This window comes from Pseudomonas sp. FW305-20, assembly GCF_058788075.1.
Window position 1 is genome coordinate 114583 of record NZ_JBYTAJ010000005.1, and the last position, 55998, is coordinate 170580.

The 55998-nt window shown below is 60.4% G+C and carries 55 protein-coding genes and 1 pseudogene (2 of these 56 cut by a window edge); 29 read left to right on the plus strand and 27 right to left on the minus strand.

Features of this window, described 5'->3' with window-relative positions; translation table 11 throughout:
- A protein-coding gene (locus AC3WP4_RS06360) for a hypothetical protein (protein ID WP_146011622.1) crosses the window boundary here: on the plus strand, window positions 1-61 show its 3' portion. 2318 nt of this gene lie to the left of the window's left edge; the window shows 61 of its 2379 coding nt (coding positions 2319-2379); its start codon lies off the left edge, out of view; its stop codon occupies window positions 59-61.
- Window positions 62-533: 472 nt separating this feature from the next.
- Window positions 534-2570 carry a hypothetical protein gene (locus AC3WP4_RS06365; RefSeq protein WP_146011623.1) on the plus strand — a complete coding sequence of 679 codons (2037 nt, stop codon included), beginning with the start codon at window positions 534-536 and terminating at the stop codon, window positions 2568-2570.
- A 15-nt stretch (window positions 2571-2585) separates the two neighbouring features.
- Here the strand turns inward: AC3WP4_RS06365 and AC3WP4_RS06370 are convergent, their stop codons facing one another.
- From AC3WP4_RS06370 to AC3WP4_RS06380, 3 genes are read right to left on the minus strand one after another with little or no spacing between them, the layout of a single operon-like run.
- Complete coding sequence (locus tag AC3WP4_RS06370; protein WP_076029619.1) at window positions 2586-3176, minus strand: LON peptidase substrate-binding domain-containing protein; 591 nt, start codon at window positions 3174-3176, stop codon at window positions 2586-2588.
- Window positions 3177-3186: 10 nt separating this feature from the next.
- The gene (locus tag AC3WP4_RS06375) at window positions 3187-3903 is read right to left on the minus strand and encodes an LrgB family protein (RefSeq protein WP_074871207.1); all 717 of its coding nucleotides are present in this window, start codon (window positions 3901-3903) and stop codon (window positions 3187-3189) included.
- Entirely contained in the window at window positions 3900-4262 is a 363-nt protein-coding gene (locus tag AC3WP4_RS06380) for a CidA/LrgA family protein (RefSeq protein ID WP_076029618.1), read from the minus strand. The genes AC3WP4_RS06375 and AC3WP4_RS06380 overlap by 4 nt, the downstream gene beginning before the upstream one ends.
- A 196-nt stretch (window positions 4263-4458) precedes the next feature.
- Between AC3WP4_RS06380 and AC3WP4_RS06385 the strand changes: the two genes are divergently transcribed.
- From AC3WP4_RS06385 to AC3WP4_RS06395, 3 genes are all read left to right on the plus strand, one after another.
- The gene (locus tag AC3WP4_RS06385; RefSeq protein ID WP_074871210.1) at window positions 4459-4914 is read left to right on the plus strand and encodes a MaoC family dehydratase; all 456 of its coding nucleotides are present in this window, start codon (window positions 4459-4461) and stop codon (window positions 4912-4914) included.
- Window positions 4915-5026: 112 nt separating this feature from the next.
- Window positions 5027-6745, plus strand: a complete 1719-nt coding sequence (locus AC3WP4_RS06390) for a C13 family peptidase (RefSeq protein WP_074871212.1) — start codon at window positions 5027-5029, stop codon at window positions 6743-6745.
- A gap of 27 nt (window positions 6746-6772) precedes the next feature.
- The gene (locus tag AC3WP4_RS06395) at window positions 6773-7414 is read left to right on the plus strand and encodes an oxidoreductase (RefSeq protein ID WP_074871213.1); all 642 of its coding nucleotides are present in this window, start codon (window positions 6773-6775) and stop codon (window positions 7412-7414) included.
- A gap of 141 nt (window positions 7415-7555) precedes the next feature.
- Here AC3WP4_RS06395 and AC3WP4_RS06400 read toward each other — a convergent pair whose 3' ends face one another.
- From AC3WP4_RS06400 to AC3WP4_RS06415, 4 genes are all read right to left on the minus strand, one after another.
- Window positions 7556-7840, minus strand: coding sequence for a YceK/YidQ family lipoprotein (locus AC3WP4_RS06400; RefSeq protein WP_074871215.1), 285 nt, complete (start codon window positions 7838-7840; stop codon window positions 7556-7558).
- Window positions 7833-8465, minus strand: a complete 633-nt coding sequence (gene ubiX / locus AC3WP4_RS06405; RefSeq protein WP_074871217.1) for a flavin prenyltransferase UbiX — start codon at window positions 8463-8465, stop codon at window positions 7833-7835. The genes AC3WP4_RS06400 and ubiX overlap by 8 nt, the downstream gene beginning before the upstream one ends.
- Window positions 8462-9811 carry a UDP-N-acetylmuramate:L-alanyl-gamma-D-glutamyl-meso-diaminopimelate ligase gene (gene mpl / locus AC3WP4_RS06410; RefSeq protein ID WP_074871220.1) on the minus strand — a complete coding sequence of 450 codons (1350 nt, stop codon included), beginning with the start codon at window positions 9809-9811 and terminating at the stop codon, window positions 8462-8464. The genes ubiX and mpl overlap by 4 nt, the downstream gene beginning before the upstream one ends.
- A 195-nt stretch (window positions 9812-10006) precedes the next feature.
- On the minus strand, window positions 10007-11920 hold the full coding sequence (locus AC3WP4_RS06415; protein WP_074871225.1) for a sigma-54-dependent Fis family transcriptional regulator: 1914 nt from the start codon (window positions 11918-11920) through the stop codon (window positions 10007-10009).
- Window positions 11921-12351: 431 nt separating this feature from the next.
- Here AC3WP4_RS06415 and exaC point away from each other — a divergent pair, with 431 nt between their 5' ends.
- From exaC to AC3WP4_RS06475, 12 genes and pseudogenes are all read left to right on the plus strand, one after another.
- On the plus strand, window positions 12352-13872 hold the full coding sequence (gene exaC, locus AC3WP4_RS06420; RefSeq protein ID WP_207250578.1) for an acetaldehyde dehydrogenase ExaC: 1521 nt from the start codon (window positions 12352-12354) through the stop codon (window positions 13870-13872).
- A 116-nt stretch (window positions 13873-13988) separates the two neighbouring features.
- A complete protein-coding gene (eat, locus tag AC3WP4_RS06425; protein WP_074871226.1) occupies window positions 13989-15437 on the plus strand; it encodes an ethanolamine permease in 1449 nt (482 codons plus the stop codon).
- A 51-nt stretch (window positions 15438-15488) separates the two neighbouring features.
- Window positions 15489-16883, plus strand: coding sequence for an ethanolamine ammonia-lyase subunit EutB (locus AC3WP4_RS06430; RefSeq protein ID WP_102616765.1), 1395 nt, complete (start codon window positions 15489-15491; stop codon window positions 16881-16883).
- Window positions 16884-16891: 8 nt separating this feature from the next.
- Complete coding sequence (eutC, locus tag AC3WP4_RS06435; protein ID WP_173860470.1) at window positions 16892-17716, plus strand: ethanolamine ammonia-lyase subunit EutC; 825 nt, start codon at window positions 16892-16894, stop codon at window positions 17714-17716.
- A 112-nt stretch (window positions 17717-17828) separates the two neighbouring features.
- A complete protein-coding gene (locus AC3WP4_RS06440) occupies window positions 17829-18290 on the plus strand; it encodes a GNAT family N-acetyltransferase (protein WP_074871233.1) in 462 nt (153 codons plus the stop codon).
- Between the two features lie 240 nt (window positions 18291-18530).
- Window positions 18531-19187: a DedA family protein gene (locus AC3WP4_RS06445; protein ID WP_102616763.1), complete on the plus strand. Its 657-nt coding sequence runs from the start codon at window positions 18531-18533 to the stop codon at window positions 19185-19187.
- 6 nt (window positions 19188-19193) lie between these two features.
- Window positions 19194-20006, plus strand: coding sequence for a M90 family metallopeptidase (locus tag AC3WP4_RS06450; RefSeq protein ID WP_102616762.1), 813 nt, complete (start codon window positions 19194-19196; stop codon window positions 20004-20006).
- 113 nt (window positions 20007-20119) lie between these two features.
- Entirely contained in the window at window positions 20120-20647 is a 528-nt protein-coding gene (gene ppa, locus AC3WP4_RS06455; RefSeq protein ID WP_028620880.1) for an inorganic diphosphatase, read from the plus strand.
- Window positions 20648-20870: 223 nt separating this feature from the next.
- Complete coding sequence (locus AC3WP4_RS06460) at window positions 20871-21623, plus strand: S24 family peptidase (protein ID WP_074871240.1); 753 nt, start codon at window positions 20871-20873, stop codon at window positions 21621-21623.
- A 174-nt stretch (window positions 21624-21797) separates the two neighbouring features.
- A complete protein-coding gene (locus AC3WP4_RS06465; protein WP_074871242.1) occupies window positions 21798-22013 on the plus strand; it encodes a hypothetical protein in 216 nt (71 codons plus the stop codon).
- A gap of 105 nt (window positions 22014-22118) precedes the next feature.
- Entirely contained in the window at window positions 22119-22358 is a 240-nt protein-coding gene (locus AC3WP4_RS06470; RefSeq protein ID WP_102616761.1) for a type II toxin-antitoxin system RelB/DinJ family antitoxin, read from the plus strand.
- A gap of 288 nt (window positions 22359-22646) precedes the next feature.
- Window positions 22647-23141 (plus strand): annotated as a pseudogene (locus AC3WP4_RS06475) (DUF1016 N-terminal domain-containing protein); the annotation flags it as partial.
- Between the two features lie 175 nt (window positions 23142-23316).
- Here the strand turns inward: AC3WP4_RS06475 and AC3WP4_RS06480 are convergent.
- From AC3WP4_RS06480 to AC3WP4_RS06505, 6 genes are read right to left on the minus strand one after another with little or no spacing between them, the layout of a single operon-like run.
- Window positions 23317-24120 (minus strand): YfaP family protein, encoded by an 804-nt coding sequence (locus tag AC3WP4_RS06480; RefSeq protein WP_102616760.1) that lies wholly within the window; start codon window positions 24118-24120, stop codon window positions 23317-23319.
- A 3-nt stretch (window positions 24121-24123) separates the two neighbouring features.
- On the minus strand, window positions 24124-25743 hold the full coding sequence (locus tag AC3WP4_RS06485; RefSeq protein ID WP_102650638.1) for a DUF2300 domain-containing protein: 1620 nt from the start codon (window positions 25741-25743) through the stop codon (window positions 24124-24126).
- Between the two features lies 1 nt (window position 25744).
- Window positions 25745-30310: an alpha-2-macroglobulin family protein gene (locus tag AC3WP4_RS06490; RefSeq protein ID WP_102615749.1), complete on the minus strand. Its 4566-nt coding sequence runs from the start codon at window positions 30308-30310 to the stop codon at window positions 25745-25747.
- Complete coding sequence (locus AC3WP4_RS06495) at window positions 30307-30957, minus strand: DUF1175 domain-containing protein (RefSeq protein WP_074871252.1); 651 nt, start codon at window positions 30955-30957, stop codon at window positions 30307-30309. Before AC3WP4_RS06495 ends, AC3WP4_RS06490 begins: the two co-directional genes overlap by 4 nt.
- Complete coding sequence (locus AC3WP4_RS06500; RefSeq protein WP_102615748.1) at window positions 30942-32654, minus strand: DUF2138 domain-containing protein; 1713 nt, start codon at window positions 32652-32654, stop codon at window positions 30942-30944. The genes AC3WP4_RS06495 and AC3WP4_RS06500 overlap by 16 nt, the downstream gene beginning before the upstream one ends.
- A gap of 37 nt (window positions 32655-32691) precedes the next feature.
- Window positions 32692-33483: a YfaP family protein gene (locus AC3WP4_RS06505; protein WP_074871255.1), complete on the minus strand. Its 792-nt coding sequence runs from the start codon at window positions 33481-33483 to the stop codon at window positions 32692-32694.
- Between the two features lie 511 nt (window positions 33484-33994).
- Between AC3WP4_RS06505 and AC3WP4_RS06510 the strand changes: the two genes are divergently transcribed.
- The 4 genes from AC3WP4_RS06510 (at window position 33995) to AC3WP4_RS06525 (ending at window position 39163) form a co-directional block, all read left to right on the plus strand.
- A complete protein-coding gene (locus tag AC3WP4_RS06510; protein ID WP_074871257.1) occupies window positions 33995-34237 on the plus strand; it encodes an exodeoxyribonuclease VII small subunit in 243 nt (80 codons plus the stop codon).
- The gene (ispA, locus tag AC3WP4_RS06515; RefSeq protein WP_074871259.1) at window positions 34234-35121 is read left to right on the plus strand and encodes a (2E,6E)-farnesyl diphosphate synthase; all 888 of its coding nucleotides are present in this window, start codon (window positions 34234-34236) and stop codon (window positions 35119-35121) included. Before AC3WP4_RS06510 ends, ispA begins: the two co-directional genes overlap by 4 nt.
- Before the next feature lie 92 nt (window positions 35122-35213).
- The gene (gene dxs, locus AC3WP4_RS06520; protein ID WP_102615746.1) at window positions 35214-37112 is read left to right on the plus strand and encodes a 1-deoxy-D-xylulose-5-phosphate synthase; all 1899 of its coding nucleotides are present in this window, start codon (window positions 35214-35216) and stop codon (window positions 37110-37112) included.
- A gap of 167 nt (window positions 37113-37279) precedes the next feature.
- Complete coding sequence (locus AC3WP4_RS06525) at window positions 37280-39163, plus strand: TonB-dependent receptor domain-containing protein (RefSeq protein ID WP_102615745.1); 1884 nt, start codon at window positions 37280-37282, stop codon at window positions 39161-39163.
- 113 nt (window positions 39164-39276) lie between these two features.
- Here AC3WP4_RS06525 and AC3WP4_RS06530 read toward each other — a convergent pair whose 3' ends face one another.
- The 11 genes from AC3WP4_RS06530 to nrdR form a co-directional block, all read right to left on the minus strand.
- Window positions 39277-40077: a cobalamin-binding protein gene (locus tag AC3WP4_RS06530; protein WP_074871265.1), complete on the minus strand. Its 801-nt coding sequence runs from the start codon at window positions 40075-40077 to the stop codon at window positions 39277-39279.
- On the minus strand, window positions 40077-40496 hold the full coding sequence (locus AC3WP4_RS06535; RefSeq protein WP_074871267.1) for an MFS transporter: 420 nt from the start codon (window positions 40494-40496) through the stop codon (window positions 40077-40079). Before AC3WP4_RS06535 ends, AC3WP4_RS06530 begins: the two co-directional genes overlap by 1 nt.
- Complete coding sequence (ribA, locus tag AC3WP4_RS06540; protein ID WP_074871269.1) at window positions 40493-41110, minus strand: GTP cyclohydrolase II; 618 nt, start codon at window positions 41108-41110, stop codon at window positions 40493-40495. Before ribA ends, AC3WP4_RS06535 begins: the two co-directional genes overlap by 4 nt.
- 285 nt (window positions 41111-41395) lie before the next feature.
- Window positions 41396-41899, minus strand: coding sequence for a phosphatidylglycerophosphatase A family protein (locus AC3WP4_RS06545; RefSeq protein ID WP_008033735.1), 504 nt, complete (start codon window positions 41897-41899; stop codon window positions 41396-41398).
- Window positions 41896-42861 carry a thiamine-phosphate kinase gene (gene thiL / locus AC3WP4_RS06550; protein WP_102615744.1) on the minus strand — a complete coding sequence of 322 codons (966 nt, stop codon included), beginning with the start codon at window positions 42859-42861 and terminating at the stop codon, window positions 41896-41898. Before thiL ends, AC3WP4_RS06545 begins: the two co-directional genes overlap by 4 nt.
- 18 nt (window positions 42862-42879) lie before the next feature.
- Complete coding sequence (nusB, locus tag AC3WP4_RS06555) at window positions 42880-43380, minus strand: transcription antitermination factor NusB (RefSeq protein ID WP_008153530.1); 501 nt, start codon at window positions 43378-43380, stop codon at window positions 42880-42882.
- Window positions 43377-43853, minus strand: a complete 477-nt coding sequence (ribH, locus tag AC3WP4_RS06560) for a 6,7-dimethyl-8-ribityllumazine synthase (protein WP_074871273.1) — start codon at window positions 43851-43853, stop codon at window positions 43377-43379. Before ribH ends, nusB begins: the two co-directional genes overlap by 4 nt.
- A gap of 91 nt (window positions 43854-43944) precedes the next feature.
- Window positions 43945-45036 carry a bifunctional 3,4-dihydroxy-2-butanone-4-phosphate synthase/GTP cyclohydrolase II gene (gene ribBA, locus AC3WP4_RS06565; protein WP_033059428.1) on the minus strand — a complete coding sequence of 364 codons (1092 nt, stop codon included), beginning with the start codon at window positions 45034-45036 and terminating at the stop codon, window positions 43945-43947.
- Window positions 45037-45067: 31 nt separating this feature from the next.
- Window positions 45068-45733 carry a riboflavin synthase gene (locus AC3WP4_RS06570; protein ID WP_074871276.1) on the minus strand — a complete coding sequence of 222 codons (666 nt, stop codon included), beginning with the start codon at window positions 45731-45733 and terminating at the stop codon, window positions 45068-45070.
- Between the two features lie 46 nt (window positions 45734-45779).
- A complete protein-coding gene (gene ribD / locus AC3WP4_RS06575) occupies window positions 45780-46913 on the minus strand; it encodes a bifunctional diaminohydroxyphosphoribosylaminopyrimidine deaminase/5-amino-6-(5-phosphoribosylamino)uracil reductase RibD (protein WP_076029592.1) in 1134 nt (377 codons plus the stop codon).
- On the minus strand, window positions 46910-47374 hold the full coding sequence (nrdR, locus tag AC3WP4_RS06580; protein ID WP_003228656.1) for a transcriptional regulator NrdR: 465 nt from the start codon (window positions 47372-47374) through the stop codon (window positions 46910-46912). Before nrdR ends, ribD begins: the two co-directional genes overlap by 4 nt.
- A gap of 128 nt (window positions 47375-47502) precedes the next feature.
- Here nrdR and AC3WP4_RS06585 point away from each other — a divergent pair, with 128 nt between their 5' ends.
- The 3 genes from AC3WP4_RS06585 (at window position 47503) to trxA (ending at window position 49592) form a co-directional block, all read left to right on the plus strand.
- Entirely contained in the window at window positions 47503-47967 is a 465-nt protein-coding gene (locus AC3WP4_RS06585; RefSeq protein WP_076031533.1) for a YbaY family lipoprotein, read from the plus strand.
- Window positions 47964-48620, plus strand: coding sequence for a class I SAM-dependent methyltransferase (locus tag AC3WP4_RS06590; RefSeq protein ID WP_102615743.1), 657 nt, complete (start codon window positions 47964-47966; stop codon window positions 48618-48620). The genes AC3WP4_RS06585 and AC3WP4_RS06590 overlap by 4 nt, the downstream gene beginning before the upstream one ends.
- A gap of 99 nt (window positions 48621-48719) precedes the next feature.
- Window positions 48720-49592, plus strand: coding sequence for a thioredoxin (trxA, locus tag AC3WP4_RS06595; protein WP_076029590.1), 873 nt, complete (start codon window positions 48720-48722; stop codon window positions 49590-49592).
- Here the strand turns inward: trxA and AC3WP4_RS06600 are convergent.
- A complete protein-coding gene (locus tag AC3WP4_RS06600) occupies window positions 49589-49939 on the minus strand; it encodes a hypothetical protein (RefSeq protein WP_076029589.1) in 351 nt (116 codons plus the stop codon). The two genes, trxA and AC3WP4_RS06600, sit on opposite strands and share 4 nt — an antisense overlap.
- Before the next feature lie 136 nt (window positions 49940-50075).
- On the opposite strand from AC3WP4_RS06600, the gene AC3WP4_RS06605 reads away from it, so the two are divergent.
- The 5 genes from AC3WP4_RS06605 (at window position 50076) to AC3WP4_RS06625 (ending at window position 54216) form a co-directional block, all read left to right on the plus strand.
- A complete protein-coding gene (locus tag AC3WP4_RS06605) occupies window positions 50076-50642 on the plus strand; it encodes a DUF2796 domain-containing protein (RefSeq protein ID WP_076029588.1) in 567 nt (188 codons plus the stop codon).
- 136 nt (window positions 50643-50778) lie between these two features.
- A complete protein-coding gene (locus tag AC3WP4_RS06610; protein ID WP_074871287.1) occupies window positions 50779-51489 on the plus strand; it encodes an ABC transporter ATP-binding protein in 711 nt (236 codons plus the stop codon).
- Between the two features lies 1 nt (window position 51490).
- The gene (locus AC3WP4_RS06615) at window positions 51491-52756 is read left to right on the plus strand and encodes an ABC transporter permease (RefSeq protein ID WP_102615742.1); all 1266 of its coding nucleotides are present in this window, start codon (window positions 51491-51493) and stop codon (window positions 52754-52756) included.
- Window positions 52757-52767: 11 nt separating this feature from the next.
- A complete protein-coding gene (locus AC3WP4_RS06620; protein WP_076029586.1) occupies window positions 52768-53286 on the plus strand; it encodes a DUF3299 domain-containing protein in 519 nt (172 codons plus the stop codon).
- 231 nt (window positions 53287-53517) lie between these two features.
- Window positions 53518-54216: an OmpW/AlkL family protein gene (locus AC3WP4_RS06625; RefSeq protein WP_074871293.1), complete on the plus strand. Its 699-nt coding sequence runs from the start codon at window positions 53518-53520 to the stop codon at window positions 54214-54216.
- Between the two features lie 150 nt (window positions 54217-54366).
- Here AC3WP4_RS06625 and AC3WP4_RS06630 read toward each other — a convergent pair whose 3' ends face one another.
- Window positions 54367-55296 (minus strand): NAD-dependent epimerase/dehydratase family protein, encoded by a 930-nt coding sequence (locus AC3WP4_RS06630; RefSeq protein ID WP_102615741.1) that lies wholly within the window; start codon window positions 55294-55296, stop codon window positions 54367-54369.
- Window positions 55289-55998, minus strand: partial view of a sugar nucleotide-binding protein gene (locus AC3WP4_RS06635; protein WP_046047341.1) — the 3' portion only. 175 nt of this gene lie beyond the right edge of the window; the window shows 710 of its 885 coding nt (coding positions 176-885); its start codon lies beyond the right edge, outside the window; it ends in the stop codon at window positions 55289-55291. Before AC3WP4_RS06635 ends, AC3WP4_RS06630 begins: the two co-directional genes overlap by 8 nt.

A 55998-nucleotide genomic window follows, 5' to 3' on the forward strand; every position in this document is an offset into this window, starting at 1 on the left:
CAAACCTGTCATCAAACTGCCTGACGGAGAAATATACTCAAACGACATTGTGTTTCCATAAGGCCAGCTCTGCTCATCGTTGAATAATACCGGCCCTGGACTTCCGGGAGCCGGTCATCTTTCAGGCCACTATTGGAAAGGATTCCAACATGCCAAAACCACCAGTATCTTCAATACCGAAAATAAACATACCTGAACCACCCGCATTGAATCTGCCGCCGCTGCATGGGCCAGGACACTCTGCAATCGGTCACCCAAATCTGCAGGCAGGCATGTCATCGGACACTACGCCGCCAGCCCCCTTGTTACCCATCACGGGCCCCTCCCTGACTCAACCTTCCCTGCTGCCATTGCCCGCCTTGAATGTCCAGGACACTGCCACTGCCGGAGCACCAACCGCCGCTTCCGGCTCCTACCCACTGCATCGGTTCCGTCTGCCCGCATCGTCCTCAAACCTCTTGCCCGCACCCGGCGCTGACGGGTTTAGAGTCCAGGCGCAACGCCGGTACGTCGACATTCAGTCCGGTGGAACGGTGCTTGTCGAGTTCGACTCCGCTGTCGGAATGTATCGGGCAAAACGGCGTAACGAACTGACGGCCTCTGGACCGGCGTTGCGGCTCAACCCAGACAGCAGGACCTGGCGCCTGGCTGCCGAGTCGCTGCCCGGCGAGTCCTCAATAAAACCAACGCATGTGCCACAACCGGCGCCTGCACAACAACTACCCGCACAAAGCTACGTCGACATTGCCCACTACACCTGGGAGCCACAGGCAACCAATCTTCATGGGTATGTGGTGATGCATAGAAAACAGGACGCGGACCCGCTCGTCGGTCCGGCGACCCAATATGCTTTTGTCGATATGAACGGACACTTTGTCAGAGTCGATCCGCCAGACACCCCGATCAATCAGCCTGCGCAGCAAATTCCCGCCTGGACGGACTACGACATCTGGGACTTTTACGGATTGCAGGGAGCACAGATCAGCCGATTTCGCGCCGAGGTCGCCAGTACCGGCAACAAGCCGCAATGGGCGCAACCGCGTACAAACCGACGCCGCAAACCCCATCTGATCAACGAATTGCGACGCTGGATGGCACCTGACAAGCAGCAAGACGAATTTGCCGAGTTAATGGAGCCACACTCGTACGGGCAATTGAAGGCGATGTTCGACAATGTGCAGCTCAACCAGCGCCATCCTCAACCAACTCCCCAAAAGCGGCCCCTGATCGACGAGCAACCAGGGCCTTCTAAAAAACGCCCCTTGATCGAGGATCTATCGGGGCCCGGTTTGCCGGCGACACCACCGCGCCTGCCGGATACGCAGCCGACCACAGAGACGGGAAACACCCCTGATTACGTCGAGATGGCGCGTGTAACCGCAGAAGAAAGAGGCAAGCTTCTTGAACAGCTTCAAGTCCGGATGAACTTGCGAGGCCCGCACAAAACCCTGGATGAGGTGGCGGCGACGATGAAGCCTTACAACCTGTCGAACCGGCAACTCACACAGATGCTCGCCGAGATACAGGCCAACGGCACCGCCCCGCAGTGGGCCGAGAACCATAAACAAACGTCCATCGACGAGACAAACATCAACCGGTTCAACGACGCCTACGAGGAGTTGCTGCCTGAAATCTTCAGCCTGCGAAACCGCGGGCGGGGCTTTACGGATTTCAATGCCAATTACACCCGCACCTATCTCGATGGCTTACTGGCGTACGCCGGGTACAAGCGCAATAAATACAACTGTTTGTACCGTACCGATATACCCGCGATGTTCAGGGGCGATGACCGCACGCCTTTCGAATTTTCCCGGGACGGCCATATGCTCCCGCGCCAGGATCTCGGTGAAGGTTCAACGACACAAAAGGCTGTCAGCGCGACCTTCAGTCTGAACAACGCGAAACAGTACATCCGCCAATTCGGCAAGCAATCCGGGATAAAAGAACTTCTGTACGACACTCAGTACCACAAGTACCCCGGCGACTTGAGCCGAACCGAGTCGAGCGATACAGAATCCGTTGACAGTGCGGCAGACTCCGATACCGACAGCGGCTCGGACAGCGAACCGGGACGGATCACGGAGAAGGACTATTACCCGAAAAGACTCAACCAGAACATTGCCTTTTGTTACCTGCTCGACACCCGCAACATCGAGATCGTCCCGGCCCGTGAAAACTATCATTTCAACAGGGATGCGCTCGACGAATCGAAAAGAACCGGCGGTAAAACCTGGTTTCCCGATGATGATCTGGAAGGGCATATTTCAATATCCAGCCGTGGCTTCAGCGCAGACCGGATCTGGCTGGTCAACTCGACCTTTACCCGCGCAGCACGGGTCAGTGACATCTACTTGCAATCCTATGTTCACGCCGACCACTCAACCAGAGGCGAGGCTGACAGTATCGAAGAGCGGACATGGGCCGGCGCAAACAACCTGAGTGACTACGACATGTTGATCGATCAGGTGGCGGCGGCCAACAAACCGGTGCTTAACTTTCCCGCCGGTAAAGAAGTGTTCTCCAACGACATGGTCTTTACGCCTGACTTGATAACGCCGACAACCGCCTGATCCGGTCGGCAAGCTCTAGGCAAACAATTCACCTTGCAACTCATCCAGCAGCGCCTGAATCGCATCCAGTCGCTGCTGCGGATCATCGAGTTGCAGCAGGTCGATCTTGTCCACTTCGGCAAATGGCAACAGGTACGCCAACTGATTGGCCAGCGACTGCTGCCCGGTTGCTTCGGTGCCCATGTTCAACGCTTCGACCATCGGGTGTTCGGCCAAGGCTTTGAGCAGCGCAACCAGGTCGGCGTCCTCGTCTTGCAGCGGTTGTTCAGGTTCGTCCTCCAGCCACTCGACCTCGGCGACGGTCAGCTGATCGCGCTGAATTTCGGTACTCAACACGTGGAAGCGCCGTCCGCCCTGCACCCGAATGCCCAGCAAGCCATTGTCCTGCTGTTTGAAATCAGTGATCAGCGCCTCGCACCCGACCAGCGCGTAGCCCGCCGGCGCGATGCCGACCTCTTCGCCGTCGAGGATGCACACCACGCCAAAGCCGCCGCCCTGCTTCATGCAGCGACTGATCATGTCCAGGTAGCGCGCCTCGAAGATTTGCAAATCGAGGATGCAACCTGGGAACAACACTGTATTCAGCGGAAAAAGCGGCAAGCTCATAGACATTTCCTTACACCACCATCGACACCGCCAACGGCAGCAAAACTGCCGTGGCCACGCCCATCAGACTCATCGCCAGCGCCGCAAAGGCGCCGCATTCTTCATTTTCCTGCATCGCCACCGCCGTGCCGACCGCGTGGGCGGTCATGCCCAGCGCCATGCCGCGTGCCTCGGGGCTGTGCACGCCCAGCCGGGTCAAAAGACTCGGCCCGAAGATCGCCCCGATCACCCCGGTAATCAACACGAACACCGCCGCCAGCGCCGCAACGCCACCGATCTGCTCTGCCACCAGCATGGCAATCGGCGAAGTCACCGACTTCGGCGCCATGGTCATCAGGATCATGTGTTCGGCACCAAACGACCAGCCCAGCAATACGCCCATGCCGGTGGCGACAACACCACCTATCACCAGCGTAGTAAATATCGGCCAGAACAACTGCCGAATGCGTCGCAGATTGAGGTACAGCGGGACCGCCAGCGCCACGGTCGCCGGCCCGAGCAGGATGCTGAGGATTTCGGTGCTCTTGCGGTACTCGGCATAGCTCAGGCCGCAACCCACCACTACGCCGATCACCAGCAGCATCGAGACCAGCACCGGTTGCAGAAAGATCCAGCGGGTTTTCTCGTACGCCGCAAGCACAAGCTGATAAGCGCCCAGCGTAATGCCGATGCCGAACAACGGATGATGAATCACCGACGCCCAGGCGCCGTGCCAGTCGAAGATCATTGGCTGTCCTCACGATGAGCGTGACGCTTGACCATGCGTTGCATCAGCACGCCAGCGAAAGCCATGGACAACAACAGAGACAACACCAGCGCACCGACGATGGCCCAGAAATCTGCGGCAATGTCCTTGGCGTAAACCATCACACCCACGGCCGGTGGCACCAACAACAACGGCAGGTAACGCAGCAGACTGCTGGCTGCGAGGTTCAGCGGCTCGCCGACCTGGCCACGGCTGATCAGGAACACCAACAGCAACAGCAGGCCGACAATCGGCCCCGGCAGTATGGGTAGAAACAAGTGGTTGATGGCTGTGCCCAGCAATTGGAACAGCACCAGCCAGGTCAGGCCACGTAACAACATCCGTCATCTCCCGCCAATCTCATCCCGCACGAACGCGCCGAGCATTATAAGCACGTCAACGCTATAGACCGGCATTCGCCAAAATCATGGTCAGTTGACCGGAGCCATTTGCCATGTTGATCTAAAGTGGTAACTCGGGAGGTCAAATCCCCCCACCTCAAAAACTATAAAACCGATGAACCCAAGGAGAGTCTCAATGCCCTATGTTCCAGTTGCAGAGCTCAAAGATTATGTCGGCAAGGAACTTGGACGTTCCGAATGGCTCACCATCGATCAGGAGCGCATCAACCTGTTCGCCGAAGCCACAGGGGACTTTCAGTTCATCCACGTCGACCCGGTCAAAGCCGCGCAAACGCCATTTGGCAGCACCATTGCCCACGGTTTCCTGTCGCTGTCGCTGATCCCCAAACTGATGGAAGACATCCTGATACTGCCTGAAGGGGCGAAGATGGTAGTCAACTACGGTCTCGATACCGTGCGTTTCATTCAGCCAGTGAAGGTCAATTCCAGGGTACGACTCAAGGTCGACATGAACGAAGTCATCGAGAAAAAACCCGGCCAATGGCTGCTCAAGGCCACCGCCACGCTTGAGATCGAAGGCTCGGACAAACCGGCCTACATCGCCGAGCCACTGTCCCTCTGTTTCGTGTAAACCATCCCGGATGCGAAGCAGCTCAGGCTGTTTCGCGCCCTCTTCTGTTTCCTGGCTATATAAGGTCAAACAGCTGCGGCATACTCGGTCGCCTAATTGCCCGGATCCCGCTATGCGCCCACTTGCACTCCTCGCCCTGACCTTATTGCTCACCGCTTGCGGCGACGGCGAATCGCTGTTGCCCCCCGACGCCCGGTTGCCGGACGGCGGACGCTATCGCGGTGAACTGGTCAACGGATTGCTGCAAGGCCAGGGCCGTATCGATTACCCGAACGGCAGCTGGTACGCCGGCGATTTCGACAAAGGCCTTTGGCATGGCCAGGGCGAATGGCACGGCAGTAACGGCGAAGTCTATCGCGGTGGATTCAATCTGGGGCTGTTCGACGGCAAGGGCACACTGACCACCAGCGGCAGCAGCTTCACCGGCAGTTTCAAAGCCGGTCGACGGGACGGCGAAGGCACCCTCAAAGAAAACGGCATGACCTACCGCGGCGAATTCAAGGCCGATCAATATTCAGGGCTCGGTCGTCTCGAACTCGAAGACGGCAGCTCGTACCAGGGCCAGTTCGCCCACGGCAAACCCAACGGCGAAGGCCAACGGGGCGACGCCAGCGGCAATCAGTTCACCGGGCATTTCGTCGACGGTCAGCTCGAAGGCAACGGGACGTTCAACAGCGCCGATGGCGATATATATGTCGGTGGCTTCAAGAACAATCAACTGCACGGCAAGGGTCGCTACGAGAACGCCGACGGTGATGTCTGGCTCGGTCAATTCAAGGAAGGATCGCTAAACGGCAAGGGCGAGTTGATCGGCGCCGACGGCAGCCATTACATCGGCCAGTTCGTTGACTGGCGCTTCTCCGGCCAAGGTCGATTGAACCTGTCCGACGGCAGCTTCTACATCGGTCAATTCGACAATGACAGTTACTCGGGGCGCGGCACCCTGGTGCTGACTGACGGCACAGTGCAAAACGGTACGTGGGTCAACGGCCAGCGGGTTCGCGATGCCGATGGCAAGCTGCTGCCGGACAGCCTGGAACTCGGGTTGCTGGCTCAGGGCCGCTTGCTCGACGATGCACTGTCCAGCGTGCCGGCTTCGACGCCGACAGTCGAGTTGTACACCCTGACACTCGGCGGTGACGGCAAGCAAAGCGTGTTCCTGCGCGAATCCGATTACGTCAGCAACATGCTCAAAAGTCGCTTTAGTGCCTTTGGCCAGATCCGCCTGGTGAACCATCGCGACCACCTCGTCGACCGGCCGATGGCCACGCGTGAAAACCTGCGTCGCGCTGCCGCCGCCCTGGCCGAACGTAGCGGCCCGGAAGACCTGATCTTCATCTACCTGACCAGCCACGGCACCAGCGAACACGAATTTGTGCTCGACCAGCCGCGCATGGAACTGTCCGATCTGCCGGCCGACGAACTCGCCGCAGTTCTCTCGCCGCTGAAAAACCGCGACAAGATCATCGTGATTTCGTCCTGCTACTCGGGCGGCTTCATTCCGGCGCTCAAGGATGAACGCACCCTGATCATGACCGCCTCGCGCGCTGACCGCGTGTCCTTCGGCTGCTCGGAAGAAGCCAACTTCACCTACTTCGGCGACGCGCTGTTCGCCAAGGCACTGAACCAGACCGACGACCTGGAGCACGCCTTCAAACTGGCCAGGGCCACCATCGCAGAGCGCGAACTGGCGGACAGCTTCGAAGCCTCTGAACCGCAGATCTGGGCGCCGAAAACCGTTCTTTCCCACTGGCAGCTGTTGCGCAAGCAACAGGCACGAAAAGCGCTTCAAAGTGTCTCCATCAGCAGCAAGGATGCAAAGAGCAACTAAGCTGAAATGTATCAAGGGGGAAACACTATGTACTTGACGCCTCAGCACGTATTGCTTGCCGGAGCTACCGGGTTGACCGGTGAGCATTTACTTGATCGCCTGCTCAACGAGCCCACGATCACACGCGTATTGGCGCCCTCACGCCGGCCATTGGCCGAGCATCCCCACCTGGAAAACCCGGTTGGCGACCCGGCGGAGTTTCTGCCGCAATTGAGTGGTCGCGTCGACATCGCCTACTGCTGCCTGGGCACCACCCTCAAGAAGGCCGGCTCGGAAGAAGCGTTTCGCGCAGTGGACCTGGACATGGTGGTGGCATTCGCCAAACGTGCACGGGAGATGGGCGCACGGCACCTGATCGTGGTCAGTGCCCTGGGCGCCGATCGCAGGTCCCCGATTTTCTACAACAAGGTCAAAGGCGAGATGGAATATGCATTGCGCGCACAGGACTGGCCGCAACTGACCATTTGCCGACCTTCGCTGCTGCTGGGCGAGCGTATGGAACCGCGCATGGCAGAGCAATTCGTCGGGCCTTTGTCGCGCTTGATCCCTGGCAAATACCGCGGCATCGAAGCCTGCCAACTGGCCCGCGCCATGTGGCGACTGGCGCTGGAAGAGCAGGAAGGGGTGCGGATTGTCGAGTCGGATGAGTTGCGCAAACTCGGCAAGTAAAGCCCTACTAAGATCGTTCCCACGCTCTGCGTGGGAATGCCTCAATGGACGCTCTGCGTCCGCTTTGGGACGCAGAGCGTCCCGGGCTGCATTCCCACGCAGAGCGTGGGAACGATCAGTCAGCGATCAGTCAGCGATCAGTCAGAGACCACCCGTAGCCTGAAAACTTACGCCAATCACCGTGAGCACCGACAGCGGCAACAGCAGCGTGTCGAGCAACGCACTGGCCGGCAGGTCAATGCCGGGGTAGCTCGGGGCTTCGGCGCCGAAGCGGTCCATGGCACAGCAACCGCCATTCAAGGCATACAAATCCAGACGCGTCCCCGAATACACCACGGGCGCCCCTGGCTTGGCGGCATCGAGCGTTCGCGCCGTGGCGCAGCCAGCCAATTGCAGCGCCAGCACAATCGCCAGCAGCTTATTCATCGCTGGTCAGATGGTGTTCGCCCCAACGCGGCAGCATGTCCTGGGGAATGTTCAACAGATTGAGAATTCGCGCCACGACAAAATCGATCAAATCGTCGATGGTCTGCGGCTGATGATAAAAACCGGGCGACGCCGGCAAAATCGTCACGCCCATGTTCGACAACTTGAGCATGTTCTCCAGATGAATGCTCGAATACGGCGCCTCACGCGGCACCAGAATCAGCTGGCGACGTTCCTTCAAGGTGACGTCGGCGGCACGCTCGATCAGGTTGTTGCAGGCTCCCGTCGCGATGGCCGACAAGGTGCCGGTGGAACACGGCACCACCACCATCGCTGCCGGCGCGCCGGAGCCCGAGGCCACGGGCGACATCCAGTCTTCCTTGCCATACACCCGAATCTGCCCGGCGGCAGCGCCGGTGTATTCGGTAAGGAAGGCCTGCATCATCTGGGTTTTCGGCGGCAAACTCACGTCAGTCTCGGTGGCCATCACCAGTTGCGCCGCCCTGGAGATCATGAAGTGCACTTCGCGGTCTTCACGAATCAGGCAGTCCAGCAGGCGCAAGCCATATTGGGCGCCGGAAGCCCCAGTCATCGCCAGCGTGATGCGTTCCGGGCCGTTGTTCATTGCAGCGCCTCGGCCAGTTTGCCGTGCAGGCCGCCGAAGCCGCCGTTGCTCATGATCACCACGTGAGTGCCGGGCTGGGCCTGGCTCTTCACGCGCTCGATGATGCCTTCCAGCGAATCGCTGACGATCGACGGCACCGTGCACAACGCCGCAGTAGCCCCCAGATCCCAACCGAGGTTGGCCGGCGCATACCAGATCACTTGATCGGCATCGACCACGCTTTCCGGCAAGCCGTCGCGGTGAGCGCCGAGCTTCATGGAGTTGGAGCGCGGCTCGATGATCGCGATCAGCGGTGCATCGCCGATGCGCTTGCGCAGCCCGTCGAGGGTCGTCGCAATCGCCGTCGGATGGTGGGCGAAGTCGTCGTAGATGGTGATGCCGCGAACCTCCGCGACTTTCTCCATCCGGCGCTTGACGCTTTTGAATGCGCTCAGCGCAGCGATGCCCATGGATGGCACAACACCGACGTGGCGCGCCGCAGCCAACGTGGCCAGGGCGTTGGCGACGTTGTGCTGGCCAGTCATGTCCCACTCGACCACACCTTGGGCAACACCTTCGAACATCACTTCAAACTTCGAACCGTCTTCGCTGAGCAGTTTGACCTGCCACTGACCACCGGCGCCGGTGGTTTGCACCGGGGTCCAGCAGCCCATTTCGATAACGCGCAGCAATGCCGGCTCGGTGGTCGGATGAATCACCAGGCCTTCGCTCGGGATGGTTCGCACCAAATGATGGAATTGCCGCTCGATAGCCGGCAGATCGGGGAAGATGTCGGCATGATCGTATTCAAGATTGTTCAGGATCGCCGTGCGCGGGCGGTAGTGAACGAACTTGGAACGCTTGTCGAAGAACGCGCTGTCGTACTCATCGGCTTCGATCACGAAGAATGGCGTATCACCCAGACGAGCGGACACCGAGAAGTTTTGCGGCACACCGCCGATCAGGAAACCCGGGCTCATGCCCGCATGTTCCAATACCCAGGCGAGCATGCTGCTGGTGGTGGTTTTGCCGTGGGTACCGGCGACGGCCAGCACCCAGCGACCTTGCAGTACGTGATCCGCCAGCCATTGCGGGCCGGAGACGTACGGCAGGCCTTTGTTCAGCACGTATTCGACAGCCGGGTTGCCGCGGGACATGGCATTGCCGATCACCACCAGATCCGGCGCCGGATCGAGCTGCGCCGGGTCGTAGCCTTGGGTCAACTCAATACCCTGAGCTTCAAGCTGAGTGCTCATCGGCGGGTAGACGTTGGCATCGGAGCCCGTCACGTGATGGCCCAGCTCTTTGGCCAGAACCGCCATCGAACCCATGAAAGTGCCGCAGATACCAAGAATGTGAATGTGCATTAGTCGACCTCGCAAAACATGGCCGCAGGTTAGCGTAGGGTGGGAAAATTCGCACTCTGTCTTTAATGATCGTCCCCACGCTGATCGTTCCCACGCTCTGCGTGGGAATGCAGCAAGGGATGCTCTGCGTCCCAAAAGCGGACGCGGAACGTCCGGGGAGGCATTCCCACGCGGAGCGTGGGAACGATCAACGGCCTAGCGGGCTATCCCGTGTTTACGCAGTTTTCTATAAAGGGTGTTACGACTGACACCCAACTGTTCCGCTGTGTGAGTCATATGCCAACGCGTCTGTTCCAGCACATTCAGCAAGGCCAACCGCTCGGCATCATCCAGCGGATGGTCCGACGACTCTTCAACCGCAACAACCGGCACCGGTCGGGCCTGACGGATCATCGCCGGCAAATCCTCCAGCCCGATCCGCCCGCCATCACACAACGCCGCCAAGGTCCGCAGCACATTGCGCAACTGCCGCACATTCCCCGGCCACGCGAAGGCCAGCAAAGCCTGGCGCGCCGGACCGTCGATCAAGACGGTTTCCCCGCCCGCTTCTTCGGCCAGCAAAAAGTCGAGCAACTGAGATTTATCACTGCGATCACGCAACGCCGGCAGTGCAACTTCCAGCCCGTTGAGCCGGTAATACAAATCCTCGCGAAAGCTGCCGTCCTGCACCCGCTCCAGCAGATTGCGGTGAGTGGCGCTGATGATCCGTACGTTGACCGACTCCGGCTCACCACCGATCGGCACCACCTGACGATCCTCCAGCACCCTTAATAGCCGGGTCTGCAAAGCCAGGGGCATGTCGCCGATTTCATCGAGAAACAGAGTCCCGCCATCAGCCTGCTGCAACTTGCCGCGCATGCCTTCCTTGCGCGCACCGGTAAAACTGCCGCCGCGATAACCAAACAGTTCGCTCTCGATCAGGCTTTCAGGGATGGCGGCGCAGTTGAGGGCGACGAAGGCTTTTTCTGCTCGCTGGCTGGCCTGATGGACGGCTTTGGCAAAAGCTTCTTTGCCGGACCCGGTTTCGCCGTTGATCAGTAGCGGTACGTCCCGCTCGAACACACGCAAGGATTTGCGGAAATCTTCCTGCAAGCCCGTGTCACCCAGACAAATGCCCGACAAGCGCGAAGGTTCGGCGATCACCGCACGTTGCACCACCGGCACCGGAATGCTGCGTGGCTGCCCGCGCAACACCGCAAACAAGCACCGCCCGTCGCGGGTGCGCAACGGCCAACTGGCGCTGGCATTGACGCTGGCGCGGCCGAGCAATTCATCCAGCGAGCAATCGAAAAACGCCTCCACCGGTTTGCCCAGCAACCCACCGCGAATATGCCCCAGCAGGTTCAACGCACTCTGGTTGACCGCACTGATCCGCCCTTCCCCGTCAAACGCCAGCAACCCTTCGCTGAACAGCCCGACAGATTCGGCCTGAAGATGAAAACGCAGCAGCCACTGATTGTCGAAGTAGCGCAGGAAATAGCAGCTCTCGATCATCTTCGCCGAAAGATTGACCAGGGCCATGGTGTGGAATTGGCTCTGACGCGAGACCTCGTGCCGCGCCGAGGACACGTCGAGCACTGCCAGCAGTTCGCCATGCGGGTCGAACACCGGGCTCGCCGAGCAGGTCAGGCCGGTGTGACGGCCGCGAAAGTGCTCGTCCTGGTGGATGGTCAGGGACTGACGCTCCACCAGACAGGTGCCAATGCCGTTGGTGCCTTCGCAGGCTTCGCTCCAGTCGGCACCGAGCCAGAGGCCGGCGCGCTCGAAAATCTTCCGCTCGGCAGGCGCGGTGACGCAATTGAGGATCACGCCACGGGCGTCGGTCAGCAGAACGGCGTGGCCAGCGCCGGAGAGCTGCTGATGAAGGCTGGTCATTTCACTGCCGGCGATGTGCAGTACTTGTTGCAAGCGCTCGCGGCTTTCGAGTACGCGGCCATGTTCCAGCACCGTCGGCGCCATGGTCAGGGCCGGGTCGAGGTGGTAGTCCTCAAGACAGCGCAGCCAGGAGCGGGCAATCGACGGGTCGCTGCCGGGACCGTGCAGGTGGGTTTTGCCCTGAGTGACGGTCAAGACCTGCTGGGCATGGCGACTCAAATGGTTGTCGTGCATTTCTTATTGTTCTCCCCGCTGAGTCTGCTCCGCATCCGTGTAGCAGCTGCCGAAGGCTGCGTCCGGCTGCGAAGCAGTCGTAAACCGGTGTCCCGTATGCATCGCCAAAAATGAGGCGAGTGCTTCGCACTCGGACGCAGCCTTCGGCAGCTGCTACACGAAGCAAAATGGCGTGAGGCCGAGCATCCTCCAGCCTAGCGCGCATTGCAATGCTGGCGAGACCGCCCCGTCACACCTTGCGCCAGAAGCGGTACAAAGTGTCACAGGGACCGTACCGAAACCGTCACAGACGCCGTCCGCCGGTCCGACAAAAACCGCGCAAGGCCTTGATTTACCTGACCTGCAACGCAGTGGCCCGACCTTTGCTCTACGCTTATAGCAGGCGCACATGCGCTCTCCCTTATAAGCACAAAAGCCAAGGAGAAATCACCATGCGTTACGCTCACCCCGGTACTGAAGGCGCTATCGTTTCGTTCAAGAGCAAATACGGTAACTACATCGGCGGCGAGTTCGTCGCGCCTGTCAAAGGTCAGTACTTCACCAATACCTCGCCAGTAAATGGCCAACCGATTGCCGAATTCCCGCGCTCCACGGCCGAAGACATCGAAAAGGCCCTGGACGCTGCCCACGCAGCCGCCGATACCTGGGGCGCCACGTCCGCCCAGGCGCGCTCGCTGGTGCTGCTGAAAATCGCCGACCGCATCGAACAGAACCTGGAAGTCCTGGCAATCACCGAATCCTGGGACAACGGCAAAGCCGTGCGTGAAACCCTCAACGCCGACATCCCGCTGGCGGCGGACCATTTCCGCTACTTCGCCGGTTGCATCCGCGCCCAGGAAGGCAGCGCCGCCGAAATCGACGGCAACACCGTGGCCTATCACATCCATGAACCGCTGGGCGTGGTCGGGCAGATCATCCCGTGGAACTTCCCGATCCTGATGGCCGCCTGGAAACTCGCCCCGGCCCTGGCCGCCGGCAACTGCGTGGTGCTCAAGCCTGCCGAGCAAACGCCACTGGGCATTACCGTGCTGATGGAGCTGATCGGCGACCTGCTGCCACCGGGCGTGTTGAACGTGGTGCAAGGCTTCGGCAAAGAAGCCGGCGAAGCGCTCGCCACCAGCAAACGCATCGCCAAGATCGCCTTCACCGGCTCGACCCCGGTCGGCTCGCACATCATGAAATGCGCCGCCGAAAACATCATTCCGTCCACCGTGGAGCTGGGTGGCAAGTCGCCGAACATCTTCTTCGCCGACATCATGCAAGCCGAAGAAACCTTCATCGAAAAAGCCGCCGAAGGCCTGGTGCTGGCGTTCTTCAACCAGGGCGAAGTCTGCACCTGCCCTTCCCGCGCCTTGGTGCAAGAGTCGATCTATGACGACTTCATGAAAGTCGTGATGAAGAAAGTCCTGTCGATCAAACGTGGCGACCCGCTGGACACCGACACCATGGTCGGCGCCCAGGCGTCCGAGCAGCAATTCGACAAAATCCTGTCGTACCTGGAAATCGCCAAGGGCGAAGGCGCCGAGCTGCTGACCGGCGGCAAGGTGGAAAAACTCGAGGGCAACCTGGCGACCGGGTATTACATCCAGCCGACCCTGCTCAAGGGCACCAACAAAATGCGCGTGTTCCAGGAAGAAATCTTTGGCCCGGTGGTGAGCATCACCACCTTCAAGGACGAAGCCGAAGCCCTGGCCATCGCCAACGACACCGAGTTCGGCCTCGGCGCCGGTCTCTGGACCCGCGACATCAACCGCGCCTACCGCATGGGCCGCGCCATCAAGGCCGGTCGTGTGTGGACCAATTGCTATCACCTGTACCCGGCACACGCCGCGTTCGGCGGATACAAGAAATCCGGCGTCGGTCGTGAAACCCACAAGATGATGCTCGACCACTATCAGCAGACCAAAAACCTGCTGGTGAGCTACGACATCAATCCGTTGGGCTTCTTCTAAAGCGTCTGTCGCAGGCAAGCCACTCTCCTTGCGGGAGTGAGCTTGCTTGCACCTTAGACCTTCGCGCCCACCCGGCAACCATGCCGGTCAAAAACAATAAGAACAGGTGAACCCCTATGCCTAGCGATCAAGCCAGCGTGCAGCCGGCTACCTCCTCGGTCGACTTTGAAAAAGTCGGCTCCGACTATTTCCAGCAACGGGAACTGAAAAAAGGTGCAGCAGGCTGGGTCCTGCTGGTGGGTCTGGGGGTGGCCTACGTCATCTCCGGCGATTATGCGGGTTGGAACTTCGGACTCGCCCAAGGTGGCTGGGGCGGTATGTTTCTCGCCACGTTGCTGATGGCAACCATGTACCTGTGCATGTGTTTCTCCCTGGCGGAACTGTCTTCCATGATTCCTACCGCGGGTGGCGGCTACGGTTTTGCCCGTAGCGCATTCGGGCCGTGGGGCGGGTTTCTGACGGGGACTGCGATCCTGATCGAATACGCAATCGCCCCGGCGGCGATCGCGGTGTTTATCGGCGCCTATTGCGAATCACTGTTCGGCATCGGCGGCTGGATGATTTACCTGGCGTTCTACATCATCTTTATCGCCATTCACATTTTCGGGGTCGGCGAAGCCCTGAAACTGATGTTCGGTATCACCGCCGTCGCCGCGCTGGCACTGGGCGTGTTCCTGGTGTCGATGGTGCCGCACTTCAATGTCGCCAATCTGCTCGACATCCCGGTGACTGACGCCAAGGGCGCCAGCAGCTTCCTGCCCTTCGGCTACGTCGGCGTGTGGGCGGCAATTCCTTACGCGATCTGGTTCTTTCTCGCTGTCGAAGGCGTGCCGTTGGCAGCAGAAGAGACCAAAAACCCGAAACGCGACCTGCCTCGCGGATTGATCGGCGCCATGCTGGTGCTGGTGAGCTTTGCCCTGCTGATTCTGGTAATCGGACCAGGCGGTGCTGGCGCCAACGCGCTGCTGACCTCCGGTAATCCGTTGGTCGAAGCATTGAGCAAGGCCTATGGCGGCTCGACCTGGATGGGCCATTTCGTCAATCTGGTGGGCCTGGCGGGTCTGATCGCCAGTTTCTTCTCGATCATCTATGCCTATTCGCGGCAGATCTTTGCCCTGTCCCGCGCCGGCTACTTGCCACGCAAACTGTCCGAGACCAACAAAAGCAAGGCCCCGGTACTGGCGCTGATTATTCCTGGCATCATCGGTTTCGGGTTGTCGCTGACCGGACAGGGCGACCTGCTGATTCTGGTGGCGGTGTTCGGTGCGACCATTTCCTACGTCCTGATGATGGCGGCGCATATCACGCTGCGCATTCGGCGCCCCAAAATGGATCGCCCATACCGCACGCCCGGCGGTATCTTCACCTCGGGTGTAGCGTTGGTGCTGGCTTGCATCGCCGTGGTGGCGGGTTTTCTGGTAGACCCACGCGTGGTGATTGGCGCGGCGATCATCTATGGAGTGTTAATTGCTTACTTTGCTTTCTACAGTCGGCATCACTTGGTAGCAGGTACGCCCGAAGAAGAATTCGCGGCCATTCAGAACGCTGAAAAAGCCCTGCACTAACGGCCAGAAATCACGGCGCAGGCCCTGCCTGCGCCGTCACGGAGAATCTGTATGGCAAGTTTTGCTCACTCGGTCGGCGCCCAGACCTATCGCTTCGAGAGTCTCAAGGACGTCATGGCCAAGGCCAGTCCGGCGCGTTCCGGGGACTTTCTGGCCGGCGTTGCCGCCCTCAATGACGGCGAACGGGTAGCCGCGCAGATGGCCCTCGCCAATATCCCCCTCAGCCACTTCCTGCAAGAAGTACTCATTCCGTACGAGGCCGATGAAGTCACCCGTCTGATCATCGACACCCACGACAAACAAGCCTTCGCCGCCGTCAACCACCTCACCGTCGGCGGCTTTCGCGACTGGCTGCTCAGCGATGCCGCGGACGAACAGAGCCTGCGCGCCCTCGCGCCCGGCCTGACCCCGGAAATGGCCGCCGCCGTGTCGAAGATCATGCGCGTGCAGGATCTGGTGCTGGTCGCGCAGAAAATTCGAGTTGTTACAAAATTCCGCGGCACGATGGGCCTGCGCGGTCGGCTATCCACCCGCCTGCAACCCAACCACCCCACCGATGAACCCGCCGGTATCGCCGCGAGCATTCTCGACGGTCTGCTGTACGGAAACGGCGACGCGATGATCGGCATCAACCCGGCCACCGACAGCATCGCCTCGATCTGCGCCATGCTGGAAATGCTCGACGCGATCATCCAGCGCTACGAAATTCCTACACAAGCCTGCGTGCTGACCCACGTCACCACGTCCATTGAAGCGATCAATCGCGGCGTGCCGCTGGACCTGGTGTTCCAGTCGATCGCCGGCACCGAAGCGGCGAACGCCAGTTTTGGTATCAACCTGAACGTGCTGCAGGAAGGCTACGACGCCGGTTTGAGCCTGAATCGCGGGACGCTGGGGCAGAACCTGATGTATTTCGAAACCGGTCAAGGCAGCGCCTTGTCAGCCAACGCCCACCACGGCATCGATCAACAGACCTGCGAAACCCGCGCCTACGCCGTGGCGCGACATTTCAAACCGTTCCTGGTGAACACCGTTGTAGGATTCATCGGCCCGGAATACCTCTACAACGGTAAACAGATCATCCGCGCCGGCCTTGAAGACCACTTCTGCGGCAAGCTCCTGGGCGTGCCCATGGGTTGCGACATCTGTTATACCAACCACGCCGAAGCCGACCAGGACGACATGGACACCCTGCTGACCCTGCTGGGCGTGGCCGGGATCAACTTCATCATGGGCATCCCCGGTTCCGACGACATCATGCTCAACTACCAGACCACGTCGTTCCACGACGCGCTTTACGCCCGCCAGACGCTGGGCCTGAAACCTGCGCCGGAATTCGAACAATGGCTGGCGAGAATGGGCATTTTCACCCAGGCAGACGGCAAGATTCACTTCGGCGACAGCCTGCCGCCGGCTTTCCGCCAAGCGATGGCACAACTGGGATGAGTGTTGAAATGGACAAACCACCTGCTGACCCACAGAACCCGTTGCTGGAACTGCGTCGCCTGACGCCGGCACGGATCGCTTTGGGTAGAACCGGCACCAGCATGCCGACCAGCGCGCAGCTGGATTTCCAGTACGCCCACGCGCAGGCACGGGACGCGGTGCACTTGCCGTTCGACTCTGCCGGGCTCAGCGCACAACTGGCTGAACGCGGGCGAGCCAGTTTGCAGCTTCACAGCGCCGCTACGGACCGGAACAGTTATTTGCAACGCCCCGATCTAGGGCGAAAGCTGAGTGATGAGTCGGCTCAGGCGCTGCGCGATTACGCATTGAGCCATCCCGACGGTGTCGATCTGGCCATAGTCGTTGCCGATGGATTATCGGCACTGGCCGTTCATCGCCATACCCTGCCGTTTCTGGCGCGAATGGAAGATCAGATTGTGAATGACGGCTGGTCCGTCTCACCGGTCATTCTGGTGGAACAGGGCCGTGTCGCGGTAGCCGATGAGATCGGCGAACTGCTGGGGGCGAAAATGGTGGTGATCCTGATCGGCGAACGCCCTGGCCTCAGTTCCCCGGACAGCCTGGGACTGTATTTCACCTACAATCCAAAGGTCGGGCTGACGGATGCCTATCGCAATTGCATCTCCAACGTTCGACTCGAAGGCCTGAGTTACGGCATGGCAGCGCACCGCTTGCTGTACTTGATGCGCGAGGCCTGTCGGCGGCAGTTGTCAGGAGTCAATCTCAAGGACGAAGCCCAGGTTCTGACACTGGAGTCGGAAGAGGGGGCGGACGTGAAAGGTAATTTCCTACTGAGCCCGTCGGATACCTGAACCGTTTCCGCATTGCGTTTCTATCCATGTTTCAGGCAGGATCGATGCACGGCCGCCAGGGTTTCCCGTCGCCGTCCCCATGTAAGACAGCCACTTGAAGACGAGACCTACCATGCGGATTATTCAAGCGACCCTCGAACACCTGGACCTGTTGACGCCGTTATTCGTTAAATATCGCGAGTTTTATGGCTCCCTGGCTTACCCCGACTCGTCCCGGGCATTCCTTGAAAAACGCCTGCGTCGCAAGGAGTCGGTGATCTACCTGGCCCTGGCCGATGACGACAGCAACAAACTGATGGGTTTCTGTCAGCTGTATCCGAGCTTTTCGTCCCTTTCGCTGAAGCGCGTGTGGATCCTCAACGACATCTACGTTGCCGAAGAGGCCCGCCGCCAGTTGGTGGCCGACAACCTCATCCGCACCGCGAAAAAAATGGCCAAGGAAACCAACGCTGTACGCATGCGCGTTTCCACCAGCAGCAATAACGAAGTCGCGCAGAAAACCTACGAATCCATCGGGTTCAAGGAAGACACCGAGTTCAAGAACTACGTGTTGCCGATCAGCGAGGAGCTCTGATCCGCCTCAATACCTGTGGGAGCGGCGGTGCGACGATTCGACTTGCTCGCTCCCACAGTGGTCCATACCAACCGTTGATCCTGTCGACATTCCCCGCTACAAACTCAACGCGCTTTTCACCTGTCAGACCGTATAATGCCGACCTTTCCGGCTTGTAAGAAAAACTACACCCGTCTGTAGCCTTTCGCGAAGTCATCCGCACAGGCCTGCCGAGTCGGGCCGTCACCTCAGGTGCTCTCCATGGATTTCAACCCGCTCGACCTTATCCTGCATCTCGATGTTTACCTCGATTTGCTGGTAACCAACTACGGGCCATGGATTTACGCCATTCTGTTTCTGGTGATCTTCTGCGAAACCGGTCTGGTGGTGATGCCGTTCCTGCCGGGCGATTCCCTGCTGTTTATCGCGGGTGCCGTTGCGGCCGGTGGCGGCATGGACCCGGTGCTGCTGGGCGGCCTGCTGATGCTGGCGGCGATCCTTGGCGACAGCACCAACTATGTGATCGGACGAACGGCGGGTGAGCGTTTGTTCAGCAACCCGAACTCGAAAATCTTCCGCCGCGACTACCTGCAGCAAACCCACGACTTCTACGACAAACACGGCGGCAAAACCGTGACCCTGGCGCGTTTCCTGCCGATCATCCGCACCTTTGCACCGTTCGTCGCCGGCGTGGCGAAAATGCCGTATCCGCGGTTCTTTGCCTTCAGCGTTCTCGGCACCATCCTGTGGGTCGGTGGCCTGGTGACCCTCGGTTACTTCTTCGGCAACGTACCGTTCATCAAACAAAACCTGTCGCTGCTGGTCGTGGGCATCATCCTGCTGTCGCTGGTACCGATGATCATCGGCATCATCCGCAGCCGCTTCGGCAACGCCGCGTCCAAAGCACAATCGCGCTGATTCACCATGTGGTCCCTGAGCGCCTGGCGTCGTCGGCGCACCTTGGCCAAACACCCGATTGCCGACGACATGTGGCAGCGGGTGCGTCATCACTTGAGTTTTCTCGATGGCCTCAGCGCCGCTGAAGACCGGTGGCTGCGTGAAGCCAGCGTGCTGTTCCTCCAGGACAAACACCTGACCGCCCTGCCCGGCGTCGAACTCCATCAGGAGCAGCGCCTGCTGCTTGCCGCCCAGGCGCAACTGCCGCTGCTGCACCTGGGCGATCTGAACTGGTATCAGGGTTTCCACGAAATCGTCCTCTATCCCGACGACTTTCTCAGCCCCCAGCGCCATCGCGACGCCAGCGGTGTCGAGCACGAATGGGACGGCGAACACAGCGGCGAAGCCTGGCAGCAAGGCCCGATCATCCTCGCCTGGCCCGGCGTGATGGCCAGTGGTGGCTGGGAAGGCTACAACCTGGTGATCCACGAACTCGCGCATAAACTCGACATGCTCAACGGCGACGCCAACGGCCTGCCGCCACTGCACGCCGACATGCGGGTCAGCGATTGGGCCAAAGTCATGCAAGAGGCCTACGACGACCTTGATCGGCAACTGGACCACAATCCCGACGCTGACACCGCCATCGACCCGTACGCGGCGGAAAACCCCGCCGAGTTTTTCGCAGTCACCAGCGAATACTTCTTCAGCGCCCCGGATTTGCTGCACGAGGCGTATCCTCAGGTCTATGAGCAGCTGAAGCTGTTTTATCGCCAGGACCCGCTACCCCGGCTGCGGCAACTTCTGGCCGAGAACCCGGTCTATCAGGCACGCGACTAAGGTCTCTACGACCTCTGGTACATAGCATCGGCGGCGGAATATGCCTATAATCGCCGCCACTTTTTGGTCAATCCGGCCAAGTGATTTTGGTCAACTAACGGGGGCAACGCCCAATGAGCTACAGCAAGATTCCGGCTGGCAAAGACCTGCCGAACGACATCTACGTCGCGATCGAGATTCCGGCCAACCACGCGCCGATCAAATACGAAATCGACAAAGACAGCGATTGCCTGTTCGTTGACCGTTTCATGGCCACCCCGATGTTCTACCCGGCCAACTACGGTTTCATCCCGAACACCCTGGCTGACGACGGTGACCCCCTCGACGTGCTGGTCGTGACCCCTTACCCGGTAGCGCCAGGTTCGGTCATCCGCGCCCGTCCGGTCGGCATCCTGCACATGACCGACGACGGCGGCGGCGATGCCAAAGTCATCGCAGTCCCACACGACAAGCTGTCCCAGCTGTACGTCGACGTGAAGGAATACACCGATCTGCCACCTCTGCTGCTGGAACAGATCAAGCACTTCTTCGAGAACTACAAAGACCTCGAAAAAGGCAAATGGGTGAAGATCGAAGGCTGGGGCGACGCAGAAGCCGCTCGCACCGAGATCATGAAGTCGGTTGCTGCCTATAAAGGCTGATAGCCGTCTCTCACGAACGGCTGTAACGAGAAACCCCGGTTGATCCGGGGTTTTTTGTGGGTGCCTGAAAACCCTGTTCAACAGCACATTTAACTGGCGGGCGAACCGGTTTTTTCTTGTTTAATTTTTACAAAAGACGTCTTACATCAGGACTTAAATTTCACGCCAGATTTGAACGTTTTGTTGAATCAAAGCCTTATGCCGCACGGCTAGACTCGTGTTTATGAAAAAGAACAAAACCTGCGGTCCACGATTCAGAATGCTCCTGAAAGAGCTACAAATCACGACAACGAGATTTGCCGAATTCCTGGGCATTTCCGATCCTCAAACTGTCCATAACTGGTACACCCGCGGAGTGCCTGACTACCGCATGGAAGATGTCGCCAGAAGACTGTCCGTAAACACTGAATGGCTGAAAACCGGCGAAGGTCCCCAAGACGCCCGGGAATTGCACCTGATCGACGCGTCCGGCAACACCTTCGACGCACAGTCAATCCGGGGCACCTATCGGGTCATCGACCCAGTCGATATCGAACTCCCCTTTTACAAAGAAACGGCCACAGCCCCCGGCTCCGATAAAACCCATGTCATCAAAGACCCCAGCGAATCGATCCGCTTCCCGCGCAGCGATCTTGACTCCCTGGAAATCAACCACGCCGATGCCATCTGCGCCCGCATGGTTGGCAATAGCATGGCCGAAAGAATTGAAGATGGCTCCATCGTCGCCATCGACCGCGGGCTCACGCAAATTGTCGACGGAGAGATTTACGCAATCGAGCACGACGGCATGTTGCGCATCAAATACCTGAGCCGGGTACCAGGCAACGCGATACGCATGCGCAGCCACAACAGCTCCGATTACCCGGACGAAGTCTTCCGGCCGCCACAAATCGAAGAACAAAACATAAGGGTTCTGGGATGGGTGTTCTGGTGGTCAACCCTGAACAAACGCAGGCCACCGATACCTTTTCTGTAAACACATAACTGTGTAGCAGCTGGCGAAGCCTGCGTTCGGCTGCGTAGCAGTCGTGAACCCAGTATCCGCGGTGTACCTGAAACACCGGGTCAGATGGTTTTACGACTGCTACGCAGCCGAACGCAGGCTTCGCCAGCTGCTACACGTCACTGCAATCGCTCTAGGTCGCACACCATGCTGGGAATTCTGCAAAAAAATCAGTATGCTGCGCCCCACATTTGCGCATCGACCCGCCTCGCGGCGTCAGATCGCACCGACAAGGCAGATGACTTTCTCGCCGAGTCCCACAGCCGGACGCAAGATCCGGGTGTACGTTTTGAAGGCTGGCGCGGTTTACCAAAAATGAACCAAGCCAGTCCCCGAGAAGCCGGCCACAAGCCGGCTTTTTAATGTCTGGAAGAAAGCATGCCTGTCATCTGAAACTCTGAACGAGGGGTAGTCGGGCCAGCGCCGCAATTGCCACCGTAACGACAAACGTCATTACAGGTATCCACCATGGCTCCCATCAACATCCGCATTGACGATGATCTGAAGCAGCGTTCATTTGCTGAGCTGGAAAAGCTCGGGGTAACGCCTTCCGAACTCCTGCGCCAAACTCTTCAATACGTCGCCGAACGCGGGAAACTGCCTTTCAAAGCAGCATTACTCAGCGAAGAGGATGAAATCCTTATCGCCGTGGTCACCGAACGTCTTGCCGCCCCTCAGCGAGTCAAGGTAAGTCTGGATGACCTATAGCCTTGAATTTGATCGTCCCCCTTTGAAAGAGTGAAACAAGCCAAGCGAAAGATGCACAGGATCGAATTAATCATCAATGCTGACCTACTTCTTGCATTCGGCAACAGAAGCCTAAAAGTAAGCAACGTCCCTTTCTTCTGAAGGAAATATCCTTGAAAGCCCAACCTGCTTGCGCACGATAAATGCGCTTACTAATCTTCGCGCTCCGCCGAAAAAGCCATAAGGGATAAAAGCATGAGCGACACCCCCGCTAGTCTGAGCATGCCTCCCGACGGCTAAGGCGATTGGCTGATCGATCTTAAAAGCCGCATCCATAATGCCCAGCAGCGTGCCACTCTGGCGGTGAACCGCGAGCTGGTGCTGCTGAACTGGCAGATAGGTCAGGATATTTTGACCCGCCAAACACAGCAGGGTTGGGGGACTAAGGTCATCGACCGCTTGGCTCAGGATTTACGCGCGGCTTTTCCGGATATGAAAGGGTTTTCCCCACGCAACCTCAAATACATGCGCGCTTTTGCTGGCGCGTGGCCGGACGCGGAATTTGTGCAAGAGGTGCTTGCACAATTGCCGTGGTATCACCAGATAGCGCTTCTGGACAAATTGTCCAGTCCTGAAACCCGCCGCTGGTATGCCGCCCAGGCCATCAAGCACAACTGGTCGCGCAACATCTTGGTAATGCAGATCGAGACCCGTCTGCTGGAGCGCAGCGGCAAGGCCGTCAGCAACTTCGATAGCCAGTTGCCCAAACCGCAATCCGACCTTGCCCGCGAATCACTGAAAGATCTCGTTGGTGGAATCCTTGCCGGCAGAGCTTCAAACCAGCCTGCCCAGCATCGAACAGATTGAGCGCGAGCTGGCCAGTGATGACGCCTTCATGGAGGACGAATCGCAATAATCGGACAACCAAGGATCGGGGACTGCAGCTACGTAAAAACGCTGCGGTTGCTTTATTTCACCCTCACGGATAACTAAACCCCTTAACCAACGTCAACTCCCCCACCGCCCGCATCGGCACCAAAAAAGTCTCCATCTTCTCGTCCGGCGTCCCTTCCTCCGTAATCACAGTCACCTGCGCCGTCGTCAGCGGCTGAACCGCGTCCTCTTGCCCTTCCTCATCACTCCGATACCCACCTCCAAAGTAGTTCACATACACCAAATACTGCCCCTTGATCGGCGCCGGCATGGCGAAGATTTCCGGGCCGTAGCCCGTCGTCACGTCCACATCCAGCGCCGCCCCATTAGGCACAACGCGGTCGCCGTACCAGATGTGGGCGCCGTCGGGTGTGATGAGGTGCAAGTCGAGGTCGGTGCCGTCACTGTCCCAAGCCAGTAGCACCCGCAACTTCGCCGGAGTGGCCCCGCCGCTGGCGTTGAGGAATTGCGTGCGATGCCGTTGCTGGCCATCGGGGCTGCGGACTTCGACGCTGTTGCTGCCATTGGGGAATGAGAACGGACGATCAAAGCGTCCAGCAGCATCGATTTTCAGCGGCATGCTGACGCCGTTGACGATCAACCGGCCTGGCTCGCCGGACTTGGGCGTCGCGTTGATTTGTCCGGTGATGCGTGCAGTGTTGGCCTGCCCCGCCGGGGTGTTCACCGAGGAGGCCGGGTAGTTGACGATCTGGCGAAAGCTTTCGCCTTCGCCTGCCGGCGCGCCAGTGCGCCAGCCGCCAACGGGGGTGTCAAGTTTGGCGGCGAAGGTCGTCGGCCCTACGCAAAAGGAGCAGAGGAACAGGAAGACCTGTGGGTAACGGAGTTTCATGGCCTATTCCAGCAAGAGGTGGCGGGCGAGCCCTTCGATGTAGGTTTCATCCTGGCCGTTGGGGTGTGCTTCGAAGGCCAGGTGCAGGTATTCGTGGGTCAGGTCGAGGCGGTCTTGCAGCGACAACACGCCGCGCACGTAAATGCGCTGGCGTTCGCGGTCGACATAGGGGCGGCCGAAGGCCAGGCGGCAGACGGCGAAGGTGCTGACTTCGTTGTAGCCAACCTCGCTTTCCAGGCGCGGACGCCAGCCGCGGCGTTGGTTCACCAGCCAGTCTTGCGCGGCGGGGAGCGCTTCGCAGGAAGCGACTGGATTGTCCCAGCGGCTGAGGCTGGCGCGGGGATAGGCGTGGAGCAGGATGGCGTCGTAGCGTTGGCCCGCGTTGGCTTGTTCGACGGCTTGCTGCCAGGAGAGTTTGTTCGGGCCGGGCTGGTCGGAGTGGTAGGTAACGTTGCTGCCGGCGAGGACCAGGTCGCTGGTCCAGGCGGCGATGTGGCGTGACTCGGCGGTGGCTGGACGTGGAGCGACGCGTTGGCGGCTGCTGCTGTCGTCGATGCTCAGGCAGTCGCCGTTGCGAGTGGCGTTTTGCAGCAGGTACGTGCGGATGGCGATGGCCAAAGCCTTGGCGGCTTCGGCGGGTTCGGGTCTGGCTTCGCGTTGCAGGACGCGGGCGACGTATTCTTCGCGGTCCAGACGGGCGATCAGTTTGTCTTTCAGCAAAAACAGTTCGCCGTCGCTGTGGATATCGAGTTGGTTGCCATTGGTGAATTCGACGCGGTAATCGCCCAGCAAGGGCCCGGACTCAACAACACGATCTCCCGCCAGAACGCGCCCGATGGGGTAGCGTGAAAACAGCCCCACCTCGACACAGCGTCCTGCCTCCGAAGGCCAACTCACCGGCAACACCGAAGCCAGCGCCCCACCGTAGTGACGCAAGACCATTTGACTGGTCCCACGCCCACCCGCCCAAACCGGCGTGCCATCCACCGTCCACCCGGCAAACCCACCCTGGCGCGACGAAGGGTCCTGATCCCCCAACCAGCTCCAGGTTTTCACCCGCAATCGGCCGCCGAGTTCGCCCACGACATTGCCGTCAGCCGCCTTCAACACCACATCCAGCAACACCCGCCGCGCTTGATCCTGCGCTGGCATCACGGCTAGCACCTTAAGCAATTCAGCCACCGATACTCGCGTAGCAGGCTGCAACGAAGGCAAGTCCAGCAACCACTCCGGTGCCTGCCGCGCCTGCCAATACGTGCGCCAGTCTGCGCCAGCAATGCCCAGCCGTTGCGGTTCAAAGTACAAACCGCACGACTTCACCAAGGCCTGATCGCGCTCAATCTTACCGCCCGCCGTGCAGCAATAAACTTCGTCTTTCGACTGACCGCGACATTCGTAAGCCGGCTCATGGGCGTTGGTCTCCACCAGCCAGCCATAGACAAACAACTTCCACACACTGCCCAGCGGCGTCTGCAGATCAGCAGGCAACGGCTCGCGCGCGATCACCTGAGTCTGGCTCAACGACAGCAACTCACCCTTGAAGCCAAGCCGCAGCGGTTCGTCCTGCGCTGTCGCCAGCGCAGGGATCAAGCAAAGCAGCCACCAGACCAGAGGTCGGGTCATGTCAGTTGACCGTGACCTGGCCCAGGGCCGGTTTCTGTTCCTGAGCCTGATGCTGGGGCGCGTAGACCTGAGTGAATCGCACCGGCGGCAGGTTGAACTGACCCTTCTGCGAGAAACGCACCAAATGACGCAGACGCAATTCGCCACTCAAGGCATCCACCGGAATCGCATAAGCCATTTGCCCCGGCTCGAAACGCGCTTTCTCCAACGCGGATGGTTCGGTGCCCGCCTTGCCCATGAGCTTGATGCCCCACGTGGTGCGCTCGACATCGGCGCCCGGTGGCAGCGGCACTTCGAGCATGCCGTAGCGCAGTGGTTTGGCGGCTTTGCTGGTGATGATCACTTCGTCCAGATACAGGCTGTCGCTGGACAACGGTTTGTTGCCGACCGCTTCCAGTTTGAAGGTGAAGGCTTCGTCGCCCGGCACCAGACGCGACAGCCGTCGGGTGATGGTTACGGCCATCGGATCAACCAGAGGTTGTTGGGTCTGGAAGCTCAAGGCCGCTCGCAACGGACGCTCTTGCGTACCGGTCAGCGACAGCACGGCGGGCACTGTCTCAGCACCCTGCCACGTCCAGTAAATCTCACCGGTATCACCGTACTTTTTCTTCCAGCCTTCACCCGGTGCCAGTGCAATGGTGGGCGAAGCCTGTTCGATGCTGCGCTGCAACCAGGTCAGCGCCAATGCGCGTTCCAGGGTCGATTGCTGTGGCAACAATCGTTGCAACAATGCTTGCGCGTGAGCCTGATCGAAGGCTTGCAGCGACAGGTTCAAGGCTTCGGCAAACGGCTGCGAGCTGACGGCCAAACGCTGTTGCGCATCAGCCAGTTGACGATTGAAGGCGTCTGGCAGAGTCACCTTCGATTGCTTAGCCAAAGAGGCCGTCAGCGCACGAGCAGCCGCCAGACCCAACGCCGAATCCGGATCGCTCATGACGATACTGTCTTCGCCATCCTCCATCAGGTTCGCCGCATGGCCCTCGCCTGCTTTCGCCAAGTCATCCATCAAACCGCTGAGCAAGGTGTTCACCGGCAATTGCATCTGCTTGGCGAACGACAGAATCAGCGCCCGCTGCAGCAGCGGCGTGTTTTTCGCCTGCTTCGAATAGACTTCCAGCACCCGCTGCCAATGCTCCGGCGGCAGGCTCAGTTCCAAGGCTTTGCTGGCGTGCCAGTCGGCGTAGTAAGCGTAAGCGGTGAGGAACGCATCCGGTTCACCGTCCATGCCCCACCAGGTGAAGCTCGCCGAAGGCCCGGCCATTTGCACCAGGCGCAGACGGCTGTTCTGCATGATCAGACGCAAGCGATCACGGATTTGCGGATTCGACGACAAGGTCGGATACGCAATGCTCAGCGGCAGCAAACGACTGGCCGTTTGTTCGACGCCGCCGTACGGGTAACCCAACAGATCGTCGAGTGCCGAGCGGAACAGCGCTTGCGGACTGTCATCCAGACGCAGGCGAATCTCCGTCGCATCCGCTGGCAAGGTCAGCGGCGTATCACCGCTGGCCACGTCCAGGCTTTGGCTCTGCGTCACCTGCCAGCCTTCGCCGGTCGCGGTCAGCCGCACAGCCAGGGCATCAGCCATTTTGCCGTCCTGCACCAGCTCAGCCGTCCACTCGCCACTGGCCAGCGCGAACGCCGGCAGCGCGATGTAGTTGATGCCGTTGTTCAGCGTCACGGGGACGCGTTGTTCGGTACCGCCGAAATGAATCACCAGCTCAGCCTTGACCGGTTTCTCGGCCTGACTGAACGCGAACACGCCGAGATCCGGTTTGTCGCCGTTGCGGAATTTGGTCGGGCCGCTCCACTTCAGGTACAGCGGTTTTTCCGAGCGTACGAATTGTTTCTTCTGCCCGACCTGACCGTCATCGGCGATGGCCCGGGCGGTGATGCGCCAGCGGGTCAGCGAGTCCGGCATCTTGAAGGTGAAACGGGTTTTGCCGTTGGCGTCGGTGATCAATTCCGGCTGCCACGCGGCAGTGTCGACGTCTTCACGACGCGGCCGCTCCAGCACTTTCACGCCCCGCTCGCTACGGTTGGCTTTGCCCGGTGCACCAGGGCTGCCCGGCAATGCCACGTCGTAGCTGATGAATGACAGGCTGGCGCTGGTGCGCACGTTGTTGCGACGCGGGTGGTAGAAAAACTGGTCGATGGTCGGCGCCACTTCCGGTTGCAACGCGTAGACCATTTCGTCCACCACGCTGACCGTCAGGTGCGCTGGAACTGGCTTGCCAGCGAACTGTGTGGTCAAGTCCACCGACACGGTATCGCCCGGCTGATACGCCTCTTTATCGGTGACGATGGCCACGTCGATTTGCGGCGCGATTACCTTGATGCCGGCGTTCTGGAAGCTGTACTGACCGCCCTTGGTGTAGAGCACCGAGAACGTCAGGTTCGGCGCAAAATTGTCCTTCACCGGGATCCGCGCGCGGTATTGGGTCTCGCTGAGTTTTTCCATTTTCAGCCAGTCGCCGCCCTTGGACAGCAGCGCTGTGGCCTCGACCTTGTCGCGCTCCAAGGACAGCAGCGCATCGATGATCGGTTCAGGGAACGTGATCAATGCCAGCGCTTCGTCGCCAGACTTGTACTCGGGTTTATCGAGGACAATTTCCACGGTGCCCGGCACGGCTTTGACGCCGTCACCCGTAACCGAATGACCGGTGGCGCCCACCACGCGGCCATGGTCATCCTTCAACGTCAGGTTGTAAGTACCCGGACGGTCGAAGGCCAGGGTGAAGCCTTTGTCTTTCGCGGCGAGTTTGCCTTCGCCAACCGTCTGGTCTTCCAGGCGCACCCAGCTATAGCTGCTCGGCGTCACCGCTTTGCTTTGTTCGCTGCCGCCTTCGTTCAAGTAGCTGAACGCAACCTTGTCGCCCACCGCGCTAAAACGCTGGGGCGCGCGCAGGCTGAAACTCGCCGCGCCGCGGTCGATGAGGATTTCCTTGGTGGTCTTGACCCGATACGCCGCGCCATCGCTGGCGAACACGGTGAGCATGTAGCGGCTCGGCTTCTCGGCCGCCGGCAGATCCAGCGTCGCGTTGCCCTTGGAATCGGTGGTCAGTTCGGTGCTGGTCAGCTCAACCGGGAATTGCCCGAGGTATTGCAGTTCGTTGTCGACCATCGACAGTTGTTGGGCGCGCAGGCTCAGGCTCAACTTGGCGTTCGCCACCGGTTTGCCGTCCGGGTAGAGCAGCACGAGGCTGCCCTTCACCGATTCGCCAGTGCGGTAATCCTGCTTGGCCAGGTTCAGGGAAATCTCGAAGTGCGGCTTGATGTATTCGGCGACACGAAAGGCACTGCTGTAGGCCTGATCCTTGTAGCTGAAACGCAGCTCGTAACCACCCGCCACCGCGTTATCCGGCAACTGGAAACGGCCTTGAGTGCCGGCCTTGGAATCGAGTTTCAGCGCCAGCGATTGCAGCGCCGTGCCGGTGGCATCGAGCACGGTCACGTTGACGTCGGCAGCAGTGGGCAGCACAGAGTCGCGGGCGTTCTTGAATTCGCGACCGACGATCTTCAGCGACACCCAATCCCCCGGCCGGTACAGCGGCCGGTCGGTGAAGGCATAGAGTTTGGTGTCGTAGATTTCGCTGTCGTAGTAGAAGTTTTCGGAGACAAACACCCCGCCCTCTTCGTCCTCGCCAATCACGAACGAACGCTCAGGGCTGACGTGTTTCAGACGCAGCAAACCATCGGCATCGGTGGCGCCACTGCTCATCACGCCGAGGCCATCGGTCCACAGCACATTCACCTTCGGCACCGAACTGCCTTGGTGTTTGCGCGCGGCCCACACCAGCAATTCATCACCGGCAATCTTGCTCACCGCCACGGTGTTGGAGACGAAGACCATGGTGGTCGCACGGTATTTGCCGATCAGCGCTTCCACCAGGTACAGGCCCGGTTTCAGATTGCCCAACGGGATGTACACGTTGCCCGGTGCAACGCTGACAAACTCACTGGAAGAACCAGCCAGGTTCACGCCTTCAGGCGGCTGGATCGGTTTGGCTTGCCACAGCGGATAGCGAAATTGACTGACCACCGGCAAGCCCGGAATCAGCGCGAATTGCGGCTGAGCATCGTAGGGCGTTGGCGCGGCCATGGCGGCGCCCATCTTCAGCTCCGGCACTTCCTCGGTGACTTGCTTGCGCGACTCGTAGGAGAACGCTCGCTGCATCACGCGACGGGATTTGCGGTACCAGTTGTCCCACAGGTACGCGAGGGTGTTCGACAGGCCTTCGCCCTTGAACTGACCGTCGCTGACTACGCGGTGCAAGTTCTTCTGGCGCTTGAGAAAATCCAGCGGCTTGTCGATGCGATATACGCGAATGTCGGCGCCGCCGTAAGGCTCCATGCGGAACCGACGGTAGTCGCGACCCGGTGCTTCGAGGCGAACCATCGCCTGTTCGTCGCTGGCAAAACTGCTGTCGGCCAGCAGGAAAAAGCTTTCGCCGGCCACCGGCGTGTAGCCACTCGGCTCGACGGTGTCTTCGGCGTTGACCGCCGAAAAAGGCAGCAACAGGACCAATAGCAGAGGCAGAAAACGCAACATGCGGGCACCGATCATTGGGAGAGGAAGTTCAGTCGATAGACGCCGATGAAGTTGGGGTTGGCTGCGTCGGGTATCCATCGGGTGTCCTTCCATGTCATGAGTTGCTGCAGGCTTGCGGAGCGCATGCCGTTGTCAGTGGGGGTGGTGGTGCCGGTGTGATAGGCGATGTAGCGGCCCATCCAGATCATCAGATGCTGGTCGTCGCCCTGATCGAAAAACATCAGGTCGCCGGGCCGGGCTTGCGCCAGATCGCGGCCGATCAAATGGCTGTTGAACTGAATCAGTTTGATCGCGTTGACGTACGGCCCGACCTTGCCGCCGCCCTGCTGCCATTGCTGGGCGAGGCCGCGTTGCGCCTCGCTCAGTTGCAGCTCTGGCGGCAGGTAACGGTTGGACAGGCCATTGCTGCGCAGCCATTTGTCGTCGTGGACTTTCAGCGCTTCGTTGGCGGCAAAACGGACCAGGCCCGCGCAGTCCTGCTGATACCAGCGCGGGCTCGGGCCTTGGGTCAGTTGTTCCTGGGCGATGCGCACGAACCAGGCGCGGAACACCTGGGATTGCTGCGGGTCCAGCGGTGCGGCGTCACCGGCAAATGCGCGACTGCCCAGCAACATCGCCAGCAGGCCGAGGCCTCGGATAAGTGCTGTCACAGGGCTTTCCATTCCAGTGGCAGCCATTGCCAGTGGCCGTCGGGTTCGCTGCCTTCGGGCAAGGTCAGGGCGTATTTACCGTAGCCGCCGAGCTTGCGCAGTTTCGGGATCAGGTAGGTTTGCGCGGCGTTGTAGAACACCGGTTCCATGTCCTGCGGCAGGCTGTCGAGGGTTTCCTGTTGCATCAGTTGCGCCATGGAATCCGGGCCGAAGTAGACCGGCATCAGCAGGTCTTTGGGCACCACGTCGGCCATCGGCGGGAAGCGTTTGTCGAGGGTACCGAGGGCTTTGTCCACCAGCTTGTCGTCGAGGGAAAACAGCAGCGTCGAACCGTGGCGCGCCAGGCTGACTTTCATGAACGCCTTGCCGGTGATCGCGTCCGGGTTCTCAGCATCCTTGGCCTTGTAAGGACCGAAATTGGAGCTGACCTGACGCTGCCATTGGTGGGTTGGGCCTTGCTGTTTCTCGATCACCGGGAACGCGTGCTCTTCGACGTTGCCTTCGTAGGCGCCGACCATCGAGCCGAACAGATTGCCCAGGTCGCCGTCGAGTTTGGCGCTGTCGTCATCGTTCAGGCTGGCCACCAGCAGCGGCGTGTACAACCGCGAATCGGCGTACCAGCACAGGCCAGCGGCACCGGCCATGTGTTCGGTCAGGGCCTGGGCCACTTTTTCTTCCGCGCCGAGTTTTACCAGTAGTGGTTTTTGTTGTTCGGCGGCGAGCGGCAAGGCGATGCAGGCACTGGCACCCATGGGCATGGCTTGCCAGATCGGTTTGAAATCGAAATCCGGCTGGTCGTCCAGTTCGTCCATGGCCAGAAAGCTGTGCCAGCCCTTGTCGTCCATGTCGAAACGCAGCCCGGCGAAGTTCGGGATGAAACGTTGATACCCCATGGCCAGAACGCTGGAATTGACCGACAGGCGTTGTTTCACCTCAGGCGTGCGCGGTGGCAGGCCGAAGGCTTCGGGGAAGAGTTTCTGGCCGCCGAGCAGTGCTTCCAGCGATTCAGTCGACACCATGCCGGGTTCTTCGACCGGACCGTGGCCGGCGTCATACAGTTTGGCCGGATTGGACAGCACCACCAGTTTGTCGCCATGCGAGGCGAACAGCAGCGCTTTGCTGTGGTTGTAGGTGAGTTGATAAAGCGGCACCACATCGCCGGCAACTTTGATTTCAACCAATTGGGTCAGCTGCGAATCATCCAGCGCTACTTTCGCCAGCGGCTCCAGCACCTTGGCCAGACCACCGCGATCCATCACCAACAAAAAGTCTTTCAGCCGACCATCCGCCCCACGCCACAGCGCCACGTCTGCCGGTTGATCGAAGAGCTGTTCGATCAAACTGTCCTGCAATTTCAGGTCATGTTCGTAAATGATCCGCCGCAGACTGCCGATCAAGCCGAGGCGATCAGCGTGCGCTTCGTAATAGAAGACGAAATCTTCGGTCAGGGTTTCCTTGAGGAACGGCACCGCCAGCAAATCCTTGGGCAACTGGCTCAAGGAGTGGGTTTCGAGCAGACCGTCCGGCCGGCTCATGCCCAGTTTGTCGCTGGCCAACTCCGCCGGCGGCGCCTTGGGTTTGTGCATGAACCAGCCCAACCCGGCCGCGACGCCCGCCACCAGGATCAGCCCGGCCAGCAGCACCGGCCAGCGGCGAGGAGTTTTGGCTGCAGGCGTTTCGGCGGCCGGAGAAACAGTGTTATCGCTCATGTTCACAAAACCCGATGTCATCCGTGGAGCGGGATGCTTAATAGTTGAAAGTCTTGACCAGCAGCAGGTCACCGATGGCCCGCAGGGGCACGATGAAGGTCTCGCGTTTTTCGTCGACAGTGTTTTCGTTGAGCACCAGGTTGATCTGCGAGGTGATCACCTCGTTCTGGTTGCTGGTTTCATCGAAGTTATAGCCGCCACTGCCGAAGTTGCCCCAATAGTTCACGTAAACCAGATAGGTGCCGTGCATCGGCGCGGTCATGGTGAACATTTCCGGGCCGGGACCATCGACACCGTCCGGGTCCAGGCCGCCGCCGTTGCTCATCGCCGGGCGAGCCCAGAACGCGTGCTGGCCGTCGGGGGTCACGATGTGCAGGTCAAGTTCGGCTTTCGGGTCATCCCAGCCCAACACCACGCGAATCCGCGCCGGGGTGCGCAGGTTGTTGGCTTCATAGAATTGAACGCGCTTGAGCGACTTGCCTTCAGCGCTGCGTACTTCAACGCTGTTGGACCCCGCGCCAAACGCATACGGCCGGGCGAAACGCCCCTGGTCGTCGGTGTACAGATTCAGCGGATTGCCGTTGACGGCCAGCGCATGTGGCCCTCGCTGAGTCCCGATGGCCTTGAGCTGGCCCTGGATCATGGTGCGATTGCGTTGCACCCCTCGGTCGATAGGCGGCGTCGGATAGGCAACTTGAGGGTATTCGCTGCGATCGAGCAGGCCGTTGTAGCGCCAGCCGCCGACCGGCTCCGACAACTCGGCCGTCGGCTCGGCCCAGGCAGCGGTCGCGCAGACAAGCCCGATCAGCAATAGAAGAAATGAACGCATGTGACGCCTCCTGCCATGCATAACGAAACCTTGCACCCGATCCTCGGCGCGTTACAGATCCAAAAAAACTGCGTTTCGTCAGAAAGACCCATGACTTTCGGGTCGTAGAAGGCGCGAAGATTAGCCATTCGGTGGTTTTTTAACAATCGGATACATCTATTTTTGCGGTGGGATTCACGGTGAATGTTGGGCGTGAGCCGAATAGCGAGGGTATTCGGCTCACAAAATTAGCCGAACAAACCCCATCACTCCCCGAAGCGACATCCCTTTGTGGCGAGGGAGCTTGCTCCCGCTCGGCTGCGAAGCAGTCGCATATCGCTGAATACGGTATGCATGAAGAAACGCGGCGTATGGTTTTGGGGCCGCTGCGCGCCCCAGCGGGAGCAAGCTCCCTCGCCACAGGGTCGCGTTCTCCCCCCAAGCGCAGTGGCCGAAACGCCCCGCTCATTTGCCCATAACCCCCATGTCTGCTAGTGTCGCGCCGGTTTAACGTCAACCGGAAATAGCCGCCATGGCCCGCAAAAAAGCTGCACTGGATTTCGAACAATCTCTCGCTGACCTGCAAACGCTGGTAGAGCGTCTGGAGAACGGCGAATTGTCGCTGGAAGACTCGCTGACGGCTTTCGAGCAAGGCATCGGTCTGACCCGCGATTGCCAGGCGGCGCTGGCCCAGGCCGAGCTAAAGGTTCAGGTGCTGCTCGAACGTGATGGAGAGCTGGCCGAGGAACCCTTCGACGCGGATCAGCCAGAATGATTGCAGCGTATTCGGCGACCAGCCAGGCCCGCGTCAATGCTGCACTGGAAACCCTGTTCATTGCGCCGAGCCCTGAACTCGCGCGGCTGTACGAAGCCATGCGCTACAGCGTGATGAATGGCGGCAAACGGGTTCGCCCGCTGCTGGCCTACGCCGCGTGCGAAGCGCTGGGCGGCAAGGCTGAGCAGGCCAACGGCGCAGCGTGCGCGGTGGAGCTGATTCACGCTTACTCCCTGGTGCATGACGATTTGCCGGCCATGGACGACGACGATCTGCGTCGCGGCCAGCCAACCACTCACAAAAAATTCGATGAAGCCTGCGCGATTCTGGCCGGTGACGGCTTGCAGAGCCTGGCCTTCAGCGCCCTGCTCGATCCGCGCCTGAGCAACTCTGACACTGATGTTCGCCTGCAAATGGTCAGCGCTCTCGCAGTGGCCGCAGGCCCGGCCGGCATGGTCGGCGGTCAAGCCATCGACCTCGGTTCGGTCGGTCTGAAACTCGATCAGAAAGCCCTCGAATACATGCACCGGCACAAGACCGGCGCCCTGATCGAGGTCAGCGTCAAACTCGGCGCCCTGGCCAGCGGCCGCGCCGAGAAGGACGAACTGAAGTCCTTGCAGACTTACGCGCAGGCCATCGGCCTGGCGTTCCAGGTGCAGGACGACATTCTCGACGTCGAAAGCGATACCGAAACCCTCGGCAAGCGCCAGGGCGCCGACATTGCTCGCGACAAACCGACTTATCCGGCCCTGCTCGGCCTCGACGCCGCCAAGGCTTACGCCCTGGAACTGCGTGATCAGGCCCTGCACGCGCTGCGACCGTTTGACGCGGCGGCCGAGCCGTTGCGCGATCTGGCCCGCTACATCGTCGACCGGCGCAGCTGACGGCGTATCCGCCAAGTTAAAACCAACGCGTGGGCAGGGGGCGATGCATCAGGTAAACTGCCGCATCTTTTATACCTATAACGATTCGCCTGATGCCCACGACGTTTCATGAGATTCCCCGCAAGCGCCCGACCACGCCCCTGCTCGACCGTGCCAACACGCCGGACGGCCTGCGCCGGTTAGGCGAAGCCGAGCTGGAAACCCTGGCCGATGAGTTGCGCCTGGAATTGCTCTACACGGTCGGTCAGACCGGCGGGCATTTCGGTGCTGGCCTGGGCGTCATCGAGCTGACTATCGCGTTGCATTACGTCTTCGACACCCCGGACGACCGGCTGGTGTGGGACGTGGGTCATCAGGCCTATCCGCACAAAATCCTCACCGGCCGTCGCGAGCGCATGGGCACCCTGCGCCAGAAGGACGGCGTCGCGGCCTTCCCGCGTCGTTCCGAGAGTGAGTACGACACCTTTGGCGTCGGCCACTCCAGCACATCGATCAGCGCAGCGCTGGGCATGGCCATTGCCGCCCGCCTGCAAAACAGTGATCGCAAGGCGATCGCCGTGATCGGCGATGGCGCACTGACCGCCGGCATGGCCTTCGAGGCGCTGAACCATGCGCCGGAAGTGGACGCCAACATGCTGGTGATCCTCAACGACAACGACATGTCGATCTCGCGCAACGTCGGCGGGCTGTCGAATTACCTGGCGAAGATCCTTTCCAGCCGCACTTACGCGAGCATGCGCGAAGGCAGCAAAAAGGTCCTGTCGCGCCTGCCCGGCGCCTGGGAAATCGCCCGGCGCACCGAAGAATACGCCAAAGGCATGCTGGTTCCCGGCACGCTGTTCGAAGAACTGGGCTGGAACTACATCGGCCCGATCGATGGCCACGACCTGCCGACCCTGATCGCCACCCTGCGCAACATGCGCGATCTGAAAGGCCCGCAATTCCTGCACGTGGTCACCAAAAAAGGCAAAGGCTTCGCCCCGGCGGAAGTCGACCCGATCGGTTACCACGCGATCACCAAACTCGAACCGCTGGACGCTCCGGCCGCCGCGCCAAAGAAAGCCGGCGGGCCGAAGTATTCCGGTGTGTTCGGTGAATGGCTATGCGACATGGCCGCGTCTGATCCGCGCTTGGTCGGCATCACTCCCGCGATGAAGGAAGGCTCCGACCTGGTGGCCTTCAGCGAGCGTTTCCCGCAGCGCTATTTCGATGTGGCGATTGCCGAGCAACACGCCGTCACCCTCGCTGCCGGCATGGCCTGCGAAGGCGCGAAACCGGTGGTGGCGATTTATTCGACGTTCCTGCAACGTGGCTACGACCAGCTTGTGCATGATGTGGCGGTGCAAAACCTCGACGTCCTGTTCGCCATCGACCGCGCGGGTCTGGTGGGCGAAGACGGCCCGACTCACGCGGGCAGCTTCGACCTGTCGTTCCTGCGCTGCATCCCCGGCATGCTGGTGATGACCCCGAGCGACGAAAACGAACTGCGCAAGATGCTCACCACCGGCCACTTGTTCAACGGCCCGGCGGCGGTGCGTTATCCGCGCGGCTCTGGCCCGAACGCGACGATCGAGAAAGACCTCGAGCCGATCGAAATCGGCAAGGGTGTGGTTCGTCGTCAGGGCAGCAACGTCGCCCTGCTGGTGTTCGGCGTGCAACTGGCCGAGGCGCTGAAAGTCGCCGAGACGCTGGATGCCACTGTGGTCGACATGCGTTTCGTCAAACCGCTCGATGAAGCACTGGTGCGCGAAATCGCTGGCAGCCATGAATTGCTGGTGACCATCGAAGAGAACGCGATCATGGGCGGTGCCGGTGGCGCCGTCAGCGAGTTTCTCGCCCGCGAAAACATCCTCAAGTCGATGCTGCACCTGGGCTTGCCGGACAGTTACGTCGAACACGCCAAGCCTGCGCAGATGCTGGCCGAGTGCGGGCTGGATGAGGCCGGGATCGAAGCGTCGGTGCGTGAGCGCTTGCAGCTGCTGAACCTCTGACCTACTGGATACACGCAATACCTGTGGGAGCGAGCCTGCTCGCGATAGCGGACTGACAGTCATCAATTCTTTGACTGACACACCGTCATCGCGAGCAGGCTCGCTCCCACATTGGTTTTTTGTGATCTTCAAATTTTGTTCGCTACAACGCGCCAACGGATTGCCCCATGAAACTCTCCCGCCTCGCCCTGACGCTGACCCTGCTGCCGGCCGGCCAACTGCTGGCCGACACCTTCGAACGCGACCAGGCCCTGAAGCTCCCCGACGTGCTGATCAGCGCCAACCGTCAGGTCGAAGCGCGCAATGACAGCAGCGCCGCCAACACCGTGTTCACCCGCGAAGACATCGATCGTCTGCAACCAAGCAACGTGACTGACTTGCTGCGTCGTGTGCCGGGCGTACAAGTCGGGCAAACCGGCGGGCGCGGCAGTCTGCCGGGGATTTACATTCGCGGCACCAAATCGGCCCAGAGCCTGGTGCTGGTCGACGGCCAGCGCATCGGCAACTCCACCTCCGGCGACAGCAACCTGCAACACATCAACATCGAACAGGTCGAGCGCGTGGAAGTGTTGCGCGGCTCCCGCTCGGTGATTTATGGCAGCGATGCGATTGGCGGGGTGATCCAGATCTTCACACGTCGCGGCGACAAGCAAGGCCTGCAACCACGAATGCACGTGGGTTTTGGCAGCAACCAGACTTGGGAACGCAGCCTCGGGCTGTCCGGCGGCGACGAGCAAACCCGATTCAACCTCGGCGCCAGCCTTGATGAAACCGCCGGCATCAATCGCACCCGCGAGTCGTATCCCAGCGATGGCGATCACGACGAGTACCGCAACAAATCGATGAGTCTGAGCCTGAGTCACGCCCTCACCGATGACATCGAAATCGGCGCCAACCTGCTGGATAACCGTGGCAAAAGCGAGTTCGACAATCCGTTCGGCCGCTTCGACATGGACACGTTCGAGTCAGTCCAGCAGCAGCCCTACAGCGACTTCGCGGTGAGCAGCGTCAGCAGTTACGTCGATGCGCGGATCAATGACCTGTGGAAAACCCGCGTCGAGTTCGGCCACAGCGAAAACCGCGAGAAGACCCTCGACAAGCTCAGCGATGAACGCAGTGTGTTCAACACGTACCGCGACTCGGTGAACTGGCAGAACGACCTGACCCTCGACGCGCGCAACAGCCTGATCCTCGGCGGCGACTGGTACGAGGACCGGGTCAACAGCAGCACGCCATTCGACGAGGACAGCCGCTGGAACCGCGCCGCGTTCATTCAACATCATTACCAGGCGGACAGTTTCTCCACCGAACTGGGCCTGCGCCGCGATCAGAACCAGCAGTTCGGTGGCCAGAACAGCTGGAGCGGCACCTTCACTCTGCCGCTGAATCCGGACAACGATGTATTGCTGACCTACAGTGAAGGCTTCCGCGCGCCGACGTTCAATGACCTGTATTACCCCGATTTCAGTAATCCGGATCTGAAACCCGAGACGTCGAAAAGCTACGAGCTGCAATGGCGCAGTCAGCTGACCGACACTGCTCGCCTGGAAGCTTCGCTTTACCGTACGGACCTGGAAGACGCGATTATTTTCGGCAGTAACAACCGGCCGCAGAACGTCGCGCAGGCACGCATCAACGGTTTCGAAGCGGCGTTGAAACAGGAACTGTTCGGCTGGCAGAGCAACCTCGGCGTAGCGATCATCGACCCGCGGGATCGCGACAGCGGCCACACCCTGGCTCGGCGCGCGCGGCGGACCTTGAGCCTGGATCTGGATCGGCAGTTCGACCGGCTAGGGCTCGGCGCCAGCTGGCAAGCGGTGAGCAGCAGCTATGACGATGAGAACAATCAGCAGCCGTTGGGCGGGTACGCGTTGCTGGGGTTGCGCAGCAGTTGGGAATTGAACCGTGAGATCAAGCTTGAGCTGAAGGTCGATAACCTGCTGGACAAGGGTTACAGCCGGGCGCTGTACAGCCATGAAGGTAGCCAGTATGGGTATCGCGAGGAAGGTCGGGCGTGGATGTTTGGGGTGACCTGGACACCAGAACTTTAGCCCACGATCGTTCCCACGCTCCGCGTGGGAATGCATCCCGTGACGCTCTGCGTCACATCAAGAGCGGACGCGGAGCGTCCATGGCGGCATTCCCACGCAGAGCGTGGGAACGATCAGCGTGAAGGCGAAATCAGCTGACAGAGATTGGCCGTCGCTTCGATCATCTGCCCACTCGGCCGCTCCAGGCCTTTATCCGTTACCAACAGCAATTGCCTCTGCGCCACTGCGGCAACCTGCGGCCAGGCTTTCCACGCATCAAGCTGCGCCTGATCGCTGGCCAGGATCACTTCTGGATTGCGTTGCAATACCGCTTCGACACTGACCTGCGGCGCCGGTAGCGTCAGGTCGGCAAACACATTGCGCGCCCCGCACACTTCAAGCGCATCGCTGATGATCTGCCCGCCACCCACGGTGTACAGCGGCCGATCCCAGACCTGGTAAAACACCCGCAATGGCACATCTCGACGATAACGCTGGCGCAGCGAATCCAGCCGCTGACGCAACTTTTCAGCCAATGAAACACCACGCTCCGGACGGCCGAGTTGTGAGGCGATCGCCTCAATCTGCGCAGTGAGTTGTTCAAGGTTGTGCGGTTCCGCCACGTAGGTCGGGATGTTCAACCGTTTGAGCTGTTCACGCTGGGCCGGGCCAACGCTGCCGGGCCAGAGCAACAACAGATCGGGCTTGAGACTGAGCAATTGCTCCATGTCCAGCTGGCCATAGCGGCCAACCGAAGGCAGGTCTTTGAGCTCGGCGGGACGCTCACCGGCATCCAGCACACCCACCAGCAGGTCAGCCGAACCCAGTTCAACAACGATTTCAGAAAGCGACGGCGCGAGGCTGACAACGCGTTCGACCGCCGCCGTCGGGCCACTGACGGCCAGCAGCAAAACCGCCAGCCAGACGGGCCGCATCAGCCGAGTTGACGCGGAATACGGTAGAGGTAAAACAGCACCAGGGTCGACAGCGCCAGCAGCATCAACGGCACGGCTTCGAGACCGACGAATACCGCCAGCGCAGCGATCCAGGCCGGCAGGCCGGCAGCCAGGAATGCCGTGCGACGCTTGGCAGCCAGGGCGATCCAGGCAGCAGGTTCTTCAGGGGTATCGAGGGCTTTTTGAGTGGCGATCAACGCGTGTTTGTAGCCGCCGAAGAATTTCAGGCTGACAAACATCGAAGCCACACCGGCGATGAACAATGGCATCGCCAGCACCGGCAGGATCGCCTCGCTCTGGCCGAATACGCCGTTGATCACGAACAGCGGCACCAAGGCCAGCGCCAGGTATTGCCACCAATTGACGGACAGTCGCCGCCGAACCTGACCGCGGGTCACGCCCGGTCTGCCTCGCCCTGGTGCTCGTTGCCCATCATGTGGTCGAGCTTGCTGGCCTTGGTGGCCAGGTAGAGTTTGTTATGCGGGTTATGACCGGTATGCAGCGGCACGCGCTCGGAGACCACGATGCCCATGTCGGTCAACGCTTTGACCTTGCGTGGGTTATTGGTCATCAGACGCAGGGATTTCACGCCCAAGTGCTGCAGCATCGGCAGGCACATGGCGTAGTCGCGCTGATCGGCGGCAAAGCCCAACTGTTCGTTGGCTTCAACGGTATCGGCGCCGCCATCTTGCAATTCATAGGCGCGGATCTTGTTCAGCAGGCCAATGCCACGACCTTCCTGACGCAAGTACAGCAACACGCCTCGGCCTTCACGGGCGATGGCCTGCAAGGCGGCCTCGAGTTGCGAGCCGCAGTCGCAACGCTGGCTGAACAAGGCATCGCCGGTCAGGCATTCGGAGTGCAACCGGCCGAGTACCGGGGCACCGTCGGCGAACTCACCCAGGCTCAGCACAACGTGCTCGCGCCCGTTTTCCTCATCGAGAAAGCCGTGCATGGTGAATTGCGCAAAAGGCGTTGGCAGCTTGGAAGCGGCGACAAAAACGACAGGCACCGGTGTGCTCCTGATCAATAAGTACTGGAGATTCGCAGACGCGGCATTGTAACAGCACGTTCCAACAGACGCTTAGGCTGAATTATGGGGCATAACAATCAAAAAGTTAGATCTCAAACCACCACAGCCCCCTGTGGGAGTAAGCCTGCTCGCGTTAGCGGTCTGTCTTTCACCATTGATGCCGGCTGATACACCGTCATCGCGAGCAGGCTCGCTCCCACAGGGTTAATCAAGCGCTACAGGGGTCCGCGCGAGCGAGCCATCCCTAGTCGCCTGTTTTTCCCGTCAGGCAAAAATCCAAACCAGCCCCTGCATCGCCAACCACGCAAACACCCCGGCCAATACATCATCGAGCATGATACCGACGCCGCCGTGCACATGCCGGTCGATCCAGTGAATCGGCCAAGGCTTGAGAATGTCGAAAAAGCGGAACACCAAAAATCCGGCGAGCAACCAATACCAGCCTTCCGGCACCAGCCAAAGGGTGATCCACATCCCGACCATTTCGTCCCAGACGATGCCTTCGTGGTCGTGTACCCGCAAATCGTCGGCGACCTTGCCGCACAGCCAGAAGCCAAACAGCATGGTGATGCCGAGCATCAGCCAGTAACCCCAATCGGGCAGCATCTGCCACAACGGGATAAAGGGCAGCGCAACTAACGAACCCCAGGTGCCCGGTGCTTTTGGCAAGGTGCCCGAGCCGAAGCCGAACGCCAGGAAATGCCACGGATTGCGCCATACCGAGGGCGGCACGAATTCCGCCGGGACCTGTTTGGGATGATCTGTCACGGTGTCTCCCGAAAATGTTGATAGCCCCGGCTTTGCGGGGTGATGTCTTGTCCGTCGGCGTCGAGCAGCACTACGCCCTGCCCCGTCACGACACGGCCGACCACATGGATCGGCCAGCCGTCCGCCAGCAATGATGACAACTCGGCGGGGGGCAAGGTAAAGGCCAGCACGTAATCGTCACCGCCGCTCAAGGCGGCTTGCTCAGCGCCAGACTGGCCGAGGAAGGCCAGCAGCGCCTTCGACAATGGCAGTTTACTGCGCTCTACCTGAACCCCGACTTTCGACGCCAGGGCAATGTGCCCGCAGTCGGCGAGCAGGCCATCGGAGATGTCCAGCGCCGCACTAGCTCTGCCGCGCAACGCCATGCCCAGGCCCAGCTGCGGTTGCGGAGACCAGTAATGGGCACGCAACGGATCAGCGATGGCCGCATCAGCCATTCGCTGACCGAGCACCAGCGGCAATGCACCCGCGGCGTTGCCAAGCTCACCGCCAACGCACAGCAAATCGCCTGGCTGCGCACCGCTGCGGGTCAACGCCAGACCTGCCGGCACACGACCGAACACGGTCATGGTCAGGCTCAATGGCCCACGGGTAGTATCCCCCCCCACCAGCGCCACACCGCAGCGCTGCGCCATGACGTTCAAACCACGGGCGTAGGCGTCCAGCCAATCGGTGGTCACCGTCGGCAAGGTCAGGGCAAGGGTAAAGGCAATGGGGGTGGCGCCCATGGCGGCCAGATCACTGACAGCCACAGCCAGCGAGCGCTGACCGAGCAGGAACGGGTCGCAAGGATCTGCGAAATGCACACCGGCAACCAGTGTGTCGGTAGAAATGGCCAACTGCTCCCCGGGAGGAACAGCTAGCAAGGCGCAGTCATCGCCGATCCCAAGGGCAACGCCTTCGCCGCCCTGCGCACAAGGCGCGGCGGCGAAGAAATTGCGGATCAGCTCAAACTCACCCATAGCGATTGCAAGCGCCAATCAGCGCTTGAACGCCTTCACTTCAGCTTCACGCAGACGCGGGGCCAGCTTGTCGAGTACACCGTTGACGAACTTGTGGCCGTCGGTGGAACCGAAGACTTTCGCCAGCTCGATACCTTCGTTGATCACAACGCGGTACGGCACGTCGACGCGCTTGAGCAGTTCCCAGGTCGACAGGCGCAGAACGGCCAGTTCAACCGGGTCCAGCTCTTCGATGGTGATGTCCAGGCACGGCGTCAGTGCAGCGTCGATTTCAGGCTTGTGAGCCGGAACGCCGTGCAGGATGTCGTGGAAGTACGCGGCATCGACATCGCTGAAATCGTTATCGACCCGAAACTGCGCTTCGATCTCGTTCAAAGATTGCTTGGCCATGTGCCATTGGTACAGCGCCTGAGTCGCGAGCTGACGGGCTTCGCGACGCTTGACGCTTTTCGATGGCTTGCCGGCATCCGCAGGCTTTGGATCGCGCGGGTTGAAACGATCGCTTTCGTCGCTAATCACTTGGCCTCCAACTGCGCCAGCAGGCTGACCATTTCCAGAGCGGACAGGGCAGCTTCAGCACCTTTGTTACCGGCCTTGGTGCCGGAACGTTCGATGGCTTGCTCGATGGAATCAACGGTCAGCACGCCAAATGCGACTGGAACGCCGAACTCCATGGACACCTGGGACAGGCCCTTGGTGCATTCGCCCGCCACGTATTCGAAGTGCGGAGTACCGCCACGAATGACCGCGCCCAGGGCGATGATTGCCGCGTATTCGCCCTTCTGAGCGACTTTCTGCGCAACCAGCGGAATTTCGAAGGCGCCAGGTGCGCGGATAATGGTGATGTCGCTTTCGCTCACGCCGTGGCGAACCAGGGCATCAACTGCACCGCTGACCAGGCTTTCAACGACGAAGCTGTTGAAACGGCCTACTACCAAAGCGTAGCGGCCTTTAGGGGCGATGAAGGTACCTTCGATGGTCTTCAGGGTCATTCGTTAGATCTCTTAAAGAGCCGGGACGCGTTTTCTACGCATCCCTCAGTGATGTGTTAACCGCGAATCAAGGACTGGAAACAACCGGTCATTATTCGGAGGGCACGTATTCTACAACTTCCAGATCGAAACCGGATATCGCATTAAATTTCATCGGCGCACTCATCAGGCGCATTTTGCGCACGCCCAGGTCCCGGAGGATCTGTGAACCGGCACCAACGATGCTGTAGGTGGTCGGTTTTTTCGCCGGAACGTGCTCCGCGGTTTCGCGGATATGCGCCAGCAACACGTCGCCATCGAGCGGGTGACCGAGCAACAGCACCACGCCACTGCCAGCCTCGGCAACCGCGGCCATCGCGGCGCGCAGGCTCCAGCGGCCAGGTTGCTTGACCATCAACAGGTCGCGCAGCGGGTCCATGTTGTGCACGCGAACCAGGGTCGGCTCTTCGGCGCACACGGTGCCCAGGGTCAGGGCCATGTGCACGTCGCCTTCCACGGAATCACGATAGGTCACCAGGTTGAATTGGCCCAGTTCGCTGTCCAGCGGCTGCTCGGCAATCCGCTGAACGGTACGTTCGTGGATCATCCGGTAGTGAATCAGGTCGGCGATGGTGCCGATCTTGATGTTGTGTTCGGCAGCAAACGCTTCCAGTTCGGCGCGACGGGACATGGTGCCGTCGTCGTTCATCACTTCGCAGATCACGCCGCTCGGCTCGAAACCGGCCATGCGCGCCAGGTCGCACGCCGCTTCGGTGTGGCCGGCGCGAGCGAGGGTGCCGCCGGCCTGGGCCATCAGCGGGAAGATGTGGCCGGGGCTGACGATGTCTTCAGCCTTGGCGTCTTTTGCGGCAGCGGCTTGCACGGTGCGCGCACGGTCAGCAGCAGAGATGCCGGTGGTCACGCCGGTGGCCGCTTCGATGGACACGGTGAACTTGGTGCCGAAGCCGGAACCGTTGCGCGGCGCCATCAAAGGCAGTTTCAGCAGTTCGCAGCGCTCGCGGCTCATCGGCATGCAGATCAGGCCACGGGCGTGCTTGGCCATGAAGTTGATGTGTTCAGGCTGGCAGCACTCGGCGGCCATGATCAGGTCGCCTTCGTTCTCGCGGTCTTCGTCATCCATGAGGATGACCATCTTGCCTTGGCGGATGTCTTCAACCAGTTCTTCGATGCTATTGAGCGCCACAAGGCACCCCCCTTCTTTCGAAATTTGAGCTTCAGGATTTGAGGTAGCCGTTGGCGGCCAGAAAGCTTTCAGTGATGTTTCCGGACTTTGCTGGCTCTGCGGCCTTGTCGCCCAACAGCAGGCGTTCCAGATAACGGGCAAGCAAGTCAACTTCAAGATTCACCCGGCGACCTGGCTGGTAAGACGCCATGATGGTTTCGCTCAGGGTGTGAGGAATGATCGTCAGCATGAACTCGGCGCCATCGACCGCGTTCACGGTCAGGCTGGTGCCGTCGACGGTGATCGAGCCTTTATGGGCGATGTACTTGGCCAGCTCTTTGGGAGCGCGGATGCGGAACTCCACAGCGCGAGCATTCTCGGTACGGGCAACCACTTCGCCCACGCCATCGACATGACCGCTGACCAGATGCCCGCCGAGGCGAGTGGTCGGGGTCAGGGCTTTTTCCAGGTTCACCGGGCTGCCGCTTTTCAGATCATTCATGGCGGTGCAGTCGAGGGTTTCGCGGCTGACGTCCGCCGCAAAGCCGTTGCCTGGCAATTCAACCGCGGTCAGGCACACGCCGTTGACTGCGATGCTGTCGCCCAGTTTGACGTCGCTCAGGTCGAGCTTGCCGGTTTCTACGTGAACCCGCACATCTCCGCCTTTTGGGGTCAATGCACGAATACTGCCGATGGATTCGATGATGCCGGTAAACATGGAGTCCTCCTCGAGAACAGGGCTGTCGCGTGGCGCAGGCCCGGAATTATACGCTCGCCGCTGGCGAAGGAATGGCGATGACTCGCCAGTCATCGCCAACCGCGCGGATTTCGGTGATTTTGAGTTCAGGCGCATCCTTCATTTGCGCGAGCGGCCAATCCAGCAACGGCCGCGCAGACGAACCTAAAAACTTGCCAGCGATGAAAATCTGAAACTCGTCCACCAGCCCTTGCTGAGCGAAAGCCCCGGCCAGACGCGGGCCCGCTTCGACCAACACTTCGTTGACCCCACGGGCGGCGAGTTCGACCAGCAGTTTGCGCAGGTCGACCAAGCCATCCTCGCCCGCCACGATCAGGCATTCCGGGCCATTGGCGTATTGCTCTTCAATCGCCATGCACGTGGCGACCAGCGCCGGGCCAGCCTTGAAGAACGGCGCGTCCAGCGGCACGCGCAGGCGACCGTCGATCAGCACGCGAAGCGGCGGGCGACTCATGGCCAGAGCGGTTTGCTCGGCGTCCAGGCCCAGCTCATCGGCACGCACAGTGAGACGGGCATTGTCTGCCAGCACCGTGTCGGCGCCGGTCAACACTACGCTGGCCTGCGCGCGCAGGCGTTGTACCGCCGAACGTGCCGCCGGGCCGGTGATCCATTGGCTTTCGCCGCTTTCCATCGCCGTGCGACCGTCGAGGCTCATGGCCAACTTGACCCGCACGAACGGCAAGCCGTGCTCCATGCGCTTGAGGAAACCTTCATTGAGCTTGCGCGCTTCGCCTTCCAGCACGCCGCTTTCAGTAGCAATGCCGGCCTGGGCCAGGCGCTGCATGCCTCGACCGGCCACCGACGGGTTCGGGTCTTGCATCGCCGCGACGACCCGAGCCACACCCGCATGTACCAGCGCGTCCGCACAAGGCGGCGTGCGTCCGTGGTGGCTGCAAGGTTCGAGGGTCACGTAAGCGGTGGCGCCTCGAGCCTTGTCGCCGGCGGCGTGCAGGGCGTGGACTTCGGCGTGGGGTTCGCCGGTGCGCACGTGCCAGCCTTCGCCGACGATTTGCCCGTCACGCACGATCACGCAGCCAACCCGCGGGTTGGGGTGGGTCGTGTAATGACCTTTGCGCGCCAGTTCCAGCGCGCGGGCCATGTAATGAGCGTCGAGGATGGCTTGTTCGGAAGTGGGGGTCATTCTTTCACCGGCTCACGGGCCAGGCGATCGATCTCTTCGCGGAACTCGTTGAGGTCCTGGAAGCGGCGATACACGGAGGCGAAACGAATGTAGGCGACTTCGTCGAGCTTTTGCAGCTCGGCCATCACCAGTTCACCGACGACAAGGGATTTAACCTCTCGCTCACCGGTGGCGCGCAGTTTGTGTTTGATGTGCACCAACGACGATTCCAGGCGCTCGACACTCACCGGGCGCTTCTCCAGCGCACGCTGCATGCCGGCGCGGAGTTTTTCTTCGTCGAACGGCTGGCGGCTGCCGTCGGTTTTGATCAGGCGCGGCAACACCAGTTCGGCCGTCTCGAACGTCGTGAAACGCTCGCCGCAGGCCAGGCATTCACGCCGGCGGCGTACCTGTTCGCCCTCGGCGACCAGACGCGAGTCGATGACCTTGGTGTCGTTGGCACCGCAGAAGGGACAGTGCATGGTGGCAGGCAACAAAAAAAGGGAGGGCCATGGTAGCGCATCCCCGTGGCAAGACAAGCCATAGGGTTTGCGGTATACAGACGGGCTATAGAGCTAGATCCATGGATTTCACCTTGCTGGAGCCGAAAATGTCCCTAAGACCGCTGGTTTTGCTCAGTCTTTTCAGCCTGCTGGTGGCCTGCAGCAGCGATGCGCCCAAGCCCCAGCCGCCGACGCCAGGCCCCGCGCCACAGGCCGCGCAGAAGAAAGCCAAGGAATCGGCCAACCTCGGCCCGTTGCCCGCGTATCAGCGTGAATTGAGCGGTACCTTGCAAGGCGTTCCGGCCGGTGCCGAAGTCGAGTTGGCGCTGCTGGTGATCGACGATAAGGACCGTCCGCAACAATTGCTGGCCAGTTCCAGTCTGATCGGCACCAATCAGATTCTGCCGTTTCACCTGCGTTTCAACCCGGAATCCTTCCCGGCCGGGGCCCGCGTTGAACTGCGTGGCCGCGCCAGCCAGTCCGGCCAGCTGATTTTGCATCTGCCGCCGCAAGTCATCACGCAGCCAACGACGCAAATGCTGGGTCAGCTGCAATTCGTCAAAGCGCCATGATTGCACCGTTCGACCTGCAACAGGCGCTGGGTGAACTGCTCGGTGACGCGCAGCTGGTTGCCTGTGAACTGCCGGACACCGATCTGAAGCTTTGGCTGATCGATGGCGACAACATGGACCGCGCATTCAGCCCGGAAGAAACCCGGCGAATTCTCCATGAGCCGCCTTATTGGAGTTTTTGCTGGGCCAGTGGGCTGGCGGTCGCCCGCTATCTCGCTGAATTCCCTGAATGGGTCAAAGGCAAGCGGGTGCTGGATTTCGGCGCCGGTTCCGGGGTGGCGGGGATTGCGGCGGTGAAGGCCGGAGCGTTGGAAGTAGTGGCCTGTGACCTCGACCCGCTGGCGATTGCGGCGTGCCGGGCGAATGCCGAACTCAACGGCGTACACCTCAACTACTCGACGGATTTTTTCGCCGAAGCGGATCGGTTTGATCTGATTCTGGTGGCCGACGTGCTGTACGACCGGGCGAATCTGCCGTTGCTCGATGAATTCCTCAGTCGCGGCCAGCAAGCCCTGGTGGCGGATTCACGGGTAAGGGATTTTCGCCACCCGTTGTATCAACGCATCGAGATGCTGGAAGCGATGACCTTGCCCGATCTGGCCGAGCCCGAAGAGTTTCGGCATGTGAGCCTTTACCACGCCACCCGAGCCTGATCGTTCCCACGCAGAGCGTGGGAACGATCGTGTTACGGCTTTCAGCAGCCCCTCGCGAAGCTTTATAGTGAGCCCATTCACGCTTTTACGAGATCCCCCATGAGTCAGGAAACGCCGTACATCTTCGACGCCACGACTGCCGATTTCGAGCAGTCGGTGATCGAGAACTCTTTCCACAAACCGGTGCTGGTGGATTTCTGGGCCGAATGGTGTGCGCCGTGCAAGGCCTTGATGCCGATGCTGCAAACCATCGCCGAGAGCTATCAGGGCGAGTTGCTGCTGGCCAAGGTCAACTGCGACGTCGAGCCGGACATCGTTTCGCGCTTCGGCATTCGCAGCCTGCCGACAGTGGTGCTGTTCAAGGACGGTCAGCCGGTGGACGGTTTTGCCGGTGCACAGCCGGAATCTGCGGTACGCGCAATGCTCGAACCACACGTGCAAATGCCACCGCCGACGGCTGCCGATCCGTTTGAGCAAGCTCAGGCGCTGTTCGATGACAATCGCTTTGCCGATGCCGAAGCCATCCTCAAAGTGCTGTTGGGCGAAGACAACACCAATGCCAAGGCGCTGATTCTCTACGCTCGCTGCCTCACCGAACGTGGCGAGTTGGGCGAAGCGCAAATCGTGCTCGACGCGGTCAAGACCGATGAACACAAGGCCGCGCTGGCCGGCGCCAAGGCGCAGATCCAGTTCCTCGGCCAGGCCAGGGATTTGCCGGATGCGGCAGACCTGAAAGCGCGCCTGGCAAAAAACCCGCAGGACGATGAAGCGGTTTATCAGCTGGCGATCCAGCAACTGGCCCGCCAGCAGTACGACGCAGCGCTGGATGGGTTGCTCAAGCTGTTCGTACGCAATCGCAGCTACAGCGAAGGCCTGCCGCACAAGACCTTGCTGCAGGTGTTCGAACTGCTGGGCAACGATCACCCGCTGGTGACCACGTACCGCCGCAAGTTGTTTGCCGCGTTGTATTAAGTAGCTGGTTCTTGCCAGCTGTAGAGCGGCGTATCCCCGCCGCTCGTCACCTTCACATCAGCGCAATGACGCAAACGCACCAGCAAGCGCTTGCCCGACGCCGCACTGCCGGTCAGCCCTTCCAGCTGATCGAGCAAATCCGGTCCGCTCAATTGCCCGGCCTTGCGCAGCAAATCCTTGGCGATCTGCCACAGCGCCTCATCCTGATTGACCGGTTTTGCCGGCGCAGCACTGGCCTCCGGTTTCACCACCTGCAACTGCGCACCGAGCCGTGCCCAGTCGCCGTCATCCATCTCCAGCGTCAAATCCACCGGCCAGTCGCCGATGCTTCCGCGTATACGCAACATAAGTCTGCTCCTGCACATTTCTGACTTGCATGCTCCCATGGGACTTGTGCAACGCCAAGCAGACGGTCAAACTCTCGGCACTTACGTTATAAGATTACATAACAAGTTCTTCATTTTACTTTTCGGAGACCCCACCATGCGCCGTCTGCTTCTCGCTTTGCCGTTTGCCCTGTTGCCGCTGGCGGTCGCCCACGCTGTTGATGAACATGATCATGAGCACGGCAGCCTCGACGCCCACGAACATGGTGTCGGTCGCCTGAACGCAGCGCTGGCTGGACAAACCCTGGAGCTGGAACTGGAAAGCCCGGCGATGAACCTGGTGGGTTTCGAACACGCCGCCAGCACCGATGCCGACAAAGCCAAAGTCGCCGCCGTTCGTGCGCAGCTTGAGAAACCGCTGGTGCTGTTCAACCTACCGAAAGCCGCCGGTTGCGTGGTGGCGACCCAAGAACTGGAAAGCCCGCTGTTCGGTGACAAGCCGGATGCCGATGAAGAGGCCAAGGGCGAACATCACCACGACCACAGCGAAATCCACGCTCATTATCAATTCAGCTGCTCGGCACCCGGCGCGCTGAAAAACCTGGACCTGGCGAATATCTTCAACACCTTCCCGGCGACCCAGAAAATTCAGGTACAACTGATCAGCCCGAGCGGGCAGCAAGGCGTAGAAGTGACGGCCAAGGCTGCCGCCCTGAAATTCTAAATTCACCGTAGAACCAATGTGGGAGCGGGCTTGCTCGCGAAAGCGGTGTCTCATACAACATTGATGTCGACTGATACACCGCTTTCGCGAGCAAGCCCGCTCCCACAGGGTTCACCACCAACCTGACCGGTTTCACATGACCCAAGCACTCATCGAACTGTCCGACCTGGGCTTCAGTTGGCCCGGTCATCCGCCGCTGCTGGATATCCCGGCGTTTCGCCTGGAGCCCGGCGAAACCCTGTTCCTCAAAGGTCCCAGCGGCAGCGGCAAGACCACCCTGCTCGGCCTGCTCGGCGGTGTGCAGAAGCCCAATCGCGGCAGCATCCGATTGCTGGGCCAGGAACTGACCGAACTTTCGGCCGGCGCTCGCGACCGCTTTCGGGTCGATCACACCGGCTACATCTTCCAGCAGTTCAACTTGCTGCCGTTTCTCTCGGTGCGCGAGAACGTCGAGTTGCCCTGCCACTTCTCCAAACTGCGCGCCGAACGGGCGATCCAGCGCCACGGCAGCGTCGATCAGGCGGCGGCCACCCTCCTCGCTCACTTGGGTTTGAAAGATGAAAGCATCCTCAGTCGTCGCGCCGATTCGCTGTCCATCGGCCAACAGCAACGGGTGGCCGCTGCGCGCGCGTTGATCGGTCAGCCTGAATTGGTGATCGCCGACGAACCGACCTCGGCCCTGGATTACGACGCCCGCGAGAATTTCCTTCGCTTGCTGTTCGCCGAATGCCGCGAAGCCGGGTCGAGCCTGCTGTTCGTCAGCCACGACCAAAGCCTGGCACCGCTGTTCGATCGCCACCTGTCGCTGGCCGATCTCAATCGCGCCGCCACCCCGTCCGAGGTCTGAGATGTATTTGTTTCGTCTAGCCATGGCCAGCCTGGCTAACCGCCGCTTCACCGCGATTCTCACCGCGTTCGCCATCGCCCTGTCGGTCTGCCTGCTGCTGGCGGTGGAGCGGGTGCGCACCGAAGCCAAGGCCAGTTTCGCCAGCACCATCAGCGGCACCGACCTGATCGTCGGCGCCCGTTCCGGCTCGGTGAACCTGTTGCTGTACTCGGTGTTCCGCATCGGCAACGCGACCAACAACATCCGCTGGGACAGCTTCGAACACTTCGCCAACAACCCGAAAGTGAAGTGGGCAATCCCGATGTCCCTCGGCGATTCCCATCGCGGCTACCGCGTGATGGGCACCACCGAGGCGTACTTCGAGCATTACCAATACGGTCATCGGCAACACCTGGAACTGGCCGACGGTCGCGCCTTCGCCACCGACCCGTTCGAGGTGGTACTCGGCGCCGAAGTGGCCGATGCGCTGCACTACAAACTCGGCGACAAACTGGTGCTGGCCCATGGCGTGGCAGTGATCAGCCTGGTCAAGCACGACGACAAGCCATTCACCGTAGTCGGCACTCTCAAACGCACCGGCACCCCGGTGGACCGCACCTTGCACATCAGCCTCGGCGGCATGGAAGCGATTCACGTCGACTGGCACAACGGCGTGCCGGCGCGCGGTAACGGTCGGATCAGTGCCGATCAGGCGCGCAACATGGACCTGACGCCGCAAGCGATCACTGCGTTCATGCTCGGCCTCAACAGCAAGATTTCGACCTTCGCGCTGCAACGTGAGATCAACGAATTCCGCGGTGAACCGATGCTGGCGATCCTGCCGGGCGTGGCGCTGCAAGAACTGTGGAGTTTGATGAGCACGGCGGAAAAAGCCTTGTTCGTGGTCTCGCTGTTCGTGGTGCTGACCGGGTTGATCGGCATGCTCACGGCGATCCTCACCAGCCTCAACGAACGCCGTCGGGAGATGGCGATTCTGCGATCGGTGGGTGCCCGGCCGTGGCACATCGCGACGTTGCTGGTGCTGGAGGCGTTTGCCTTGGCGCTGTCCGGCGTGATTGCCGGTGTAGCGCTGCTGTATGTGGGCGTCGCCTTGGCCCAAGGTTACGTGCAAGCCAATTACGGTTTGTATTTGCCGCTGGCCTGGCCGAGCGAATATGAATGGACGCTGCTCGGTGGCATCCTGATCGCCGCGTTGCTGATGGGCAGCGTGCCAGCCTGGCGCGCGTATCGCCAATCTTTGGCCGATGGCCTGTCGATCCGTTTATGAGGACGTTGAACATGCCCCGCATTGTGTTTGCGCTATTGATGCTGGTCGCCTTGCCCCTGTGGGCGGCCGAGCCGAAAGACCTGACCTGGTCGGAAATGATCCCGCCGGACGCTGCCCCTGAAGTGCCGAACATGACGCCGCTGCACGATCTTTCGCAGATGGGCAACGCGTTGGCCGCCGAATCGGCGCCAGCAGCCAAGCAAGACATGCCCAATGCGCCGGTGGTGAAAAGCCTCGACGGTCAGAACATTCGGCTGCCGGGTTACATCGTGCCGCTGGAGGTGAGTGAAGAAGGTCGCACCACGGAGTTTCTGCTGGTGCCTTACTTCGGCGCCTGCATCCATGTGCCGCCACCGCCGTCGAATCAGATCGTTCATGTCAAAAGCGAAGTCGGCGTGAAGCTGGATGAGCTGTATCAGCCGTACTGGATCGAAGGTGCGTTGCAGGTGAAAGCATCCACTAGCGAGTTGGCGGATGCCGGGTATCAGATGGAGGCTGACAAGATCTATGCGTATGAATTGCCGCAGTGACCGGCAGTTATGCAGTGTTTGATAGATAGCCTTCGCGAGCAAGCCCGCTCCCACATTGGATCTGTGCATCAACACAAATCCCTGTGGGAGCGAGCCTGCTCGCGATGAGGTCATCAAAGGTTCCACAAAAACCAGGGCCATCACTGTTTCATTGAGCTGAGTCAAAAGACCGTATCAGACGCCTCCGTACTATTGGACATCAAACATTTTTAACGTCCTTTGGAGCCCTCCATGCACAAGTCCTTGCTCAGCGCTTCGCTGTTTGCCCTCGCGCTCGCAGCACCGTTAGCCTACGCCCACGAAGCCGGCGATATCATCCTTCGTGCCGGCGCAATCACCGTCAACCCGGAAGCCGACAGCTCCAGCGTCAAGGTTGATCAAGGTCCGCTGAAGGGTGCCGATCTGGGTGGCAAGGCCACTATGAGCAGCGACACGCAACTGGGTCTGAACTTCGCTTACATGCTCAACAGCCACTGGGGGATCGAGCTGCTGGCGGCCTCGCCGTTCGAGCATGACGTGAAGCTCAAAGGCACCGCCCTGGGCGCAGCCAACGGCAAACTCGGTTCGCTGAAACACCTGCCACCGACGCTGAGCGTTGTGTACTACCCACTGGACTCGAAGTCCGCGTTCCAGCCGTATGTCGGTGCCGGTATCAACTACACCTGGATCTACGACGAGCACGTTAGCAGCGAAGCCAGCGCCAACGGTTTCAGCAATTTCAAGGCGGATAACTCCTGGGGCATGGCGTTTCAGGTCGGTGCCGACTACATGCTGACCGACACCATCATGATCAACGCCCAGGTGCGCTACATCGACATCGACACCACCGCGACCGTAGAAAACAACGCAGTGGCCCAAGGCACTCGCGCCAAGGTCGATGTGGACGTGGACCCGTTCATCTACATGGTTGGCCTGGGTTACAAGTTCTAAACCCGCCACACAAAAAAAAGGCGCCTTCGAAAGGCGCCTTTTTTGATCGTTCCCACGCTCTGCGTGGGAATGCCTCAATGGACGCTCTGCGTCCGCTCTTGGGACGCGGAGCGTCCCGGGCTGCATTCCCACGCGGAGCGTGGGAACGATCTATCGTCCCAACAACCGCGCCAGGCCGACATGCATCGGTGTCTGCTCAGGGCAGGTAAAGCGCTCCAGCAAACGCTGATTGTTCGCTCGCGAGTGGCGGATGTCACCGGAGCGCGCCGGGCCATGGCTCACCGGCGGCAATGGACCGACCACCGCGTCAAGGGCTTCAAGCATTTGCTTGAGGGTCGTGGCCTGGTTCCAGCCGACATTGACCGCACCGACTTCGACCTGCGGTTTCTCGATGGCTTGCACCAGCAAGTCGACCAGGTCTTCGACGTAGACGAAATCGCGAGTCTGCTCACCGTCACCGAACACCGTGATCGGCAGGCCCTTTTGTGCGCGTTCGCTGAAGATGCTGATCACCCCGGAATACGGCGAGGACGGATCCTGGCGCGGGCCGAAGATGTTGAAGAAGCGGAAAATCACCGGCTCCAGAGCATGCTGGCGACGGTAAAAATCGAAGTAATGCTCGCTCGCCAACTTGTCCGACGCGTAGGGCGTCAACGGTGCCTTGGGCGTGTCTTCGTCAATCGACTCGCCTTCGCCATTGTTGCCATAGACCGCTGCGCTGGACGCATACAGCACTCGCTTGACGCCGGCCTGGCGCATGGCTTCACAGACATTCAGCGAGCCAATGAAGTTGCTCTGGTGAGTCTTCACCGGATCATCCACCGACGCCTGCACCGACGCCACCGCGGCCAGGTGCGCCACTGCGCTGCAACCGACCATCGCCCGCGCCACCAGCGCAGCATCGGCGACATCGCCCACGATCAGTTCGACGCCTGGATTGTCCAGCGGCAAGTTGCTGCGTTTGCCCGTGGATAGGTCATCGAGGATGCGCACCGAATGGCCCTTGGCGAGCAAGGCATCGGTGAGGTGCGAACCGATGAAACCGGCGCCGCCGGTGATTAAAACAGGGCCGTCAGCCATGGCGATAAAACCTATCCAGTAAGCCCGGGAGTGCCGCGCGCCAGGCGCGGGGCTTGATCCCGAAAGTGTGCAGAATTTTCTTGCAGGCCAGCACCGCATGTTGCGGCTCTTCGGCGGCGTCGGGCCGGGCGGCGTGAGCCTGGGCGGTCGGCGCTTCGATGGCCAGCGGATGCAGGGCGCGTGCTTCGGTGAGGATCGCCTGCCCAAGTGCCAGCGGCGTGGTCGCCTCATGCCCGGCGTAATGGTAGGTGCCCCACAGCGGCGCCGAACAATCGAGTTGCTTGAGGACCGAGATGATCACTCGGGCGGCGTCGTCGACCGGCGTCGGATTGCCCCTGCGATCGTCGGCCATCAGCAATTCTTCCGGCAGTTCGGCGCGGCCGAGGAAACGTCCGAGGGTGCCGTCGGGGCTGTCATCCAGCAACCAGCCGAATCGCAGCAACACGTGTTGCGGGCAGGTGGCGCGAACGCTTTGTTCGATCCGCCACAAGGCTTGACCGCGCAGGCCCAAGGGCACTGGTTCGTCTTTTTCGCTGTAGGCCGTCGCCCGGGAACCATCGAACACCCGATAGCTCGATGGTTGCAGCAGCACGATGTTGTGATGCTGGCACAGTTCGGCCAGACGCTCGATCGCCCGTTCCTGCCCGGCCAGACGCTGTTCGCTGACCGTCTCCGCCTGAAACCAGTCGAAATAATAGGCGA

Bases quoted from the DNA above. Each gene is read 5' to 3' on its own strand.
- AC3WP4_RS06370 (WP_076029619.1), bottom strand. From the start codon at position 3,176: ATGAGCTTGCCGCTTTTTCCGCTGAATACAGTGTTGTTCCCAGGTTGC.
- AC3WP4_RS06375 (WP_074871207.1), bottom strand. From the start codon at position 3,903: ATGATCTTCGACTGGCACGGCGCCTGGGCGTCGGTGATTCATCATCCG.
- AC3WP4_RS06380 (WP_076029618.1), bottom strand. From the start codon at position 4,262: ATGTTGTTACGTGGCCTGACCTGGCTGGTGCTGTTCCAATTGCTGGGC.
- AC3WP4_RS06385 (WP_074871210.1), top strand. From the start codon at position 4,459: ATGCCCTATGTTCCAGTTGCAGAGCTCAAAGATTATGTCGGCAAGGAA.
- AC3WP4_RS06390 (WP_074871212.1), top strand. From the start codon at position 5,027: ATGCGCCCACTTGCACTCCTCGCCCTGACCTTATTGCTCACCGCTTGC.
- AC3WP4_RS06395 (WP_074871213.1), top strand. From the start codon at position 6,773: ATGTACTTGACGCCTCAGCACGTATTGCTTGCCGGAGCTACCGGGTTG.
- AC3WP4_RS06400 (WP_074871215.1), bottom strand. From the start codon at position 7,840: ATGAATAAGCTGCTGGCGATTGTGCTGGCGCTGCAATTGGCTGGCTGC.
- ubiX (WP_074871217.1), bottom strand. From the start codon at position 8,465: ATGAACAACGGCCCGGAACGCATCACGCTGGCGATGACTGGGGCTTCC.
- mpl (WP_074871220.1), bottom strand. From the start codon at position 9,811: ATGCACATTCACATTCTTGGTATCTGCGGCACTTTCATGGGTTCGATG.
- AC3WP4_RS06415 (WP_074871225.1), bottom strand. From the start codon at position 11,920: ATGCACGACAACCATTTGAGTCGCCATGCCCAGCAGGTCTTGACCGTC.
- exaC (WP_207250578.1), top strand. From the start codon at position 12,352: ATGCGTTACGCTCACCCCGGTACTGAAGGCGCTATCGTTTCGTTCAAG.
- eat (WP_074871226.1), top strand. From the start codon at position 13,989: ATGCCTAGCGATCAAGCCAGCGTGCAGCCGGCTACCTCCTCGGTCGAC.
- AC3WP4_RS06430 (WP_102616765.1), top strand. From the start codon at position 15,489: ATGGCAAGTTTTGCTCACTCGGTCGGCGCCCAGACCTATCGCTTCGAG.
- eutC (WP_173860470.1), top strand. From the start codon at position 16,892: ATGGACAAACCACCTGCTGACCCACAGAACCCGTTGCTGGAACTGCGT.
- AC3WP4_RS06440 (WP_074871233.1), top strand. From the start codon at position 17,829: ATGCGGATTATTCAAGCGACCCTCGAACACCTGGACCTGTTGACGCCG.
- AC3WP4_RS06445 (WP_102616763.1), top strand. From the start codon at position 18,531: ATGGATTTCAACCCGCTCGACCTTATCCTGCATCTCGATGTTTACCTC.
- AC3WP4_RS06450 (WP_102616762.1), top strand. From the start codon at position 19,194: ATGTGGTCCCTGAGCGCCTGGCGTCGTCGGCGCACCTTGGCCAAACAC.
- ppa (WP_028620880.1), top strand. From the start codon at position 20,120: ATGAGCTACAGCAAGATTCCGGCTGGCAAAGACCTGCCGAACGACATC.
- AC3WP4_RS06460 (WP_074871240.1), top strand. From the start codon at position 20,871: ATGAAAAAGAACAAAACCTGCGGTCCACGATTCAGAATGCTCCTGAAA.
- AC3WP4_RS06465 (WP_074871242.1), top strand. From the start codon at position 21,798: ATGCTGGGAATTCTGCAAAAAAATCAGTATGCTGCGCCCCACATTTGC.
- AC3WP4_RS06470 (WP_102616761.1), top strand. From the start codon at position 22,119: ATGGCTCCCATCAACATCCGCATTGACGATGATCTGAAGCAGCGTTCA.
- AC3WP4_RS06480 (WP_102616760.1), bottom strand. From the start codon at position 24,120: ATGAAACTCCGTTACCCACAGGTCTTCCTGTTCCTCTGCTCCTTTTGC.
- AC3WP4_RS06485 (WP_102650638.1), bottom strand. From the start codon at position 25,743: ATGACCCGACCTCTGGTCTGGTGGCTGCTTTGCTTGATCCCTGCGCTG.
- AC3WP4_RS06490 (WP_102615749.1), bottom strand. From the start codon at position 30,310: ATGATCGGTGCCCGCATGTTGCGTTTTCTGCCTCTGCTATTGGTCCTG.
- AC3WP4_RS06495 (WP_074871252.1), bottom strand. From the start codon at position 30,957: ATGGAAAGCCCTGTGACAGCACTTATCCGAGGCCTCGGCCTGCTGGCG.
- AC3WP4_RS06500 (WP_102615748.1), bottom strand. From the start codon at position 32,654: ATGAGCGATAACACTGTTTCTCCGGCCGCCGAAACGCCTGCAGCCAAA.
- AC3WP4_RS06505 (WP_074871255.1), bottom strand. From the start codon at position 33,483: ATGCGTTCATTTCTTCTATTGCTGATCGGGCTTGTCTGCGCGACCGCT.
- AC3WP4_RS06510 (WP_074871257.1), top strand. From the start codon at position 33,995: ATGGCCCGCAAAAAAGCTGCACTGGATTTCGAACAATCTCTCGCTGAC.
- ispA (WP_074871259.1), top strand. From the start codon at position 34,234: ATGATTGCAGCGTATTCGGCGACCAGCCAGGCCCGCGTCAATGCTGCA.
- dxs (WP_102615746.1), top strand. From the start codon at position 35,214: ATGCCCACGACGTTTCATGAGATTCCCCGCAAGCGCCCGACCACGCCC.
- AC3WP4_RS06525 (WP_102615745.1), top strand. From the start codon at position 37,280: ATGAAACTCTCCCGCCTCGCCCTGACGCTGACCCTGCTGCCGGCCGGC.
- AC3WP4_RS06530 (WP_074871265.1), bottom strand. From the start codon at position 40,077: ATGCGGCCCGTCTGGCTGGCGGTTTTGCTGCTGGCCGTCAGTGGCCCG.
- thiL (WP_102615744.1), bottom strand. From the start codon at position 42,861: ATGGGTGAGTTTGAGCTGATCCGCAATTTCTTCGCCGCCGCGCCTTGT.
- ribH (WP_074871273.1), bottom strand. From the start codon at position 43,853: ATGACCCTGAAGACCATCGAAGGTACCTTCATCGCCCCTAAAGGCCGC.
- AC3WP4_RS06570 (WP_074871276.1), bottom strand. From the start codon at position 45,733: ATGTTTACCGGCATCATCGAATCCATCGGCAGTATTCGTGCATTGACC.
- ribD (WP_076029592.1), bottom strand. From the start codon at position 46,913: ATGACCCCCACTTCCGAACAAGCCATCCTCGACGCTCATTACATGGCC.
- nrdR (WP_003228656.1), bottom strand. From the start codon at position 47,374: ATGCACTGTCCCTTCTGCGGTGCCAACGACACCAAGGTCATCGACTCG.
- AC3WP4_RS06585 (WP_076031533.1), top strand. From the start codon at position 47,503: ATGTCCCTAAGACCGCTGGTTTTGCTCAGTCTTTTCAGCCTGCTGGTG.
- AC3WP4_RS06590 (WP_102615743.1), top strand. From the start codon at position 47,964: ATGATTGCACCGTTCGACCTGCAACAGGCGCTGGGTGAACTGCTCGGT.
- trxA (WP_076029590.1), top strand. From the start codon at position 48,720: ATGAGTCAGGAAACGCCGTACATCTTCGACGCCACGACTGCCGATTTC.
- AC3WP4_RS06600 (WP_076029589.1), bottom strand. From the start codon at position 49,939: ATGTTGCGTATACGCGGAAGCATCGGCGACTGGCCGGTGGATTTGACG.
- AC3WP4_RS06605 (WP_076029588.1), top strand. From the start codon at position 50,076: ATGCGCCGTCTGCTTCTCGCTTTGCCGTTTGCCCTGTTGCCGCTGGCG.
- AC3WP4_RS06610 (WP_074871287.1), top strand. From the start codon at position 50,779: ATGACCCAAGCACTCATCGAACTGTCCGACCTGGGCTTCAGTTGGCCC.
- AC3WP4_RS06615 (WP_102615742.1), top strand. From the start codon at position 51,491: ATGTATTTGTTTCGTCTAGCCATGGCCAGCCTGGCTAACCGCCGCTTC.
- AC3WP4_RS06620 (WP_076029586.1), top strand. From the start codon at position 52,768: ATGCCCCGCATTGTGTTTGCGCTATTGATGCTGGTCGCCTTGCCCCTG.
- AC3WP4_RS06625 (WP_074871293.1), top strand. From the start codon at position 53,518: ATGCACAAGTCCTTGCTCAGCGCTTCGCTGTTTGCCCTCGCGCTCGCA.
- AC3WP4_RS06630 (WP_102615741.1), bottom strand. From the start codon at position 55,296: ATGGCTGACGGCCCTGTTTTAATCACCGGCGGCGCCGGTTTCATCGGT.